Source organism: Thalassotalea loyana (assembly GCF_030161435.1).
GTDB classification, from domain to species: Bacteria; Pseudomonadota; Gammaproteobacteria; order Enterobacterales; family Alteromonadaceae; genus Thalassotalea_G; species Thalassotalea_G loyana.
Genome location: NZ_BSSV01000003.1, coordinates 286,309 through 343,979 on the forward strand (window position 1 = coordinate 286,309; position 57,671 = coordinate 343,979).

55 protein-coding genes and 2 pseudogenes (2 of these 57 only partly in view) are annotated in these 57,671 nt (G+C 39.5%); 31 read left to right on the forward strand and 26 right to left on the reverse strand.

The window, feature by feature from the left end; translation table 11 throughout:
- Nucleotides 1-232 carry the 5' end (the start) of a tRNA pseudouridine(65) synthase TruC gene (gene truC / locus QQK05_RS08975; RefSeq protein WP_284297751.1) on the reverse strand. It extends 542 nt beyond the left edge of the window, so 232 of the gene's 774 nt are visible here — the first part of the coding sequence; it begins with the start codon at nt 230-232; its stop codon lies off the left edge, out of view.
- A gap of 86 nt (nt 233-318) precedes the next feature.
- Between truC and QQK05_RS08980 the strand changes: the two genes are divergently transcribed.
- Genes QQK05_RS08980 through QQK05_RS08990 form a run of 3 tightly spaced genes read left to right on the forward strand, consistent with a single transcriptional unit; the run spans nt 319 to nt 2,821 of the window.
- A complete protein-coding gene (locus QQK05_RS08980; RefSeq protein ID WP_284297753.1) occupies nt 319-1,362 on the forward strand; it encodes a DUF3549 family protein in 1,044 nt (347 codons plus the stop codon).
- Between the two features lie 23 nt (nt 1,363-1,385).
- Nucleotides 1,386-1,688 (forward strand): DUF3301 domain-containing protein, encoded by a 303-nt coding sequence (locus QQK05_RS08985; protein WP_284297754.1) that lies wholly within the window; start codon nt 1,386-1,388, stop codon nt 1,686-1,688.
- A 29-nt stretch (nt 1,689-1,717) separates the two neighbouring features.
- On the forward strand, nt 1,718-2,821 hold the full coding sequence (locus tag QQK05_RS08990) for a hypothetical protein (protein ID WP_284297756.1): 1,104 nt from the start codon (nt 1,718-1,720) through the stop codon (nt 2,819-2,821).
- A gap of 262 nt (nt 2,822-3,083) precedes the next feature.
- On the opposite strand, the gene QQK05_RS08995 is transcribed toward QQK05_RS08990, so the two are convergent.
- On the reverse strand, nt 3,084-4,523 hold the full coding sequence (locus QQK05_RS08995) for a choice-of-anchor L family PEP-CTERM protein (RefSeq protein WP_284297758.1): 1,440 nt from the start codon (nt 4,521-4,523) through the stop codon (nt 3,084-3,086).
- A gap of 205 nt (nt 4,524-4,728) precedes the next feature.
- Between QQK05_RS08995 and QQK05_RS09000 the strand changes: the two genes are divergently transcribed.
- The gene (locus QQK05_RS09000) at nt 4,729-5,328 is read left to right on the forward strand and encodes a peptidoglycan-binding domain-containing protein (protein WP_284297760.1); all 600 of its coding nucleotides are present in this window, start codon (nt 4,729-4,731) and stop codon (nt 5,326-5,328) included.
- A gap of 15 nt (nt 5,329-5,343) precedes the next feature.
- Here the strand turns inward: QQK05_RS09000 and QQK05_RS09005 are convergent, their stop codons facing one another.
- The 3 genes from QQK05_RS09005 to QQK05_RS09015 form a co-directional block, all read right to left on the reverse strand.
- Nucleotides 5,344-6,366, reverse strand: a complete 1,023-nt coding sequence (locus QQK05_RS09005; RefSeq protein ID WP_284297762.1) for an MJ1255/VC2487 family glycosyltransferase — start codon at nt 6,364-6,366, stop codon at nt 5,344-5,346.
- Nucleotides 6,363-6,881, reverse strand: a complete 519-nt coding sequence (locus tag QQK05_RS09010) for a phosphatase PAP2 family protein (protein ID WP_284297764.1) — start codon at nt 6,879-6,881, stop codon at nt 6,363-6,365. Before QQK05_RS09010 ends, QQK05_RS09005 begins: the two co-directional genes overlap by 4 nt.
- A 139-nt stretch (nt 6,882-7,020) precedes the next feature.
- Nucleotides 7,021-8,073 (reverse strand): CNNM domain-containing protein, encoded by a 1,053-nt coding sequence (locus QQK05_RS09015; protein WP_284297766.1) that lies wholly within the window; start codon nt 8,071-8,073, stop codon nt 7,021-7,023.
- Between the two features lie 226 nt (nt 8,074-8,299).
- On the opposite strand from QQK05_RS09015, the gene QQK05_RS18695 reads away from it, so the two are divergent.
- From QQK05_RS18695 to QQK05_RS09030, 3 genes are read left to right on the forward strand one after another with little or no spacing between them, the layout of a single operon-like run.
- On the forward strand, nt 8,300-8,671 hold the full coding sequence (locus QQK05_RS18695; RefSeq protein WP_407704878.1) for a DUF3429 family protein: 372 nt from the start codon (nt 8,300-8,302) through the stop codon (nt 8,669-8,671).
- Entirely contained in the window at nt 8,671-9,075 is a 405-nt protein-coding gene (locus QQK05_RS09025; protein ID WP_284297770.1) for a thiol-disulfide oxidoreductase DCC family protein, read from the forward strand. The genes QQK05_RS18695 and QQK05_RS09025 overlap by 1 nt, the downstream gene beginning before the upstream one ends.
- Nucleotides 9,065-9,808, forward strand: a complete 744-nt coding sequence (locus tag QQK05_RS09030) for an SDR family NAD(P)-dependent oxidoreductase (protein ID WP_284297772.1) — start codon at nt 9,065-9,067, stop codon at nt 9,806-9,808. Before QQK05_RS09025 ends, QQK05_RS09030 begins: the two co-directional genes overlap by 11 nt.
- Here the strand turns inward: QQK05_RS09030 and QQK05_RS09035 are convergent.
- Nucleotides 9,805-10,059: a DUF6482 family protein gene (locus QQK05_RS09035; RefSeq protein WP_284297774.1), complete on the reverse strand. Its 255-nt coding sequence runs from the start codon at nt 10,057-10,059 to the stop codon at nt 9,805-9,807. The genes QQK05_RS09030 and QQK05_RS09035 overlap by 4 nt on opposite strands.
- Nucleotides 10,060-10,203: 144 nt before the next feature.
- Here QQK05_RS09035 and QQK05_RS09040 point away from each other — a divergent pair, with 144 nt between their 5' ends.
- Nucleotides 10,204-10,851 (forward strand): flavin reductase family protein, encoded by a 648-nt coding sequence (locus tag QQK05_RS09040; protein ID WP_407704873.1) that lies wholly within the window; start codon nt 10,204-10,206, stop codon nt 10,849-10,851.
- A gap of 5 nt (nt 10,852-10,856) precedes the next feature.
- On the opposite strand, the gene QQK05_RS09045 is transcribed toward QQK05_RS09040, so the two are convergent.
- Genes QQK05_RS09045 through QQK05_RS09055 form a run of 3 tightly spaced genes read right to left on the reverse strand, consistent with a single transcriptional unit; the run spans nt 10,857 to nt 12,021 of the window.
- Nucleotides 10,857-11,072, reverse strand: a complete 216-nt coding sequence (locus QQK05_RS09045) for a TIGR02450 family Trp-rich protein (protein ID WP_284297778.1) — start codon at nt 11,070-11,072, stop codon at nt 10,857-10,859.
- Nucleotides 11,069-11,743, reverse strand: coding sequence for a CIA30 family protein (locus QQK05_RS09050; RefSeq protein WP_284297779.1), 675 nt, complete (start codon nt 11,741-11,743; stop codon nt 11,069-11,071). Before QQK05_RS09050 ends, QQK05_RS09045 begins: the two co-directional genes overlap by 4 nt.
- Nucleotides 11,744-11,757: 14 nt before the next feature.
- Complete coding sequence (locus tag QQK05_RS09055) at nt 11,758-12,021, reverse strand: DUF3081 family protein (protein ID WP_284297781.1); 264 nt, start codon at nt 12,019-12,021, stop codon at nt 11,758-11,760.
- Between the two features lie 118 nt (nt 12,022-12,139).
- Between QQK05_RS09055 and QQK05_RS09060 the strand changes: the two are divergent.
- A pseudogene (locus QQK05_RS09060) lies at nt 12,140-12,589 on the forward strand (hypothetical protein); the annotation flags it as partial.
- Nucleotides 12,590-12,594: 5 nt separating this feature from the next.
- Here QQK05_RS09060 and QQK05_RS09065 read toward each other — a convergent pair.
- Nucleotides 12,595-14,655: a winged helix-turn-helix domain-containing protein gene (locus QQK05_RS09065; protein ID WP_284297783.1), complete on the reverse strand. Its 2,061-nt coding sequence runs from the start codon at nt 14,653-14,655 to the stop codon at nt 12,595-12,597.
- Between the two features lie 120 nt (nt 14,656-14,775).
- Here QQK05_RS09065 and QQK05_RS09070 point away from each other — a divergent pair, with 120 nt between their 5' ends.
- On the forward strand, nt 14,776-15,564 hold the full coding sequence (locus QQK05_RS09070; RefSeq protein ID WP_284297785.1) for a hypothetical protein: 789 nt from the start codon (nt 14,776-14,778) through the stop codon (nt 15,562-15,564).
- A gap of 55 nt (nt 15,565-15,619) precedes the next feature.
- Here QQK05_RS09070 and QQK05_RS09075 read toward each other — a convergent pair whose 3' ends face one another.
- Both QQK05_RS09075 and QQK05_RS09080 read right to left on the reverse strand, forming a co-directional pair.
- Entirely contained in the window at nt 15,620-17,827 is a 2,208-nt protein-coding gene (locus QQK05_RS09075) for a sulfatase-like hydrolase/transferase (protein WP_284297787.1), read from the reverse strand.
- A gap of 120 nt (nt 17,828-17,947) precedes the next feature.
- Nucleotides 17,948-18,075 (reverse strand): annotated as a pseudogene (locus tag QQK05_RS09080) (MmcQ/YjbR family DNA-binding protein); the annotation flags it as partial.
- A gap of 334 nt (nt 18,076-18,409) precedes the next feature.
- On the opposite strand from QQK05_RS09080, the gene QQK05_RS09085 reads away from it, so the two are divergent.
- Nucleotides 18,410-20,932, forward strand: coding sequence for an EAL domain-containing protein (locus QQK05_RS09085; RefSeq protein ID WP_284297789.1), 2,523 nt, complete (start codon nt 18,410-18,412; stop codon nt 20,930-20,932).
- An 83-nt stretch (nt 20,933-21,015) separates the two neighbouring features.
- On the opposite strand, the gene QQK05_RS09090 is transcribed toward QQK05_RS09085, so the two are convergent.
- The 3 genes from QQK05_RS09090 to QQK05_RS09100 form a co-directional block, all read right to left on the reverse strand.
- Entirely contained in the window at nt 21,016-21,408 is a 393-nt protein-coding gene (locus QQK05_RS09090) for an MmcQ/YjbR family DNA-binding protein (protein WP_284297791.1), read from the reverse strand.
- Nucleotides 21,409-21,420: 12 nt separating this feature from the next.
- Nucleotides 21,421-22,113 carry a 16S rRNA pseudouridine(516) synthase RsuA gene (gene rsuA, locus QQK05_RS09095; protein WP_284297793.1) on the reverse strand — a complete coding sequence of 231 codons (693 nt, stop codon included), beginning with the start codon at nt 22,111-22,113 and terminating at the stop codon, nt 21,421-21,423.
- A 90-nt stretch (nt 22,114-22,203) separates the two neighbouring features.
- Nucleotides 22,204-24,981: a hypothetical protein gene (locus QQK05_RS09100; RefSeq protein WP_284297795.1), complete on the reverse strand. Its 2,778-nt coding sequence runs from the start codon at nt 24,979-24,981 to the stop codon at nt 22,204-22,206.
- A gap of 335 nt (nt 24,982-25,316) precedes the next feature.
- On the opposite strand from QQK05_RS09100, the gene QQK05_RS09105 reads away from it, so the two are divergent.
- A complete protein-coding gene (locus tag QQK05_RS09105; protein ID WP_284297797.1) occupies nt 25,317-25,778 on the forward strand; it encodes a hypothetical protein in 462 nt (153 codons plus the stop codon).
- Between the two features lie 2 nt (nt 25,779-25,780).
- Complete coding sequence (locus QQK05_RS09110; RefSeq protein ID WP_284297799.1) at nt 25,781-26,002, forward strand: helix-turn-helix transcriptional regulator; 222 nt, start codon at nt 25,781-25,783, stop codon at nt 26,000-26,002.
- A 33-nt stretch (nt 26,003-26,035) separates the two neighbouring features.
- On the opposite strand, the gene QQK05_RS09115 is transcribed toward QQK05_RS09110, so the two are convergent.
- Together QQK05_RS09115 and QQK05_RS09120 are read right to left on the reverse strand one after the other, a co-directional pair.
- The gene (locus tag QQK05_RS09115) at nt 26,036-26,863 is read right to left on the reverse strand and encodes an ion transporter (protein WP_284297801.1); all 828 of its coding nucleotides are present in this window, start codon (nt 26,861-26,863) and stop codon (nt 26,036-26,038) included.
- Nucleotides 26,864-27,505, reverse strand: a complete 642-nt coding sequence (locus QQK05_RS09120; RefSeq protein WP_284298075.1) for an MBL fold metallo-hydrolase — start codon at nt 27,503-27,505, stop codon at nt 26,864-26,866. It lies immediately after the preceding gene.
- A gap of 315 nt (nt 27,506-27,820) precedes the next feature.
- Between QQK05_RS09120 and QQK05_RS09125 the strand changes: the two genes are divergently transcribed.
- The 3 genes from QQK05_RS09125 to QQK05_RS09135 all read left to right on the forward strand — a co-directional run bounded on the left by QQK05_RS09125 (nt 27,821) and on the right by QQK05_RS09135 (nt 29,913).
- Nucleotides 27,821-28,165: a DUF3718 domain-containing protein gene (locus QQK05_RS09125; protein ID WP_284297803.1), complete on the forward strand. Its 345-nt coding sequence runs from the start codon at nt 27,821-27,823 to the stop codon at nt 28,163-28,165.
- 192 nt (nt 28,166-28,357) lie between these two features.
- Nucleotides 28,358-29,689 carry a sodium-dependent transporter gene (locus QQK05_RS09130; protein ID WP_284297805.1) on the forward strand — a complete coding sequence of 444 codons (1,332 nt, stop codon included), beginning with the start codon at nt 28,358-28,360 and terminating at the stop codon, nt 29,687-29,689.
- A 62-nt stretch (nt 29,690-29,751) separates the two neighbouring features.
- The gene (locus tag QQK05_RS09135; protein WP_284297807.1) at nt 29,752-29,913 is read left to right on the forward strand and encodes a YqaE/Pmp3 family membrane protein; all 162 of its coding nucleotides are present in this window, start codon (nt 29,752-29,754) and stop codon (nt 29,911-29,913) included.
- A 36-nt stretch (nt 29,914-29,949) separates the two neighbouring features.
- Here the strand turns inward: QQK05_RS09135 and QQK05_RS09140 are convergent, their stop codons facing one another.
- Entirely contained in the window at nt 29,950-31,143 is a 1,194-nt protein-coding gene (locus QQK05_RS09140; RefSeq protein WP_284297808.1) for a GGDEF domain-containing protein, read from the reverse strand.
- 114 nt (nt 31,144-31,257) lie between these two features.
- On the opposite strand from QQK05_RS09140, the gene QQK05_RS09145 reads away from it, so the two are divergent.
- The gene (locus QQK05_RS09145; protein WP_284297810.1) at nt 31,258-32,346 is read left to right on the forward strand and encodes a GGDEF domain-containing protein; all 1,089 of its coding nucleotides are present in this window, start codon (nt 31,258-31,260) and stop codon (nt 32,344-32,346) included.
- Between the two features lie 7 nt (nt 32,347-32,353).
- On the opposite strand, the gene QQK05_RS09150 is transcribed toward QQK05_RS09145, so the two are convergent.
- From QQK05_RS09150 to QQK05_RS09160, 3 genes are all read right to left on the reverse strand, one after another.
- Complete coding sequence (locus tag QQK05_RS09150; RefSeq protein ID WP_284297813.1) at nt 32,354-33,634, reverse strand: DNA recombination protein RmuC; 1,281 nt, start codon at nt 33,632-33,634, stop codon at nt 32,354-32,356.
- An 88-nt stretch (nt 33,635-33,722) separates the two neighbouring features.
- Nucleotides 33,723-35,561 (reverse strand): SLC13 family permease, encoded by a 1,839-nt coding sequence (locus QQK05_RS09155; protein ID WP_284297815.1) that lies wholly within the window; start codon nt 35,559-35,561, stop codon nt 33,723-33,725.
- A 124-nt stretch (nt 35,562-35,685) separates the two neighbouring features.
- Entirely contained in the window at nt 35,686-37,206 is a 1,521-nt protein-coding gene (locus tag QQK05_RS09160; RefSeq protein ID WP_284297817.1) for a fumarate hydratase, read from the reverse strand.
- 159 nt (nt 37,207-37,365) lie between these two features.
- On the opposite strand from QQK05_RS09160, the gene pabB reads away from it, so the two are divergent.
- From pabB to QQK05_RS09175, 3 genes are all read left to right on the forward strand, one after another.
- Nucleotides 37,366-38,769 carry an aminodeoxychorismate synthase component I gene (pabB, locus tag QQK05_RS09165; protein ID WP_284297819.1) on the forward strand — a complete coding sequence of 468 codons (1,404 nt, stop codon included), beginning with the start codon at nt 37,366-37,368 and terminating at the stop codon, nt 38,767-38,769.
- A 25-nt stretch (nt 38,770-38,794) separates the two neighbouring features.
- Nucleotides 38,795-39,391 (forward strand): CoA pyrophosphatase, encoded by a 597-nt coding sequence (locus QQK05_RS09170; protein ID WP_284297821.1) that lies wholly within the window; start codon nt 38,795-38,797, stop codon nt 39,389-39,391.
- Between the two features lie 145 nt (nt 39,392-39,536).
- Nucleotides 39,537-40,913 carry an L-serine ammonia-lyase gene (locus QQK05_RS09175; protein ID WP_284297823.1) on the forward strand — a complete coding sequence of 459 codons (1,377 nt, stop codon included), beginning with the start codon at nt 39,537-39,539 and terminating at the stop codon, nt 40,911-40,913.
- A 68-nt stretch (nt 40,914-40,981) separates the two neighbouring features.
- Here QQK05_RS09175 and cysB read toward each other — a convergent pair whose 3' ends face one another.
- Nucleotides 40,982-41,956, reverse strand: coding sequence for an HTH-type transcriptional regulator CysB (cysB, locus tag QQK05_RS09180; protein ID WP_284297825.1), 975 nt, complete (start codon nt 41,954-41,956; stop codon nt 40,982-40,984).
- A gap of 238 nt (nt 41,957-42,194) precedes the next feature.
- Between cysB and QQK05_RS09185 the strand changes: the two genes are divergently transcribed.
- The 4 genes from QQK05_RS09185 to QQK05_RS09200 all read left to right on the forward strand — a co-directional run bounded on the left by QQK05_RS09185 (nt 42,195) and on the right by QQK05_RS09200 (nt 44,503).
- A complete protein-coding gene (locus QQK05_RS09185) occupies nt 42,195-42,965 on the forward strand; it encodes a hypothetical protein (protein WP_284297827.1) in 771 nt (256 codons plus the stop codon).
- Nucleotides 42,966-43,054: 89 nt separating this feature from the next.
- Nucleotides 43,055-43,423: a ribosome recycling factor family protein gene (locus QQK05_RS09190; protein WP_284297829.1), complete on the forward strand. Its 369-nt coding sequence runs from the start codon at nt 43,055-43,057 to the stop codon at nt 43,421-43,423.
- Between the two features lie 177 nt (nt 43,424-43,600).
- Complete coding sequence (locus QQK05_RS09195; protein ID WP_284297831.1) at nt 43,601-43,969, forward strand: SulA-like leucine-rich domain-containing protein; 369 nt, start codon at nt 43,601-43,603, stop codon at nt 43,967-43,969.
- 66 nt (nt 43,970-44,035) lie between these two features.
- Nucleotides 44,036-44,503, forward strand: coding sequence for a YchJ family protein (locus tag QQK05_RS09200; protein WP_284297833.1), 468 nt, complete (start codon nt 44,036-44,038; stop codon nt 44,501-44,503).
- Here QQK05_RS09200 and QQK05_RS09205 read toward each other — a convergent pair.
- The 3 genes from QQK05_RS09205 to QQK05_RS09215 form a co-directional block, all read right to left on the reverse strand.
- Nucleotides 44,466-44,999, reverse strand: coding sequence for a VC2046/SO_2500 family protein (locus tag QQK05_RS09205; RefSeq protein ID WP_284297835.1), 534 nt, complete (start codon nt 44,997-44,999; stop codon nt 44,466-44,468). The two genes, QQK05_RS09200 and QQK05_RS09205, sit on opposite strands and share 38 nt — an antisense overlap.
- A 93-nt stretch (nt 45,000-45,092) precedes the next feature.
- Nucleotides 45,093-46,325, reverse strand: a complete 1,233-nt coding sequence (locus tag QQK05_RS09210) for an ATP-binding protein (protein WP_284297837.1) — start codon at nt 46,323-46,325, stop codon at nt 45,093-45,095.
- A gap of 117 nt (nt 46,326-46,442) precedes the next feature.
- Nucleotides 46,443-47,138, reverse strand: coding sequence for a response regulator (locus QQK05_RS09215; protein ID WP_284298077.1), 696 nt, complete (start codon nt 47,136-47,138; stop codon nt 46,443-46,445).
- Nucleotides 47,139-47,451: 313 nt separating this feature from the next.
- On the opposite strand from QQK05_RS09215, the gene QQK05_RS09220 reads away from it, so the two are divergent.
- From QQK05_RS09220 to rlmA, 5 genes are all read left to right on the forward strand, one after another.
- Nucleotides 47,452-48,675 carry an MFS transporter gene (locus tag QQK05_RS09220; protein ID WP_284297839.1) on the forward strand — a complete coding sequence of 408 codons (1,224 nt, stop codon included), beginning with the start codon at nt 47,452-47,454 and terminating at the stop codon, nt 48,673-48,675.
- 72 nt (nt 48,676-48,747) lie between these two features.
- Entirely contained in the window at nt 48,748-53,643 is a 4,896-nt protein-coding gene (locus tag QQK05_RS09225; protein ID WP_284297841.1) for a response regulator, read from the forward strand.
- Between the two features lie 29 nt (nt 53,644-53,672).
- Complete coding sequence (locus tag QQK05_RS09230) at nt 53,673-54,029, forward strand: response regulator (protein WP_284297843.1); 357 nt, start codon at nt 53,673-53,675, stop codon at nt 54,027-54,029.
- A 92-nt stretch (nt 54,030-54,121) separates the two neighbouring features.
- The gene (xthA, locus tag QQK05_RS09235) at nt 54,122-54,928 is read left to right on the forward strand and encodes an exodeoxyribonuclease III (RefSeq protein WP_284297845.1); all 807 of its coding nucleotides are present in this window, start codon (nt 54,122-54,124) and stop codon (nt 54,926-54,928) included.
- A gap of 41 nt (nt 54,929-54,969) precedes the next feature.
- Nucleotides 54,970-55,773, forward strand: a complete 804-nt coding sequence (rlmA, locus tag QQK05_RS09240) for a 23S rRNA (guanine(745)-N(1))-methyltransferase (RefSeq protein WP_284297847.1) — start codon at nt 54,970-54,972, stop codon at nt 55,771-55,773.
- A gap of 6 nt (nt 55,774-55,779) precedes the next feature.
- Here rlmA and QQK05_RS09245 read toward each other — a convergent pair whose 3' ends face one another.
- Nucleotides 55,780-56,208 (reverse strand): DUF412 family protein, encoded by a 429-nt coding sequence (locus QQK05_RS09245; RefSeq protein WP_284297849.1) that lies wholly within the window; start codon nt 56,206-56,208, stop codon nt 55,780-55,782.
- 166 nt (nt 56,209-56,374) lie between these two features.
- Here QQK05_RS09245 and QQK05_RS09250 point away from each other — a divergent pair, with 166 nt between their 5' ends.
- Both QQK05_RS09250 and pta read left to right on the forward strand, forming a co-directional pair.
- Nucleotides 56,375-57,574 carry an acetate/propionate family kinase gene (locus tag QQK05_RS09250; RefSeq protein ID WP_284297851.1) on the forward strand — a complete coding sequence of 400 codons (1,200 nt, stop codon included), beginning with the start codon at nt 56,375-56,377 and terminating at the stop codon, nt 57,572-57,574.
- A 14-nt stretch (nt 57,575-57,588) separates the two neighbouring features.
- Nucleotides 57,589-57,671 carry the start of a phosphate acetyltransferase gene (gene pta / locus QQK05_RS09255; protein ID WP_284297853.1) on the forward strand. The gene runs 2,017 nt beyond the window's last position, so 83 of the gene's 2,100 nt are visible here — the first part of the coding sequence; it begins with the start codon at nt 57,589-57,591; its stop codon lies off the right edge, out of view.

Genomic DNA, 57,671 nt, shown 5'->3' on the forward strand with positions numbered 1-57,671 from the left:
GGACACCTGATGTCGGTCTATCTAGTCGATGCACAGGATATACATATTGCCCTACTTGGTCTCTAACAAGTTGAAGTGCAAAATACTTTTCATGTCGGTCAAGATAGCTTCGATGAACAAATAGTCCAGCAGGTTTATCAACCGCAACAAAATATTCATCTTGAAATAAAATATCTAAGTGTGGTTTGTCGTCATTAATATCTTTGTCAATGTCGGTTAAGAGCTCATTCATAGCACAGAGAAATAGCTTAGCAAGGTCATTTAAAATTTGGGCGATATTATCTATAATGCCGTCAAATTTTGATAGCACTAAATTTCATGAGCACAATAGATACTATTTCAGATCTTCTAACCTTCTCGGGCAGTCAATTTCGCATTTATGATATTGGCCGCCGTATCGATAAGATTTCTAAAACAGATTTTGAAAAAATCGAGCAATGCCAGTTACCCTACCCCTATCCATTGCAAGGTCATGCGCATTTGGCTTGTGCATTTTGGCAAAAAAACGCGAAAGCACCTTATATATGGTTCATTAAACTACCATTAGACGAAAGGGGTCTGTTAAATCAAGGGGCCAGAAATCACTTTATCGCTATTATTGTTGAAGCGCTCGGTAATGACCTAACCGTAGATCCAACAGAACAGCAAGAAGAGCTATTAAAAAGCAATCCATACCACTTCACGCCAGCACAGTATAAACTTGCGTCTTTAAATGCAAAATTAAATGTTGAGCTGAAACAGTCGGCAAGTAGTTATTATGAGCATACGCAGCTCTACTTTTCTGGGAAGCTAGGTTGGCATGATTGGCAGTCAGTTGGTGTTCAAGGTATTGCCGATTTTGCAGCGCGCCTAAAAGATAAAGAAAACGAACAATCGCTTGTTAAAGCGATACCTCAATTGCCGATGCAAGTATTTAGTGTGTTAGCTAGCGCGTTGGAAAACGAACACTTGTCGCTAGCAAGCATAGATGCATTGATATCACGTTATAAAAATGCACAGTCTCTTGAGGAAAAGCAACATGCAATGCGCGCGTTAGCCTCTAGCACAGAACACCCTCACGTTATTGATCTGATCTCTTCACTATTAGAGAGTGAAGAGAACCAGCAGGCAACTACTGCAGAGCTTCTGATTATTATTTCTGGACGTTGTTGGCAAACGCTTGCTTCGGAAAAGAATATGATATTGTTTTTAGAAAATTTAGCGAAATTAAATGATACAAACTTGTTCGGTGCAATATTTAAAGATATGGTATCAATACCTTTATTAAGACCTATTGTATTAATGTCAATTCGCTCGGAATGCCGAAGCGAAATGCTGTCAAAAGCTATAGGCACATTATTTAATCGAGCAAATAGCCATTAATCGCTAGTTAAGCAGTTATAACAATGGAAAACATCTATTATTTACTCTTCGCCTTTTTGATCTGCTGGTATTTCATTTACCTGAGAAAAATTGCTGAAGTAGGGAAAAAACACGTATTACTCTATTGCCAACAAAACCAATTACAGTTTATCGACGTAGCACGACGTAAAAGCCGCATAAAATTCAATAAACAAGATGGTTTATTTTGGCAAAGTACCTTTGATTTTCATTTTAGTGGTGATGGTGAAGAATCATACCAGGGTGTGATGACACTCAAAGGGATAAAAATTCAAGATATTACGACACCAGCATTTAGAGTTCATTAACAATAACTTAGCGTATTTGGGAGAATACCTTGCCTTTACTTCAATCTTTGTTCTGCCTTAAAGGTAAAGACAATAGAGAGCGTTTTACAATTATTCAATTAAGTGCTGTCGTGTTATTCGTGTTATTCAACACGCTTTTAGGTGGCAACACAATCATCATGTTACTGTTAGTGCTAGCAATCACAAGTATCAGTGCATTAAGCGCCTTACGTCGTTGTAACGATGCAAATCTGACGAACAAAATACTACTGCTTCCAAGTGCTTTGTTATTCGTTACATGTTTGCTTGTTATATTTACTGAGAGTTCTAATTTTAATTTTGCCTTATTTCTCCCATTACTTAGCCAACTCTATTTGCTTACATTTAAAGGGCACCAAAAAGAGCTGGAATATCATTTAGGCTACAATGGGCCCATTGACCTATCATCGACGCAACCTAACTACCAAAGTGCTAACGTAAGACGTGTAGAACCTACTTTGGTGGGGAGTTCTGCGCACAGCGCAGAGGCACCTGTGGCAGAGGGGGTTACTTCAAATAGTGAGTCTATCGAATTAAACCAACCTACCTCATCTAACAGCACAAATAATGAAGATATTGGAGAAAAAGTCAGAGAGTTACTTTTTGCTCACAAACAAAAGCTATTGATTGGTCTGGCTGTTTTGACGCTGTTGACTGTTTTGTTCGTTATCGTTTCAAATCAAGAGCCTGCACAGGACACAGTTGTTGAACCTATAGTCGAGCCGTTGGTAACACAAGATTACTTAGAACAATCCAACATTGTAGAGCTTAGTGATGGCTTTAGCGTTGCCTCAAACCCATTCCAAGGCATTGTTATTTCATGGCAAGCCGACGATACGTTGCGCACGGAGTTATGGAACATAACTACGGCCGAAGGTGATGAAAGCTGTAAAGAACTAACATTTAATAACAAACAAAGTGTTCGAACATCTCAAGTTATGGTGAAAAACAACTCACAGTATTTTGCAGTATTTTCACCGCTTGATAGCCATAGCCTAGTAAATCAACTTGCAAAACGCGGCAGTTTTAAATTGTGTGGTTATGATTTCTCTCTAAAAGGTAGTCAGGCTGCGCTAGGTAAAGTGCGCTATTATGGCGAATTACTAAGTTACTAATGCTCTTCTAGTGATCATAAAAAAGCCTCATCATTGAGGCTTTTTTTGTATGTATTTTTCCTTTCTCAAAGACTAGCTTCGTAATCCTAATATGGTTTGAAAAGACCTTTGTGCCGTAAGGACCATATGAGAGCCAATACGAGGCCCCGCCTTAATGTTCAATGCATATTGTCATCTAGCGTATTCTTTTATTAAAAAGAAACGAAAATTAGACATAAAAAAGGCTAACCTAAGGTTAGCCTTTTTTGATTAGTACTAGCGCCTATTTAGCTTTACGGCGAAAGCCTAGTAGCATTAACATTGTTCCAAACAATACGAGTGTTGATGGCTCAGGCACAGAGACCGAATCCGTATCAAATGTGATTGCGGTCATTGAGACATTTGTTGATTGGCCTTGTACACCACCGTAATTGATACCAGTAACAAATGCCAAATCATCATTTGGATCTAGCTCTAAGCTTGGGTTGATGCCACGAATTTCGAACGCACTAACCATATCACTTAAATCCCAGAAGTAGCTATCACCGGCCATTAACGTTGCAACGAATAACCCGTTCACCCAAAGCTCGTAACCGTCGATATCGTTAACAGAAGCGAGCGAAGGCATTGTTACTTCAGTAAAGTAACCATCAGTAATCGCATATGCGTAGCCAACTGAAACCACAGGGTCAATCCAAATCGTACCTTCTGGCACAGGCGGTAAATCGAAGTTAAACGCGCCATTCTCATCTGGTTCACCGTTATTTGGTAAAATTGGAATAAATTCACTTTGTCCTTCACCACCAAATGCTGCTAAGAAAACAGCAGAGTCAACAGCACTATCACCTGTATCAGCAATGATAATATCAAAAACATTGCCAGTAGAACCTGGCACTACTGGAATATCAAAGCGTAACAATGGATTGCCATTTGGTTGAAGCACACCGCCAAAAGGCGCACCTTCTAAAAAGTCCATGTCAGGGTGATTAATATTTACAGCTAAAGGTGTATCTTCAGGTGCAGCGCCGCTCTCTTGCACGGCCGCATAGTTTTGACCATTTAAGTACAAACCAAAACCATCAATAAAACCTGAACCTACAAAGTTAGGGAATTCATTTGAACCGAATGCGCCTAGGAATGACACGGTATCCGTATTAGCATCTACATCAAATGTAATTGTTAACTGAGCAACGTCATTGTGTTGAAAGCCTGGTGTATTGCCTGACGTAATTGGATCGAGTAACGCCTCTTGCGCTGACGTCGCTGCTGAGCCTGATGAAATAATAGTGTTAGTGCCTAAAGGGCCAGCCAATACAGCTGGAGCGGCGTTAAAAGCTACAGGTTGAGGGCCTACCGGACCAAATTCACAGACCTCGTCTTCACATGGAAAATCAGGAATCTCACACTCTTCACCCTCACAGTCACCTGGACCATCTGGACCTCCACCATTAAATGGATTATTAAGGTCGTTTACATTTCCTGTACTTAATACAATACCTGGACTTGGTAAACCAACAATACCAGTGTCGCCATTGTAGGTACCTGCTGCTACTGCTGTCGCACTGAAGTTAATATTCGTAACATCGATACCCGTTGTACCGTTAAGTGTAAGAATATCTGACAATATTACACCATCCGTTACGGGGGTAATCACGTCAGCCATTGCTGGAGAAGCCGCTATCAATCCTGCGACAAGAAGGGGAAGTGTTTTCTTGGTATTCATTAACTCTATTCCTTTAGTAAATCCTGCGGTGGTTTAAGCAATAAATATTCCAGAACCAGGACCCTAGATAATACAAGGGCTATAGTAGCTGTGCTTTCTCGGGGTGTAAAATATTCCAACACTAAACGATATCTCAATAAATTGCTTGCACACATTTCAAAAACCCAGATAGACTAACAGCAATAACATTCAACGGACGATATTTATGTTAAAAATTAAGCTTTTACCCTTTGCACTAAGTGGCCTTTTATTAGCCTTATCAGCGCAAAGTGCCGATGACAACGGGCAATTTGCAATAGATGGAGCTGGTGCTCAGCAATGTAAAGTCTATACAAACGCTTGGGAGCAAAATTCACGCGACGCATATGTTTTTATTGGGTGGCTAGATGGATATGTAAGCGGCCAAAATCAAACGAATAATCAAACCTTTGACCTTACACCTTGGCAAACGAGCGAAACGATGGCGAGCCTCGTTTATAAGGCATGCAAAAACACGCCTGACGACAGTTTCCTATTGGCGACAATCAAAGTTTTAAGGTTTTTAGCCCCTACCAAACAATCAGCGCAAACAGCATTAATTAAGGTTGAGGTCGAAGGACAAAGCGTCTATCTCTATCAACAAACTATTGACGCTATTCATAAAAAGTTAAACAGTTTGGAGTACTTAGCAAATAGCGATAACAAAACCTTTAATACAAAGAGTCAGTCAGCACTTAAGAAGTTTCAAGAACAAAATGGTCTTCCAGCCACGGGCTTCCCTGACCAAAAATCTCTTATAATGCTTTTATTAGGGCAAGTAAAATAAAGTAGCGATGAGCGTTTACACTTGTTGCCACAAACGCTCACACAACCGTTCTGGTTGGTCGTAATTTCCTTCTAACAACCACTCAATTAATGGCGATGGATCACTTGGAAAATTGACCATCGTGGACGTTTTGACTCCTAACCATTGGTCAACCGCATGCTCATTTAAAGACTCCATAACACTTGCGGCTTTCATTTGTTCTAGTACCCTTGCATTTGACGCTTGTTCAAATTGACCATTTAATGGTTTCACAAGTAGTTTTTTACCAAGTGTTAATGCCTCACTAGACAATTCAAATCCTGCGTTACATATCGCACCATTACATTGCTGTAAGTCATGTAAAAACTGATGACGGTTAAGTGGATTAAAATAACAGTTCTCAACCTGGTATTTATGCTTTACATCAGGATGATAGATAACGAAGTCTTCATCAATAAACAAGCTAAGCAATGCCGTTATTTCTTCGAGTTTTTCAAATGGTAAATACACTAAGTAGAAACTTTCAGCATGCCTATCAACACGCTCAACCTCGACAAAGGGTGGTAAAATTGTCCCACCAAACGGTTGCCAATGAACACCCAAGGATAAGTTTGCTGGCGCAAACATTTTAATAAACCAACGATGTAGCCATGAATTTGATTCAATAGGTACTGAAGGATCATTAAAAGCTGCTTGGTGCGAAATATTGATGACTTGTTTATTCGCTCTTTTTGCCGCCCAAGCCGATACCGGTTCAAAATCATTCAATACAAGGTCATACTGTGTCACATCAAGTGACCTAACATCAGCAAGAAACTGACCAAACTTAAGTTTCTTTGCACTTTGCCAAAGGGATACTTTGCCCGCTACAGTTGAAAAGGAAAGTCCTCGATATGTTTGATAGCGACCAAAAACATCCATGTCGAAATATTGATCATCTTCTCGACCAGAGAATAAGTAGTCAACCTCTATGCCTTTGGCATTAAAACAAGCCGCCATTGCTCTAGCTCTTGTGATATGACCGTTTCCTGTCCCTTGTACACCATATAAAATTTTCATAACGTTCCTATCAATGAAATTGTAAGCCCTAGCATAGCGCCGGCAAAAATGTCACTGGGGTAATGAACGCCCAGAGTGACCCTTGATAAGCCAATTAACCCTGCCCAAACAAAGGCAACCCCTCCAAATTCGGGGTAGTATTGATTAATTATCATTGCCATCAATACAGCTGAAGAAGTGTGCCCTGAAGGCATGCTAAATTTATCTGACGCGCGGATATATGACTCATAATGGGTCAGCAATTGACATGGCCTTTCTCGCTTGAATGTATGTTTGAGCGTTAAATACAGTGGAAGGTAAATTGCAAACAATACGATGGCATGCGTAAAAAATATTAAGCCTTGCTCTTTTTCAAATAGCAAAGCAAATACCCCGATGGCGACATACAGATAGCCATCTCCCGTTTTAGATATTAAACGACTAGATTCCTTATAACGTTTACTTTCAGTTTTTAAAAACAAAAATTTGAATATAGCCAGGTCTACAGCGTTAACATACTCTTTCGTTAGCAGCATATCGAGTGAACCTCTAGGTTACGATATATTGCTAGATTAGGGGCCAATTATGAAGGTTAGATGAAGGTAATGAGATAGAAAAATGACAAAGCACACTGCACATCAAATGCAGTGCGCCTGTAATTAACAACAATAACGATTAATCTTGCTCTAGCTGCACGCCTTTGTGCTCAGCGCGCTTGCGCCATAATTTGCGTGCAAGCTTTTGCATATCCACGTCCTGATCTTTTTCGTCAACAATTTCTAAACCAAGTAACGTCTCAATAACGTCTTCCAATGTAATAATACCTTGGATAGTACCGTATTCACTTACCACTAGCATAATGTGAGATCTTTCTTCAATCAGCTTGTCCATCACTTGATTTAAAGGCAGCTTTTCAGGTACTGCTCGGATGGGTCTCACATAGTTTGCTAATGGTTGCTTACCATTTTCTCGTGCTTGTGCCATAAGCAAATCCGATCGAAAAACATAGCCGACGATATTATCTGCATCATCTTGGTAAACAGGAATGCGTGAAAAAAACACTTTATCGTACTTATGGAAGTACTCTTCGACTAATAAGCTATTCGATAAGCTGAATATGACTGTCCTCGGCGTCATTGCATCTTTAACTTTTAACGACTTAAGCAACATTAAATTCTGCAAGAACTGTGACTCTTTCTCCTCAAGCTGCCCTTCTTCGCTGCTCACTTGCGCCATCGCAGAAAATTCTTCTCGACTTAGACCTGACAAGTTATCGCTTTTGCTAAAGAACGATGTCACAAAGTCAGACATCTTAATAAGCGGATAAAGTCCCCAAACCATATACTTAAGAATATGTGCTGACGCAGGAGCTAACTGGCGCCAATATTGAGCGCCTATCGTTTTCGGAATAATTTCTGAAAAAACTAAAATCAATAAGGTTAGTACAGCAGAAAACACACCAATGTAGGCGCTGCCAAAGACAACGGTTGCTTGAGCACCAGCACCAGCAGCGCCAATCGTATGCGCAATAGTATTTAGCGTAAGAATGGCTGATAACGGCTGACTCACGTTATCTTTCCACTTTTTATAAAGGTGCCCTGATGGACGATCCTCATTCACCAATGTTGTTACATAAGCTGTATTTACGCTAAGTAAAACGGCTTCAAGTACAGAGCACAAAAAAGAAACACCAATCGCCAAAGCGATATAAATAATTAATAAAGTCATTAATAAAAGATCAATACGTCCGAGTTTTCATTACAAAAATAATGGGGGCAATTCACTCTAAATACAATAGATTTTCAACGAAAATCTATGTAATTGAATCAAAAACTTAGAATATCTTCATTGATCGAAACATCCAATGCGACCGTAATCTATCCTATATCTATTGAGAGTTTCTGCTATGCGAATCAAACGCACGTTAGGCTTCCTTGGCTTGCTACCATTTTTGATGAGTTTATTTTACGTAAACCAACCAATGTTCAGTACGCAAATCTATGGGGAGCAAAGTTTTCTAATCTACAGCATTGCAATTTCAAGCTTTTTGTGTGGCTCACTGTGGCAACCAAACTCGGAAAACAAGTACCCTGCAATTGTCAGCAATACTCTCTGTGTCATTGCCTTTTTAACACTATTTGCATCAGCTGTGATATCCACCATCGTGATGTTGTGCGTGTTCATATTAATTTGGCGTGCAGAAAGACAATTTGCTAGTGCTCAAACTTTAGAGCGTAATCAAGAATACTTGTTATTGCGCAGTCAACTAACCTTTGTTGTAGCTAGCCTTCATCTTGTATTAATAATTTTCGTCGTAGGAAAGTAATGGAAAAGTTAACAATTTTTTATGATGGCAATTGCCCACTATGCTGTTTTGAAATGGATAAACTGAGCCGTAATGACGAACAAGGCATGATAGCGTTGATTGACATTCAGTCAGAGCAATTTACGCCTTACGAAAAGCATGTGTCTAGACCATTGGCGCTAGCTAAAATTCATGGGCTCTATGAAGGCAAAGTCATTTCGGGGATAGATATCAATTATCATGCATGGACGTTAGTGGGAAAAGGTCAGTGGGTATGGCCGCTAAAAGTCCCTGTTTTGCGACAAATCAGCCAACTCGGCTACTTTATTTTTGCAAAATTTAGACACCCGATATCAAGGGTAGCGGCAAAAATATTCAAACTCAAAACAAAACAATGTGCCGATGGAGTCTGCAATGGAAAGTAATTATCAAATCATTATTGGTGCCAACAGTGAGATAGCTAAAGCAATTGCAGATAATTTAATAACACACGACACGCCACATGGGGAAACGCTGATTCTTATCAGTAGAGATCTTTCTTTTTACGAGACAAAGCGCTTTGCTAACGCGATAAAAATTGCAGTGGATGATTACTCCGAAGCAGAGATAAAACAAGCAACTGAGCTAGTATCTCCATCGCATCTAGAACGCGTAAACAAAGTGTTTGTGTGTCATGGGATATTGCATACTGCCCTTTTCTCACCTGAAAAACAGCTGGCCAGCTTTAATCCTGATCAATTTAGCCAAACGTTGATGGCCAACTCGCTCACACCGATGCTTTGGTTAAAACACTTAGTACCGTTCTTATCTTTTAAGCCTTGCTGCCAAATCGTCGTATTTAGCGCTCGCATTGGCAGCATTTCTGATAATAATTTAGGTGGCTGGTATAGTTATCGCGCATCTAAAGCTGCTTTAAACATGATGCTAAAAACAGCAGCAATAGAATTTAAAAGACGCGCAAAGAACATCAAATTAATCGCATTTCATCCTGGCACTACAGATTCGCCACTCTCTCGTCCCTTCCAGCGCAATGTGCCGGAAGGTAAGTTATTCACCAGCACTTTCGTAGCAACAGCATTGTTAAGCCATCTGGAGACTTACCAAGCCGATGGTGAATTAACGTATATCGATTGGCAGAATAAACCGATTAACTATTAAAGTGATATATTTTGCTCCACAAGACCTGCCGAGGCGGGCATGCCACACATTTCGTCATATGCAGTATTCAACTTTAATGATGCTCGTGTGTAATTGTACTCAACGAGTAAGGCTTTAGCTTCCTTTAGTGAATCACACACAGCGATATTGTCCAATTGTGGCAGGTTAGTGAAATTGCCTTCACTGTCCATCGAACCAACCAGGTAATGTGTTGAATCGGCTGTTCCTAATATTGTCGCGCTAATCGTCATCTTGTTGTCCTCTTTACGTTTATTATTGGTATTTACGAATCCAATAAACAAATCGTTCAATAATTCGACACAAAACATTTTCGTTTGATCTGGGACAAATCAGTATTTCGTACCAATATCAAATACATTAATTATGATGAGACTATGGAACACATCACCTTAAAAAAATTGACGCAAATGACGTCCAGATATCGTGCTCACCTGGTGAATAGCCTATCAGGTTTTAAAAGTGCAAATTTAATTGGCACAGCAGATAAAGACGGTCAGACTAACCTTGCTATTTTCAGTTCAGTTTTCCATCTTGGCGCATCACCGGCACTTGTCGGGTTTATTATGCGTCCAGATAGCGTAGAGCGACACACGCTGGACAATATCAAACAGACCAAATCCTACACGATCAACCAAGTGGATAAATCAATGGTTTATGCCGCTCATCAAACGTCTGCCCGTTATCAAAAATCAGAATGCGAGTTCTATGAAACCGGTTTAACACCGGTGTATACTCAAGATGTTCATGCACCTTTTGTTGAAGAAAGTCAGCTAAAGTATTCTCTTGAGCTGAAACAGATTGTTCCGATAGAGCAAAATGGTACGCTGATGGTCATTGGTGAAATAACCAATATTTATGTTGCCAACGGTATTGTGCAACAGGATGGCTTTATCGATATAGAGGCTATTGAGACAGTCGCTATTTCAGGCCTTGATAGTTACCACACAACAAACCGGTTATCACGTCTAAGCTATGCCAAGCCAGAAGCAGAGCCTAAATCAATACCAATCTCTGGCATCTAACGGGATTACTTCCATCCCAATTTCCAGTGCTGAGAATCTTTCAATGTACGCCACTCAATGGCGTACTCGTTTTTAGTTTTAACTGCCATTATCACGCATGACTCTACTTTCTGCGTCTCATCGTATGTGACATCGGTAACCATAAAATGTTTTTCTTTATTTGTTACCGACTGTTTGGTCCATTTACTGTGTAACAATTTCTTGGGGTTAATTTGATTCATTCTGAAACACTACTCACGTCAACAACTTTTACAGTGCGCACGGTTTGCATCTCGCGACTCGCCATGAAACTTAGTGAATAGACTGCAAGCTTGAACTCGCCAGCATCTTTTTTATTTATCAAGAAGCCGATCTCCCTGATACGTTGCGCATTGATCTTTGGTGCATCCAAAATAAGTCTTCCTCGAAAAGTCGCTCTAAAGTCATTCAAGTTAAAAACGTGCTGTTCACGGACGCCTTTTTTCGTTTCAAATTCATGCTTATAGTTTACGCGATAACCATTTATGTTGAGGACCAATCTCAATTGGTATGAGTGACCGTCTCCTTCAACATCAATAAACACTGTATCTGTTTGATTGGAAAGTGTACTTACTGGTCTGTAGACCGATGAAAATCCCCCGTTGTTTTCGGTGGATATATATCCACTAAATATTCCGCGGTTTTGTTCAAATCTTATATCACCAGCGGACTTTCCGCCCATCACACCATCATTGGTAATACGCCAGAAGCCATCCTCCTGTGGCTGCAGTTCAATCTTCATTGTCGGTTCATTTAGCCAATTTGTAGGATTGACCACCTTTGTAAATTTGTTGTCTGCGCTCTGCAGAGAGTAGCTGGCTCCCAAAATGCCAACGCAAGCTAAGCCAGTAAACGTCAGTACCAATAACTTCATTGTTGTCTCCTTGGTTATCGATGCGAAAGCAGCATCCGAGTCACCTTTTTGTTGAATAGATCAAACGTTTCTTCCTTGTCAAAATCCAATTTATATTTACCGTGAAAAAGAATCGTAATCGTCACATCTTTGTAGCTTAACCAGCACGTGTAGCCATCAAAATCATGCCAAGCAGTTATCCCATCAAGCTCGTAGCCGCGAGATGATTTGGTACCTTTTGATGTAATAAGATTGAATATCTCTAAAAAGTGTCGTTTTTCTTCTAACTTAGTCGCCATAACATGCCCAACGCTAATTCATATTTTCATAATACGAAAAAATGCATTTGCCCGATCAACGATTAGCGACTGAACTTATTAGTTTCACTGCTCGTAAGTAAACAAAAAAACTAAGGAATTAACAGGGAAGACCTTTCCAAGCGTCACGGGACAATCACTTGAAAAACAAACAGTGAACATTCCACAAGATTTCAAGAACGAATACACATTATTGCTTATTGGCTACAAACAAGATTCTCAATTTGATATTGACCGCTGGTTAATTGCACTTGATTTCACTGATACAAAAGTTCCGGTATACGAACTACCTACAATTCAAGGGATGTTTCCACGAATGTTTAGCACAGTTATCGATAATGGTATGAGGAAAGGTATACCGAAACCATTATGGAAGGGTGTGATCACGATTTATGAGGATGGAGAAGCGGTTCAAGCCTTCACGGGTAACGAAGACCCTAACAATGCTCGAGTGGTACTCATCAATCGCGAAGGTAAGATACTTTACTTCTATGACGATGGCTTCGCTGTTGAACCGTTGAAAAATATTAGAACCATCATTGCTCAGTAGACACGCTATTGGCTGAGTTGTATCTGCCAGATATTACTTGTACTTTGCCCCAGCTGACTGCATATAACTCGGTTTTGGGGCAATGACATGCTACATTGGCTCGGATGACCATCAGAAAACACTTTAATTGCATCCATGGCCCCTGTCTTCGCATCTACCCTCATATATCCATTAGGTGTTAGCACAGCTATGTTGCCTTCATTAATTTGCCAATGACGCCAGTATCTCACGGGAAAGTTGTTAGTAATAGTTCGCTCTTCTTTTGTTTCTAAGTCCATCGCATACAAGCCGTCTCGACTATATTTTGTGAAGTACAACTCGGCTCCATCACGATAAGCGCTGTATCCTTCACTTGTGGTTAACTGAGTAATATTTCCTGAAGGCTTGTCATATTGCCAGATCTGCCATTGACCATCTGATTCTGCGCTAAAAAGCAACATATCATCTTGATAAAATGATGCGTGATGAATTTGCTTAAAATCAGTTGCTAGTTGTTTCCATTGAGCGGATTTAACATGATAAAGGAATAATTTATCGTTGATTGAGGCGGCAATAAATTCGTCATTAGCTGACCAAGATAATGCACTAACAAAGTCAATTTTTTCGCCTATATTCTCAGAGAACTCTAGCGGCTTTACCTGATTACTCGACGCGCTCAAATACAGCCGCTTGTCACCTGACATATCAGATAAAAAAACCAGAGAATCTGTATTATTTGCATAGACAGGGTGACTATTAATACCATTGTTTTGCGTTTTAACTTCTTGCTCAGCGCCTTTGAGTGAGTACGAGATAATTCGCGTACTCGTATGACTACGCTCCGTTAGAATCGAGCGTCCTGCGCCCTTTGCTAGTCGGTAAAATTGGTCACTTTTTTCAACATTTTCAATCAGTCCATTCTCTGTCGAGAATTGATAAAGCCCACTTTCATTGGAAGCCAATAAAGTATTATTATCAAGCCACAATAATCCATAGACTTGTTTAATAAAATCAAAACTCTGGGTGGTTTGACTGTTTTCGAGAGCAATGATCTTTAGTTGATCGCTGCCTGCGTCACCATATTCAATAACAGCAAGATTTTCGTTATCGGGAGCCAGTGCAAATATATAATCACCTAATCCATTACCTGTTTGAGCAGGATGGGTTAGTTGGGTTTTACGGCCCGAATTTAGCTGAAAAGAATAAATCGCATAGGGATTTGAAACACTTTCTCTTTGTTGATATATCAACTGATTTCGATGTCTATCAAATACCAGTTGAGTCATACTATCTTTACCACATGGCAGTATTTCACTCACAAGCGAACTTTCGAGTTCAATTTCAACGATGCTACAAATCCGTTCGTTCAAATCATTTAACCGTGACGCAAAGGCAGTATCACGATCTTTAATAACAATGTCGGTGTAATAATAATTATCTAACGTAAGTTGACGTGCTTCTTCGCCATAATTTTGCCATTTAATTTGCGCAAACGGCTGACCTTCATCACGATATAGGTATGCAAAAACTTTACTTTCATCGTGGTAATAGGGATTAAATGCAATCCCTAAACTTGATGTCAACGGCTTTCGTTCTAGTATGTTGAGTTCATTCGATGCAGTCCGCTCTATGTAAAGTGCGAAAGCAACAAAAGCGAAAACAAAGCCGCAGACAATAAACATAACGAGCTTTGTAGGTAACCGATTAATTTCAGGTGTAATTGTTTGAGTTAAGTGCAAATCGACATGAGGGGATTCCCTCCCTTTTTCACCATCATTAACAATAATAGGCTCTGCATTGAGTCGATAACCAACTTTACTCACTGTTGTTATCCAGACAGGCTTGCGAGAATCATCTTCAATCAACTTTCTTAGTTCTGCAACAGCACGATTAACTGCCGCATCACTCACCACTCTCCCTTGCCAGACATCGGCAATGAGTTGCTCTCTTGAAATAGCTTCTTGAGGGCGTTGACAAAAACATAGCAACAGTTGAAAAACACGAGGTTCACAGTCAACAACTGTGCCTGATTTTTCCAGGGTCATTTTCTCTTCATTCACGAGAATATCACCAAATTCATAACTCATTACGTCGCCTTTTTCATCATCATTATCATTCCATTACAACTCCATTGTTACTTCTTTATTGAGTAAAAACAATAAGCTGGCACGCTTAACCAACAAAGTACATATAGGTAGAAATTAAAAATGCGTTTATTTTTTCAAACGATAGCAATCATTACATTACTGACAAGTTGCTCAGGTGATTCAACGACAGAGCAAGATCGTAACGAACAAAGCCTTACGGGAGATGTTACGTCCAACCTTCCCATACCGGATAATCGGTTTAAAGACAGCTATCAGATTCTTATTTTTGGCAATAGTCATATAATTAATATTGGTAGCCTGATCGAAACGATGATTAAAGCTGATAACCCTGATGCACAAACACAAGTCGTTAATCAAGGTGGTGGTTTTCTTGACGACAACACGACCAGAAGTCGACGACTGTCACGCATTGAAGGACAACAATGGAGTCATATTATCCTTCAAGGACAAAAGTACTCTCAGTCTGGTATTGTTGAGTACCCTACCCGTTCTGCTGAACGTTGGATTGGCATTGCAAAAGAACATGGCATCATGCCTGTCTTATTTCCGGAACACCCGCGTCGTGGAAATACAGAAGAAGGTCAACGCGTGCATGAAATCCACACGGGTATTGCAGCGCGCCAAAAGTCTTGCGTTGCACCTATTGGATTAGCATGGGACCGAGCATTAACAATTCAACCTGGCCTTGCATTGCACGCTAGTGACGGCAACCATGCCTCAGCACTGGGCAGAGTGCTGACGGCGTACGTATTTTATGAAGTTATCACAGGCCAACCCGCAGACTTACTACCAATCATCGAATCGTTAAATGTAAGCGCTGATCTACAGCAACTTTTTAAACAGGTAGCCAGTGAGACGATTTCAGCCAATGAACCTTGCGGATTTTGATATAAAAAACGCTCAACTAATCAGTTGAGCGTTTTCCTTTAGCTTATCCCGTTCATTATTTATTAAAACTAGTATCAGGTGTGCCTTTGAAACATGCCAAAATATATGGGTAATCTTCAGTCACGTAATAACCATAGACGCCATTTACTGTCATGCCATTACATTCATCAAGGTCCCCTTCGCCCTCGACATATTCATAGTCGTCTCTAAACGAACCATCATAAATTCCACCTGGGTTTCCATCGCCCGTGGGTCGAGAGCCAGATTTGAGTCGATAACTTGAACGTGCCGGTCTTATCGAACCATTATCGTCAAAATTACTACCAAAAATTGGAAAGCCATCTGCAGCAAAACCTATCACTGGCGAAACTGACACACTGTCGACATCAAATAAAGCATTCGGTGATCCATGATAGTGATATGTGCCATCCGGTTGTGCGTGCGCATTATGCGAGTCAACTCTAAAACCATTAGCTTCAAACATAGGATCATAACGCCATGGTTGGTTCATGTCGTTACAGCCGACCTTTCCATTACCAATGCCGAAACAACCGGCTGCGAGCAGATCAACCTTAACTCCGTTTAACATAATTGCATTATCAAGGGTGAGCGAAATCGCTGTAGTCTGCGACGCGAATGCAGGGGATGTTGTTATTTCAAAAAGGTCATTTTGCTCACTCACATCATTGGCAAATGCATCTCCACCATCATTGAAGTCATGATTTGGAATCGCGTTAGTTTGAAACATACACTTGTCTCCGACGTGTGAAATAGTTAAATCACCATTAAACACAACACCATTGTTGATATCATTTACAGTAGAGGTAAATTGTTCAATATAGTCGACACAATTTTGACTTGTATTTTCTAAGATAATATTAGTGATGTCGATAGGGCCAGTGCTTTGCTCACCAACGATCATTCGAGCAAAGCTATCAAGGTTTGACAACTCTTGACTAATACCACTGTCAGCCGATGGCAATAGATTTTCACCTTCAGAGAAATCATTCTCCAATGAAAACATTTGCTGACTGCCATCAGATAGCTCGATTAATTTGAAAGATTGATTACGAACCGTCCAGCCAGTGACATCATCTGAAACATATGCCGTGTATACATAATCATTATCAAAGCTATCAGCCTCTGTTAACAAAGACGCAAAGCTTTTACTATCTTGGATTTGAGTTTCACCTGCCCCTGCAATTTCCGCGATTGTTGCAAAAATATCAGTTGCAGTAACCAAGCTAGATTCTCGCTCATTTTGACGAGTCACCCCTTTACCCGACACAATGAATGGAACCGCTACACCACCTTGATATAGGGTGCCTTTACCTGTGCCATTAGCATAAACACTATTATCTAAAATACCGTTTGGCGTCCCATTGTCGCCAATAAAAATAACAATGGTATTATCCCGTGCTTCTTGGGTCAGACTATCAAGTAAACGACCTATCTCGCTATCCATCGCTTCTATCGCAGCTAAATAATAATCGCGCTTGTTTTCATCGATATCTTCTTGGTCGCCCGATAAATTTCTATTGTGAAGCGCTTCAGGCGGTAAATGAAAAGGTGAATGTGGCGCAGAATAAGCGACCCATGCAAACCATGGTGTCTGCTGATTTTCAATCCAATCGATGGCTAAGTCTGTAATGGCCGTCGTATGATAGGCTTCAGTGGTTTGCGTATCGCCATTTATGGTTAACGACCAATTAAAATAGTCATCGATATTACTAATATTTCCCGCATAATAATCAATACCCATATCATTAGGGTGTGAAGCAGCATTATTCCCAGTCGCTAAGTGCCACTTGCCAAATACGGCTGATTGATACTGTGAAGTAGATTCGTTTTGTTTCAAATAAGATTGAAGTACCTGTCGTTCAGTCGACAGATTACCTGGTAGTGACTCTACGCCACTATTGATGCCATACATACCTGTAATGATAGTTGCGCGAGTTGTTGAGCAAGCAGGTGTAGCCCACATGTTTTCAAATATCAGTCCAGAATTGGCTAATTCATTTAGCGTCGGCGTGTCAGGCACATCATTGCTCAAACTGTATTGTGCCGATGCATCTAAGCCCTGATCATCGGAAATGATAAATAAAACATTTGGTACTGTTTCTTCCTCAACAGGTGGGTCTGTAACCACTGGCGGCGTTACAGGTTCTTCAACAACAACTTCATTACTGCTTGAACTACCGCCGCCACAGCCTGCTAGTAGGCCAGAATAGGCCAAGATTCCAAACCATTTTTTGAAAGACATCAATACACTCCAAATGATCTATTCGTCATAATACTCTAGGACAAATCCTGCGTGATTAACACCAAGTTAAAAAGTACTTTTACTTTTCTTTACACTTGGAAGTAGCCTGTTGAGTAGGAGTTATAAGTGCATATTAATTGACTGCCGATCTTTTTTAGTCATTTTTTCACGACCAACATAAACGAATTATCAATCATTCGTTCAATTTCACCTCTAGGTATGGTGCCATCTAAGATCACTGTATTCCATTGTGCTCTTTTAGTGTAATCGTTAGCGCTACTTTGTAAAATCAAGTTTATATCTGATTTTGCGACGACCGCTTGAATAAAATTATGCAGATAAAAATTTAAACATCAATATTTTGAACAATTTACAAAACATGAGTAATGAAGAATACTTAACCCGAGCAAAGATAGTGATGTAAAACACCGAAAAAACTGGCTCCTTACTGCCTAACCCCATGTGTTATGCTTATGTTATTGTACTTTCACTAAAAAGGATGAATATAGCTTGGTGCATACCTATCAATATAAACAGACTAATTTAACTATATTGAATTGGCTCATTGCTGTTTTCATTCTAATGTATGCTAATACTTCAAGCGCCAGCCTGCCAAAAAATTCTATCACTGACAACACACTCTCAAACGCTAATGTAAAGTTTGAGTATTTTGAAGATGTAGATAAAAAATATAGCTTTGAAAATATCGTTGAATTAGCGAATGAATACTGGGTAGCATCTGAAAAACAAAACGAATCCTTTGGTTTTAGTGATTCACAGCTATGGGTTCGTCTAAACATTCAAAACGCAAAAGCAAAGCCTAGCAATTTTGTCTTTGAAATCGCCTACCCACTTTTAGATGACGTTACTTTTTATAAAGTACAGTCCGATGGAACGGTTCGTACATTAGATATTGGTGACAGTAAGCCCTTCTTCCCTCGCGATATTAACCACCCTAACATGTTAATGCGCTTTCAATTAGAAGCAGGAGAAAGTGCAGACCTCTATGCGAGGATAAAAACCAAAGGCTCAATGATTTTGCCTGTCAAAATATGGCAAGAGGCTCATTTTTTTGAATTTGCAGCCAAAGAAGAAAAATTCCATTTTTTCTACTATGGCACACTATCCATCATTATCTTAATTAACCTAGCTATATTTTTCACTCTGCGTGAAAAGCTATATTTGTATTATTCATTGGCAACAACAGGTTATTTACTATTTTTTATTACAACTAGAGGTTACGGTCAGCAATTGTTGTTTCCTGACTACCCCGCGCTCAATAGCCAACTTTTTCTATCTTCAATGCCTTTCCTTGCACTTTTTTCTTTGTTATTTGCCCGTGAGTTCTTGCAAACAAAGCAACATAGCCCTGTGATGGATACGGCCATTCGTGGAATGATTTATTTCGAATATTTTAATATGGTTGCAGCCGTAGTTTTAGATTACAACACAGCAGTGCGAATATCGGCTTTTTCCGCAATAGTACTCTTTATCATCTTATTCTTTGCAGGCCCAATTGCGTGGTTTGCTAAAAGGCGAGCAGGCGTGTTTTTCACAATCGCTTGGATGCCACTGACAATAGGGTTCGTTGTAACGGCTGGACGCTCCTTAGGTATATTTCAGAACAATTTTTTTACCGAATATGCGATGCAAATAGGATCGGGATTAGAAGCTTTCATCCTCACATTAGCTTTGGCAGACCGATTATATAGGGAAAGAGAAGAAAAGACGCTTGCTCAGATTAGCAACATAAAAAAAGAACAACAACGGCTTGAAATACAAAACCAACTGTCAGAAGCCATCATGCGTGACCCTACAACGAATTTAGCAAATCGCAACCGCTTTGAATGGTTTGTAAACAATACATTTTACGAACACAAGAATGAGCGTTTTGTTATTTGCGTAGCCAGAGTTACACGTTTCAACGAAATCACTCGAACACTTGGGCTTTCAAGTGTCGAACGTATTTTAAAGGCGATTGCTGATTATATGAATACTGCCATCAGTCGCATGCCAGGGGTCATTACCACACAAATATCCCAAGGCTCTGATGATGCAACATTCCAGTTAACGGGTGATACGTTCGGCGTATTAATAAAGCAAGATATCTTTGAAAAAAATATAGAACAATACGCTACATTTGTTAAAAGACTCTCATTGCCAATTGAAATAGATTCACTTTCTATTGACCTTGGACCTTTAGTGGGCTGTGCAAACTACCCTGAACATGGACTTGATGCGGCGCAACTCATACGCAATGCCATAGTCGCCATGGAAAGTTCACATCACGCGACCGATCAAATTGGCTATTATGATAAGGCTTTGGATATATACAATGAAAGCCGTTTAACCCTTATGTCTGATTTGCGAGAAGCACTCAAAAATGATCAACCTGAACTATATTATCAACCAAAACTGAATTTAGCAGACGATGCTATTGTTGGTTTAGAGGCCTTGATTCGCTGGCAACACCCTAAGCAAGGGTTTGTTTCACCCGCAGACTTTGTGCCTTTGGCAGAGCAAACAGGGGTAATAAAAGAGCTAACCTTATGGGCCATTGAACGTGCAGCTAAGGATCTCCAATCGCTTCGTAGCATAGGCTATGTTGGTAACATATCTATCAATATCTCAGCGAAAGACTTGCTGAGTGAACAACTAAAAGATCAAATTGAAGTGATATTAGAAAACTATCAAATAGTGCCCTCTACAGTCTTTCTTGAATTGACAGAAACCGCTGCAATGGATGACCCTGAAGCAGGGTTAATTGCGCTGAATGAACTGACATCACTTGGCTTAAACATTTCAATAGATGATTTTGGTGCTGGCTATTCATCGTTATCATACTTAAAACAACTTCCTGCCGCAGAGATTAAACTTGATCGCTCTTTAATTATGGATATAGCTCACAATGAAAGTTCACGAATTATTGTTAAAGCATCTGTTGATATGGCTCATGGCCTCGGATATAAGGTAGTTGCTGAGGGTATTGAAGACATTGAAACCTACCAACTAATGAAAACACTTGGCTGTGATGAACTTCAAGGGTTTTGGTTATGTAAGCCTATGCCATTAAAAGCTATTAGCAATTGGCTGTCTTCAAGATAATCCCCGAGAAACGTTTTAATGATGTGCTTTTAAAAGAAATATTATGGAGTTTTCCTATGTTCACCGAGGTGACTGCAGTATTGCTATAGGTGAAGCAAAATTGGCGCTTGATCTTTCTTGGTCATTTTACTAACAACCAACATAAACGAATTATCAATCATACGCTCAATTTCACCTTTAGGTATGGTGCCATCTAAAATCACTGTATTCCATTGTGCTTTGTTCATATGATACCCAGGAATGACAGACGGGAAAACATCTCTAAGCATCATGGCTTCGTCTGGATCACATTTTAGGTTAATGCAATAATGACCAGCCATTTTGCCATCAGTGCCTTTTTCATTTCCTTTACCCAAAGACAACGTAGCAAACATTTTTCCTTTAACTTTATATACCTCTACTTCTGCACCAAAGGGAAAATCAACGATGGTTTCAGGCTTAGTCAAAAAGTAATCTTGGCAGGCTTTGTAATCCATTATGTCTCCATGTTAGGTAAATAAAGCAATTTCGTCTTCCGAGAGATAGCGCCATTGCCCAAAATCTAGTTCGTCATCCAATGTAATGCTACCAATCTTTTCTCGATGCAACTCTATTACCTTATTGCCAACAGCTGCAAGCATTCTTTTTACCTGATGGTATTTTCCTTCACTAATGGTTAACAGCATTTGACGATTATCTATCACCGCTACTGTTGCCGGTTTGGTAGGTGCTTTTTCATTGTTTAACTCAACACCCGTTTCAAGGCATTTCACCATGTCGTCCGTAATATCAATTTTTGTGATCACACGATAAGTTTTATTACAGTCTTTATTCGGAGAAGTGATATTGTGCGACCATTTTCCATCATCAGTAATTAACACTAACCCCGTGGTGTCTACATCTAGCCGACCTGCAATATGCAAATCCGATGCGCGCTCGACATCAATAAGATGTAGAACGGATGGGTAAACTTCGTCGATCGTCGAACATATCATGTCTTCAGGTTTGTTTAACATGATATATCGATGACCTATTAGGCTAATTACCTCACCTTCTATTTTTACAACATCATCTTCAGCCAATTTAACGGCACCTGACGTAATAATTTCATCATTGACGGTAACCAATTTAGCTTTAAGGAGCTTCTTCGCATCATTTCGCGTAAGCTCTGTACTTTTACAAATAAATTTATCTAATCGCATAAGACTACCTTACTAACACCCTATAATTGTCTCACATGCGACAAGTAAGTTGAAATTAAAGCAATAAAAAATCGCACAAATTAGATGTAGTTAATCAAAATTCATATAACTAAAGTAACCGGCTCTTGCTTCGAGTTCTTTCATATTTACAAAACCTAATTTTTGATTAGTCAGATCTTCGTTTAAGACAAAACCAACTTCAACAATGTCATCAAGCGTGACGTTAACAACATTGTCTTGTACCAAACACTTAACATTAAACTCAGATAAACCGCCAAGTGCCATCGCATGTTGATAGATTAATGTGCCAGTTGGGTTCGCATCACTATGTTGAAAAAGAGCCACACCTCCATTTGTATCTGTGCTGATTTGAATTGAATAATAGTGTTCATTAACAGGGAAGCTTCCAATAATGATACCAAGTGGCTCAGTACTAACATTTTCTTTAAGTATTGTTGCTGAAACCAAGTAATGTGCAGAACTCTCCAGAACATTCAGTAAATACTGTGAATTTTTTGCTGTAGATAAATAACCATTGGAGGAATTCCAATACTCGTTCTCTTGCCAGTATTCATTCTCTGACTCAAAATTATCAATAATGATTGTTTGAGGCTTGTACGATATGGTTATCTTTGACACCCCATATGTGGTGTTACGTGAGAAAGCCAATAAGCCAACCACTACATTGCCAGATATAGAGCCAATTTCATGAGTCAAATATTCAATACCATTTAGCCCCACACTTGCTTGATTACCGTGAACTTCGACAAAAAATTCATCTCCCGATTTTATTGACACCTCCGTACTAATATTTGCTACAAGACGACCACCAATATCCCAAGGCGCTTCATGGTAATAAATCAAAAATGCGCCCCATTGTCCCAGTTTTACTCGAGCTGTGTAAAAGCTACCTTCATGCTCACCATTAAACAACAAAGATGCACTTAGGCTCGATGTGCTCTCTGTAGGAATTAACGTCGCAGATATCTTGTACTGTTCACCAATATCAAGGCTTTCACTCGTATACATAAGTCCTTGGCCAATAGGATGTATCTGCCCCTCCATTTCCTCCCAACCATTTGCCTGAGACCACAATGAGGAAATGCCATCATCAAAAGCATCAATAAAATGTTTGTTATAACTTTTCTTTTGATTGCTCTCATTTAGCTCGTCGACTTGTTCACTAGTACCGGAGTCTAGCTTAGGTAATTGATTGAGCTCTTTCATCACCCACAAATATGTGCCCCAATAATTCGATCGATTATTCCAATTAAATTTTCTTTTAGTTGATGAGATCGATCCACAAATATCATTCAAATAGCCAGACTCGATAGATTGAATTTTTTTTATCAGTAAATCTCTATCATTTACATTGTCTGTAAAAAAAGCGCCTAGTGCTAAGGAAAGAATAATTTCTGGATTGTGACTATCGGTATACCAACCATCATTTGATTGTGTTTTTATTATTGCGTCATTACCTGCAGTACTCGAACCACTGTATAATAAGGACGTTTTTGTGCTATTGCATGAGTGCACCCAATACGTACCTGCCTGTTCAGACAAACTATGTCCGAGATCATTTTTATAACTAGGGGAATCAACAAAACCATGATTGAGCAGTCCCATCGCTGAGGAGACTAACATATCTTCAATAATTGGGTTTTTAGTCACTTGATATGCTTGCCATAATGCGTCTGTAATATTCTCGGTCATCCAAGGAGAAAAACGCCTGTCATCCATAGAATTATCGCCAGGGTATTTCGCGCCTTCATGCCTCGCCCAAGAATGACGCCAAGTTCCATCTAACGGTAGTCCATCTGGATTTTCTTTTAAAATATGCTGGTGCAACACGTTAATACGTGTATTGATATTAGTCAGTAGTGTTTCATCACCGGTTATTTCAAACGCATTCACAAGAGCATTCAATGAAATTCCTGCACCACGTTCTGTGAAAGACTCATTTTCCGCATCATATGCATCATCATATTTTGCTTGGTAATAGTGCTGCTTATTAGATAATTCAGCTAATGCTGATACAAATGCATGATCAAATTGGCTGTCATCGCCTGTTAACGCTAGATGTATTTTTAAGGGTTCAATATACGTATATTTAGTATCGCAAGCCTTAGTAGGTCCTGCGAGCAAGGATCCCCCCATGCAATCTGTCCAATCGCCATCACGTTTAAGGTTTTCCATCCAATAATTAAATGAAGAATACGCTTCAACGTAGCAACTTGCCTCACCAGTTCGCATACAACCTTTATAGAGTGCAGTTACACGATCAAATAACCAATTCGCAAGCGTACTATTGGTATAATCAAGCGCACTTGCCCAAGCATACTGAGCAATCCAATACTCCTTTTGAGCATCCTCCCTCATTCGATAAAATGGAGCAATGATGCCTGCGTGTTCAAGATATTCAGGCTCGTGAACGGCAATAATTTTAGGGTGAGTCATCTGTGCTTTTGATGGTTTTTGATTAATCATTAGACCAAGCGATATATCACTTTTTTCGATTCGATTTTCAGTAGTCGTAGAACCGATGAACCAACTAAAGTCATCATTACCTTCGCTTAATTGCTCAACAAAAAACTGTACTCTTACAGCTCGAATACTTCGCGCGTTATCAGGGTTAAAATGCCAATACAGTGTTGGCTCGATAAAAATGGGGACTTCATTTCCTTGCTCATTATTAATCTTGAAGTAAGCTAAATTATGAACCAAACCTGGTGGAAGTGGTATTCCAATAGTTACTAATGTAGGGGTTTCAATAGTAGTTTGTGGAACAAGCGTAAACTTGTTAGCTGGACTTGTCGTAGAAAAAAGGGCAAAAAATATTAAGCTCAAGAACACTCTTACTGCTGGCATCTTAACTTCTCCATTTGATGTCTTATATCTCTCGTCAAATACGAATATTAGCTCTACTAACAAGACTAGAGAACTTGCCGTATCGACTTATTTAATAATAGTGAGTTTTTTAGAATTCATAAAGTTTCCAAGGCATAAACAACAATAGATACCCAGCACAAAAGTTTATTTTGGCAAACTGGTTATCAGATAAAGACAAACGCCGTATCAAAGCTTTAATATCACTACCATGTAAAACAAAATCTACATGATGTTAAAAATATTTGACATCACATAAAAGTCAAATTAAAGTTACACCATGTCAAATATTTTCAACATGAGTTTAGGAAGAAGTTATGTCATTTATTCACAAAAGCGTTTGGGTTCAATTTTTAATTACTCTATTCATCGGTTATCACTTCGGAACGAGTTTTTACTATCTGTTCGAAACGGGACAGCTCACTGATGAGGGGTATACCGAATTATTAATATTCACAGCATTTCAACTCGTCGTATTGAACATAGCTGTCCATACAATCGTCGCTATTTTCAGTAATAAGGCAGAGTTGGAACTTGAAAAAGACGAAAGGGATGAGCTTATCAACCTAAAAGGCGCTAACGTCGCATACAACACATTAAGCACCTGGGTTGTCATACTCCTAGTGCAGCTTTGGTTAACGACACTACCAAATGCACGATTTTTCTTCGAAACGTTAAGTGGCGAATACAATATATTAAACCTATTACTTGTCGGTTTCTTAGTTGCAGAAATATTACGATTCTCAACACAACTTTATCATTACCAAAAAGGCCTTTAATAATGGCAAAAGTACTGATTAATCAAATTCGTGTCTTACGTTTTAATCATCAAGAAATGACCCAGCAGGACTTGGCTAAAACAGTAGGCGTATCGCGACAAACAATTGTAGCGATTGAGAAAGGGAAATACTCCCCTTCACTTGAAGTTGCTTTTAAGATCGCCGATGTATTTTCGGTGCCGATCGAACAAGTATTCTCCTATCAAGAAAAAGCCGAAGAATAATCTTCGGCTTTTTGATGTTTGGTCACTTATAAGCTACGTGTTTTGTTGCTTTAGTAGTGCTTTAATCTCTTGTAATTCTTGCTCTAACTTTTCAATTTGAGCTCGACTTGCAGGCTCTCCTCCTTCCCTAGTTTCTCCATGAGATTGAGCTCTGAAGTTTTCATGTTCCTCACTCATGACTTCCAATATAGTACCGACCATCATGTTTAAGAATATAAATGCAGTAAGAAAAATAAAGGTTAGATAGAAAACCCAGCTAAGCGGATAAACCGCCATCGTCTCGTACATTACATCAGTCCAATCCTCAAATGTCGCCACTCGAAATAGCGTGAGCATTGAAATAGAAACATCTCCCCACAGAGTTTCATTTATTTCATGAAACACTATCGAACCAATAGCTGCGTATATATAGAAAATAACGAACATCAACAAGCCAATATAGCCCATTCTTGGGATGGCTTTTAATAAAGCATTAATTAATAGCCTTAACTCAGGTACCATTGAAACCAGACGCAATACCCTAAATACTCGTAATAAACGAGCAATAAGAACCCCTGAGCCACCAGCTGGAATTAAGCTACCAATGACAATGATTGTGTCGAAAATATTCCAACCACTTTTAAAGAACGACGCTTTCTTCGGCGTTGCCAAAAACCGAATCACTATTTCAAAGACAAAAAACAAGGTGACAGCAACATCAAGAATCCCCAAAACCTGAATTGCAGCAGGGGGTAAATTGTGAGTTTTAGCGCCAACTAATAATGCCGACAGAATAATGACGGCAATGACGACACCCTGGAAAATTTTCGAGTTATCAAATTTCTTTAATCGGCGTTGAAACTTAAAAACTAATGACGACATTTATCGAACTCCATCACCAACAAAAGGGTTTGTGCGACGCTCTTCACCAAACGTACTCATCGGGCCGTGTCCTGGAATAAACTGAACATCGTCGCCCAATGGGAATAAGTTCTCACGAATAGACTTAATCAATGTTGGGTGATCTCCTCTAGGGAAGTCCGTTCTACCAATAGAACCTTTAAATAACACATCGCCTACTTGCGCTAATTTTGTTTTAGGATCAAAAAATACAACATGACCAGGCGTATGACCTGGACAAAAATACACGCTTAATTCAACATTACCGAACGTTACCGTGTCACCTTGGTCAAGCCAACGATCAGTTGTGAATGCTTCAGCGTGTGAGAAGCCAAAACGCTCCTTTTGCATTGGAATCAAGTCTATCCAGAATTGATCTTCTTTATGTGGTCCCTCGATAGACACATTAAAATGTGCTGCCACATCTTTAGTCGCGCCAGCATGATCGATATGTGCATGAGTAAGTAAAATCTTAGAAACTTTTACGTCATTTTGCGCAACGGCCGCTTTAATAAGGTCAGCATCGCCTCCTGGATCCACAATGGCACCTTCGAGGGTTTCATCACACCAAAACAATGTGCAGTTTTGCTGAAATGGAGTAACGGGAATAATTTGATAGCGCAACATAGCGAAAACCTTTCTCTCTTTTTATCTGCCACAGACGGCTTTTAGTGGACGGTATTATAGGGTTATTGGGGTAAGAAGATAAATAGCCAAACCTTTTTTGCCATTATTTTTGCTGTTGAATGTAAAAATCTATGTCGTTTGACATAAATTCATGTTTTACGGGTTGACTATAATTCAATCACTTAGCGACGAGTTGCAGGTATTTGCGATAGGATTATTTACATTCACTTGTGCTTTAGAAACACTTTATTCACGTTATGGTGCCATGATTAATCCTGCCAATTAGGCATAACCAATAAACGGAGAGATATCATGGCTAAGTTAATTAAATCAGTAGCAACATTATCAGTAACCGTTGGCGCTTTAGTTTTTTCATCAATGAGTGCTGCTGATATGCAACCTCAACTTGAAAGAGCTTTAGTTAAAACATGTAAAGCGGCAATTAGCGATAAACCGATAAAATTAAAAGTTGCAATGGACAGCTATAAGTTGAATCAGCGTGACGTTGCGTTAGGTGTAATGTGTAATAATGTCGATATTATTGAATTCGCTGAGCAAAACGGGGCTTACCGCACCGCTAGTCGCTTACAAAACAGTTTGGGTAACGTCGATATCATTGACGTTGCGGCAATTCAAAAAACTAATGTTAATTTTTAGCGCTATGATGGTTAAAACAATACATTAAATGCTCGCTGCAGACTGTCCCCTATAGAGTTATGTTGTTATAGGGGCTTCACGCCTTCTACTATATTTTTCATCTATACCATCAATAAAGAATATTAATTAATACTTCACTAATGATGCGCAACTCGTTAAGCTTTCTTATTAAAAACAATAACAAGATTTTCTATGGCATTAAGAGATTCATTTCATTCCCGTATTGGTTTTGTCCTTGCTGCGGCTGGCAGCGCAATTGGTTTAGGTAATATCTGGGGTTTTCCAACAAACGCAGCAAATAATGGCGGTGGCGCATTTTTATTTGTTTATCTCGTTGTAACCTTTTTACTTGCAATACCTGCGTTGTACGCTGAAATATATATTGGTAACCAAGCACAGAAAAACCCAGTTTCAGCATTAGGAGAAGCATGTAGTGAAAGAATGCCTAAAGTTGGGCGTTTAGCAGGTAAAATAGGCTTAGTCGGCGCAATCATGATGCTAAGCTTTTATACTATTGTTGCTGGTTGGATGCTTTCACATTCTTTTGCAGGGTTTACTGCATTATTTGGTTTATCAGAAGTTTCTAGTTGGCTTGCTAGTGATTCAACTCTCCGAAATATTCTCTTCACACCAATTTTTATTATTTTAGGCGCGGCAATTATCCATCAAGGCGTCCATAAGGGCATTGAAAAGTGGTCAAGCAGGCTTATGCCGATATTATTGATCATGTTAATTTGCTTGATCATTTATATCCTGCAACAAGACGGCGCTGTTGAGGGCCTGAAGCAATATTTAATTCCAGACTTTAGCCGAGTTACTGAACCAAAATTAATCATTTCTGCAATGGGACAAGCTTTCTTTTCATTGAGCATAGGTGTTGGTGGCATGATGATCTATGGCTCATACATGGCTAAAGATAAAGACATTGGTAAACTCGTATTCTCTATTGGCGCCTTAGATACGCTCATCGCTTTTTTGGCTGGATTGCTAATCATTCCAGCGCTTTATGTCGCCCAGCACGCTGGCCAAGAAGTGTTTGCAGGTGATAATTTAATTGGGGAAGGTCAATTAATCTTCAATATTTTGCCAACACTCTTTAGTACAATGGGCGATGTAGGTTTGTTTGTGTCAGCGGCATTTTTTGCGTTGTTATCAATCGCTGCACTAACCTCAACAATTTCATCAACTGAAGTGCCGGTCTCTTACCTCGTTGAAGAAAAATCAATGAGCCGCCCAAAAGCAACTTGGTTGATCTCTGCTATAGTATTAACAGCAAGCATGACACTGGTTGCGTTTTTTGATGTTTTATTTGGTCTTGTTATTCAGGGGCTTACAACAATACTACAGCCGCTAAGTTGTTTGTTTTATTTCATTGTTGTTGGTTGGATATGGAATAGAGGAAATAAGCTCAAAGATCAGTCCGTGATTGCAAACAGACCCTACTTGAAATACTGGGGCAATTACCTGCAATATGTCTGCCCTTTATTATTATTGTTGGTTTTCTACAACGTTGCTTTAGCCTAGCTTTAGGCGCTGATGTTAGCATCGAAGCAATAGAGTTAAATGTTAATTGATGGAGAAAAATAATGAATAAAATAGTCCATATCATCATTGCAATTTTGCTACCACCTTTAGCTGTATTTTTGAAAAGTGGCGCTGGTAAAGACCTTTTAATAAACATTGTATTATGTTTCTTATTTTGGATACCAGCGATACTGCATGCCGTTTGGCTCATCACAAAAGACTAACAAAAAAGCCCTTTGCTACAACAAAGGGCTTTTTTATTACTTGGTTACATTGTTTCGACCACGTTTTTTAGCTTTATAAAGCAGTTCGTCAGCGCTTTTCAACACCATTTCAAAAGACTGGCCAGAATGTCGTTGTGAAACACCAATAGATATCGTCACACTTACAGTTTTCTCTTGTGTTGCCTGTTTTTTCTTTGGGTTTCTATCTTTTTTAGTTTTACGCACACCTTGTCTAATCACCATTTTATAATCGGCAATTTCTTGTCTTAACTTGTCTAGTTCGTTGAAAACTTGCTCCGCGTTTTTTCTTGGAAAAACAACAGTGAACTCCTCTCCACCATATCGAAATACTTTTCCTCCAGCCCTTACCTGCTTCAACTTAGCGGCTACAAGTTTCAAAACTTGGTCACCAATATCATGACCATAGGTATCATTAAACTTTTTAAAATGGTCTACGTCCATCATCGCGACGCTGTAATTACGCCCTAGAGAAAGCGCAAGCTGGTTCAATGCTCTTCTCGAAGGTAAACCTGTGAGCTCATCTCGATACGCTAAGAAATAAGAACTTGCAACAACGCTAAGCAGGTAATAGCAAATAAGTATGGTCAGCGATATCTGCCAGTTTATCCCAGTAAGTTGTGACTGTGTCAGGTACCATAGGACGACACTTGCTAACGCAGCAGGATAAAATAAGTGTGTCGTTCTTAGGCACTGTACAATGTACAAGCAAATAACGACAAGCAAAGGCAGTTCTATTGCTAAATAGCTAGAAAACAACGAGTAGAAAGGAATATCAACAGCATATTGAGCCAGATATTCGAGGATTTCAAGCCAAGCAAGCGACATCATGTAGGCGACAAAAAACAACGCAAGGCGAGCAAGCAAGTGGACAGATAGCAAGTTTCTATCTTTAAAAAACGCTAGACCACCAAAAAAGAAAATTACCGCTAAATTGATAATTTCAGCAGTTAGAGGTACTGACTTAACAATAACGGCTTTATCAAGCTCAATAGCAATCAACACCGCAAATAGTAAAATTAGAAGAGCAAAACGCGAATTATTAAACTGACTAGCAAATAAGAAACTCACTACCATCAATAAGCCAAGTTGGTTTACACTAATTGTACTGAGTAATGTAGTAATAACAGGTACTTGGCTTACCGCTACTAAGGTAATTAACAGTAAACAAATACTCACCAAACTGGTCTTTAACCCGACGAACTTTGTCACTAACTTCCCCAAAAATGCAAAATTTAACTAAAATATGGTTCAAGGCTTTTCTTTATTTGTTAATATGTCATCAATTCACAGCCCTTTCGCGAATATGATAACACAGGCAAGATAATGTCTATAAGACAAGTAGTAAATTTAGGCACACAGAACCAACCTTTTTCCGTCACTAGCAGAGCACAAATGATTAACTTAATATCATTGTTTACCTTTGCAGTATCGTTGCTCTATACGGTCAACTATCTTTTTATCATCAAGAACCCGCTGGTGGCTGCAATAAACGCAGCATTCACCGTCGCTTATTTACTAACATTATGCTTTAGTTACTTTCATCAATTCACCAAAGCAAAAGTATGGTTTTTTGGTGTTTTAATGCTCCATTTAATCGTATGTACCAATGTATATGTCACTAAGGATAGTGGCTTCCATTTGTATTTCTTTTTAGTCCCGACAGGCGCCTTTTTACTGTTCGAGATTCATGAAGTTAAAGCGAAAGTCATCTTAAGCCTAATTGCCACAATACTATTTTTCTATTGTGAAAACAGTATGAATATGACGCCGTTAATTGAGTTAACGGATGATGAAAATCACTTACTTTATCAAACGGTCGTCTTTATCAATATGATTGAAGTGATCATCGTATTAACCCTCTTTTCAAACCAAATAGAAAAGAATCAATTAAAGCTGACCATGCAAGCAAAGTATGATGCGTTGACGGGTGTTGCGAATCGCCACTTCTTTTTTGAAAAAGGTGACCAGATATTCAATTTAAGTAACGTTGAACAACGCCCTCTTTGTCTCGCATTACTTGATTTAGATTACTTCAAAAAGATCAATGATAGCTTTGGTCACCAAGCCGGTGATACTTGCTTGATTGAAGTCGCTAATCTCATTAACGCAAATATTCGTGAGCAAGACTTTTTTGCACGAATCGGCGGTGAAGAATTCGTTATTCTGCTGCCGGATACAACGGCAAACGAAGCCAATAGTTTACTGGAGCGATTACGCATACTCATCGAACAGCATACAATTACTGTTGATAATGACAAAACATTGCACTGTACGACGAGTATGGGGCTAGCAAGCAAAGATAAAGAGAATCAAAGTTTGAAAGACCTACTTGTTTCTGCCGATCATGCTTTATACGACGCAAAAAATAGAGGAAGAAACCGAATCGCTCTTTACACTAAATTAAGTGCATAAAATAGCATTAGCTCGATAAGGTTTGCTCTAGGTTCGGTGAGTTTTTGTTGTCCAAGCTGGTATCAACCTGTTCAATTTTTTCAAACCGGTTAGCTATTTTGTTTGCAGAAGTGTTAATTTGTTTAACATCGTTTGCGGCCTGATCAATATGTTTTGCGAGGTTGTCAAACCGCGTCCTAAAACGAGAAAAATCAACTGACAAGTGGCTTAAATGCGCTTGAATGATATGCACTTGCTCTTTAGTCGCCTCATCCTTAATTACCGCTCTTGCTGTCGTGAGTATCGCCATTAGCGTCGTCGGTGAGGCAAGCCAAACACGCTTTTGGTTTGCTATCTCTACCAAATCGCTATGATGCGCATGAATTTCGGCAAAGACAGCTTCCGCAGGAATAAACATTACCGCTCCTTGAGCCGTTTCTCGCTCTATCAGATACTTTTCTGATATGTCATTGATATGCTTTTTAATATCCTGCTTAAATTGGCGTTGTGCAGCTTTTCTCTCACTATCTGGCAACGAAATATCTGTGAACCTTCGGTAACTCTCAAGCGGAAATTTTGCATCAACAACAACATTGCCTGTAGGTTCAGGTAAGAACAACACGCAGTCTGCTACTTTACCATTTGATAACGTATGTTGAATCGAAAAATGGGTTTCAGGTAAAACGTTACGAATTAATCCGTTTAATTGTACCTCTCCGAACGCCCCCCTTGAGCGCTTGTCAGCTAAAACCTCCTGAAGACTCACTACATTGCTCGATAATTCAGTTATTTTTTGTTGAGCATCATCAATTAAAGCTAAACGCTTTAAAATATCATTGAATGTTTTCGTTGTTTTTTCAAAACCATCAGATAGGCGCTTTTCAACTTGCTCACTGATACTTTGCAACCGTTTGTCTGTGGAGTCTGTCAGTGAACTAATATTCTTGGCTAGCGTATTGGCTAACTCTTCACGGTTTTCTTTTGCATGGCGAGCAAGCGTTTGATGCAATGTATCAAACGATTTTAGCTGTTGGTCAGAAGATTGCTGATGGAATTCCGCCTGCTGACGCATCAGCTTCATTCTCAAGTCGACAAGTTGTTGCTCAGTGGCCATTTTTACTTCAACGGGCAGCTTTTGAAGCAAGGGTAAAGTTTGTGAAAGTTGCTCATTTATTAAAAGTTGTTGATTTGCTAACCCCTCAATACGCTTTTTTTGTATGATAACGACAATCAATAGAATAAGGCCAATGAGAGCGCCAATAACACCGATGGCTAATTCAATATTCCACGATTCAATTTGAGAGAGCATAACAACCTTAACAAACACTTTTTTCGCTATAGTAGCGATAAACGTCAGCTAAGTAAAAAGCCAAACCCTTTGAGACATGCCAAGCGCATTAAAAATAAACAATGTTTAACGTGATTGACAAAGTGATCCACATTAAGGCGATTAGCGGGACCCCCACCTTAACAAAATCCGAAAACTGGTAACCACCAGCATTCATCACTAATAAATTAGTTTTGTATGCCATGGGGGTCGCATAGCTTAAGTTTGCTCCAAAGAGAACAGCTAGGACAAATGGCTCTGGAGGAGCACCAAGTTGTTGTGCTACTGACATAGCAATCGGCGTCCCTATTACTGCCGCAGCATTGTTAGAGACAATATTTGTTAAGATAGCGAGTAATAGCATGAGTGCAGCCAGAACTCCCCCTACGGGTAGCGAAGAGGATAGAGCAACAAAAATCTCCGCTAAGTACTGAGCGGCTCCAGTACTGACCATTGCAGCGCCAAGAGCCAATGAGGCCGCTACAATCAAAATCACTTGAGTACTTAAAGCTGATGCTACTTCCTGCCAATTCAAGCATCGGGAAGCAAGTAAAACGAATACGCCGCACATAGCGCTAATGACGATAGGCAATACATCGAATACCGGCAATAAGACCACGCCAAATAACACGCCTAAGGCAACAGGTGCTTTTTTAGTCTGGACAACCTTCGCCGCACCGTCAACAACCAGAATACCTTGTTGAGATTTCAATTCTTCGATTTGATCGGCATCGCCTTGGACTAACAAAATATCCCCTACTCGCAATGGAATACTACCGATGCTTTGTCGCTCGATATCCATCGGCTTGCCTTCACGATGTAACGCGACAGCGCTAATCCCGTACTCTGAGCTAAAATTCGCGCTTTTTAGTGTTTTGCCTATCAGCCCAGACCCAAGAATAATGACGACCTCAGCGAGCACTTGGTTACCAGCCTCTAATGGGTGTTCAGCATCTATTTTATGTTTCCCTGAGTGCAACGTAGCTTTTAATACGCTTTCGTATTCTTTCAATCGGTCTGGATAATCTTTGACATGAATACGATCATTAACTTTGATAATGGTGTCTGGCAAAGGCAGTAACTTGTGAAAATCCTTACCACGTTGAATACTTTCAATTCGAATCATGCCATCCGTTAGTTTTATCGCTTTTGATACCTTTTCACCGATTAAAGGACAGTTTTCGCCTACATGCAGGTAAGCGCTAAATAACCGCGGAGAGGTATCTGGCAAAGATGCTTCACGTTCGGGTAAAATTCTTGGCGCAATTAGCCATAAATACAATAACGCAACGACAGCAGCACCAAACGCGATCGGTGCAAAGTCAAACATCCCAAAACGTTCCATCCCCAGATCGGCAGCAACACTGACTACCAGTAGGTTTGTTGATGTACCAATCGTTGTAAACATGCCACCAACTAGCGTGGCAAATCCCATTGGCATTAACATGCCACTGACATTGGATTGCGTTCGAATCGCAACGCTTATTAATATAGGTAAAAGTAGAACGACAATAGGGGTATTATTGACAAATGCACTTAATGCCCCCGCAATAATTAAGGTACTCAATAATGAAAATGAAGGACTGACTTTCCACATCCGTGACAAGTTTCGTCCAATAGGCTCTAGGGCTCCTGTTAAAACAATGGCCTGTCCGATAATCATCAAGGCACATACCGTGACAAGTGCCTCATGCCCAAAGCCATGAAAAAAGTATACTGGATCTAACGTTTCGCCTTGATACTGGAAAGGAAAGAGCGCAAAAAATACGGTCAAAACCGCAATCACCGCTAATGATGAAGTTTCTAATGCAATGTCGTCACGCTTAAATAGATATAGCGCACCTAGCGTTAACAATAGTACAAACAAAGCATGCATATTTGGCAGCGATGGCAACCCAGCAAATAGCATTTCACATCCCTAAAAGCTTGTTATTATTTCAACACCTTAGCACCTTTTTTTAAAATAGATGAAATTTTCTTCATTACAAATAAAAAAAGCGCTCATGAGAGCGCTTTTCTAACACAGATTTTTCTTAACTTAAAGCTTCATCCAAATTTTCAATCTTGGCTTGCCAGATTGCCGGACCAGTAACATGAGCAGACTCGCCCGTGCTATCTACAGCAACGGTAACTGGCATATCTTCTACTTCAAACTCGTAGATTGCTTCCATACCAAGGTCTTCAAACGCTACAACCTTAGCTTTCTTAATTGCTTTAGACACTAAGTAAGCTGCGCCACCAACTGCCATTAAGTATACTGATTTATTGTTCTTGATTGACTCACAGGTAGCTGCTCCACGCTCAGCTTTACCAATAGTCCCCAGTAAACCTGTTTGTGAAAGCATCATGTCAGTAAACTTATCCATACGTGTCGCCGTCGTTGGGCCTGCTGGACCTACCGCTTCATCGCCAATAGCGTCAACTGGACCTACGTAGTAAATAAACTTATCGGTAAAATCAACAGGAAGTTCTTCTCCCTTATTTACCATATCTTGAATGCGTTTATGAGCGGCATCGCGTCCTGTTAGGATTTTACCTGAAAGTAATACCGTTTCACCGGTTTTCCAATCGCTAACGTCAGCCTTCTTTAATTCATCGACATTAACACGGCGCACGTTTTCACCAACTTCCCAGGTAATTTCTGGCCACTCTTCTAGCTTAGGAGGAGTTAAGTCAGCTGGGCCTGAGCCATCTAGGTGAAAATGCACATGGCGTGTTGCCGCACAGTTAGGGATCATCACAACAGGCTTAGACGCAGCGTGTGTCGGTGCTGAGTTAATTTTTACATCAACAACCGTTGTTAAACCACCTAGGCCTTGTGCACCAATACCTAATTTATTCACACGTTCGTATATCTCTAGACGCAACTCTTCTTCTGCGTTTTGTGGACCACGCTCGATTAACTCCTGAATATCAACAGGATCCATTAAGCTTTCTTTAGCAAGTACACCCGCTTTTTCCGCTGTACCGCCAATACCTATACCCAACATACCTGGTGGACACCAACCAGCACCCATTTTAGGTAATGTTTCAACAACCCAGTCAGCAACTGAGTCAGAAGGGTTTAACATCACCATCTTAGTTTTATTCTCACTTCCGCCACCTTTTGCAGCGATCATCACTTCAACGTGATGGCCTGCAACCATATCTAAATGAACGACTGACGGAGTGTTGTCTTTTGTGTTTTTACGAGCGCCTGCCGGATCAGCAACAATTGAAGCACGAAGCGGGTTGTCAGGGTTCATGTACGCACGACGTGTGCCTTCATCAACCATTTGCTGAACTGTCATGTCAGTTTTATCCCACTTAACATCCATACCAACTTTGACAAAACAAGTCACAATACCAGTATCTTGACAGATTGGGCGCTTACCGTGAGCCGACATTCTTGAGTTAATCAAAATTTGAGCGATGGCATCTTTTGCCGCTGTGCTTTGCTCTTTGTGGTAGGTTTTTTCTAATGCTTGAACGAAGTCAATTGGATGGTAGTACGAGATGTATTGCAATGAGTCAGCAATACTCTCAATAAAATCTTCTTGCTTTATAATTGTCATGAGTCTCTCTTTTTTTGGTTTCTTCAACATCAGCATCACAGCGAAGTAAACTTTAGTTGAAAGTTATAATTTTGCCGATATGATACCTTGCTTAAAAGCGACTCGCTAGCGGTTTAGCGAGGGTTATCGATACAATTTGATAAAAACATTGAGTTAACGTTGCAATCAAACAATCTTCAGTATGGCTATGAAGCCAAACCTTTGACAAACTTTTCCGTAAATCAAGCGTTAAATGCTATTAGTCAGCTTGTTAAAGAGCCGTGGGCAATGTGGTTAGACTCATGTAATAGTCAACATATCGATAATCAGTACGATATTTTTGTTTGGCAGCCGTTGTGCAAAATAAAAACGACAAATCATCAAACGTTTGTCTGCAAGGATGACATATGGGATTTGTTTAGCAGTTTAGATCCACTTGTAGCTATTGAGCAAAAAATAGCTGAGTGTTTCGAGGCGACAAACATTTCACCGTCAGGTTTGCCATTTAATGGCGGCGCTGTGGGTTATTTTAGTTATGATTTAGGTCGAGCTTTTGAAACTTTGCCATCACAGGCATCAAACGACCTAGCCGTATATGATATGGCGGTTGGTATTTATGACACGGCAATCATAATCGATAAAATAACCGATACGGTTTACCTGTTTTGTCTCGACGATAAACGAGAAGAATTGATTAATGCGTTAACTAAAAATGCATCTGTACCATACCAAGAAAATACCAATAAATTTGCGTTAAGCTCAGCGTGGCAGTCGAATATGACACAAGCGCAATACCGAGAGAAGTTTGAAAAGATCCAACAATATTTGCGATCAGGTGATTGTTATCAAATTAACCTAACACAACGCTTTGAAGCGCAATATCAAGGCGATGAATTTGATGCCTATTTAAAGCTCAGAAAACACAACAATGCGCCATTTTCAGCGTATCTCAATATTGATGATATTAAGGTGCTTAGTATTTCCCCTGAGCGATTCATCCAGATCAAACAAAATAAAGTACAAACTAAGCCGATAAAAGGCACACGTCCACGTAGCAATGATCCGACGCAAGACGAAAAAAACAAACAGTCATTGTCTTTAGCAAACAAAGATAAAGCCGAAAATCTAATGATTGTTGACCTGTTGAGAAACGATATTTCAAGGGCATGTAAGCCCGGCAGTGTTAAAGTGCCTAAACTATTCGATATTGAAAGTTTTCCAGCGGTACATCACTTAGTGAGTACTATTGAAGGCGAACTTGCAGAAGATAAGTCTGCAATAGATTTGATACGAGGAGCCTTCCCTGGAGGGTCAATAACTGGCGCTCCCAAAATTCGCGCGATGGAAATTATCGAAGAGCTTGAACCACATAGGAGAAATATATATTGTGGTTCTATTGGATACATTTCTGCCTGTGGCAACATGGACACCAGTATTACAATTCGAACACTCACATGCCTAAACGGAAGAATCATCTGTAACGCTGGCGGCGGAATTGTTGCTGATTCTGCTTGTGACGAAGAGTACCAAGAAACTTTTGACAAAGTGAATAAAATTTTACCGGTACTCGGTGAGCTTAACTGACGAAAAGTAACGACAAGGAAATAAAATGAATAAATCGGAATTTCTTAACTTATTCAAACTATCTCCTTTAGCTGAATCAAGTCATCAGTTTCGTTATTCTCTCGTATCTGACAGACCTACCCGTCAAGCCGCTGTGTTAATTGCAATTACCGAGCGAAATAACCAACTTGAAATACTCCTGACAAAACGAGCAAAGCATTTAAAGCACCACGCGGGCCAAATCAGTTTTCCCGGAGGCAAGGCAGAAGCTCATGACGACAACCTTAAGGTTACTGCAGTAAGAGAATTTGAAGAGGAAGTAGGTATCAAAAGAGAGCAGCTTGAGCTTTTAGGGTGCATGCACCCCTACCAAACGATTTCAGGCTTCGACGTATTACCCGTCATCGCTTATTTGCATGAGCCAATAACGTTTAACATTGATACAAACGAAGTGGACGAAGTATTCTTTGTACCCTTGGAGCATTGCCTAGATACCAATAATCATTTGCATGTTGCAACCCAACTTCGTGGCCAAGACTACAAAGTTACCTTCATTCCCTACCAAGACTATAACATTTGGGGAGCAACAGCAGCGATGTTGAAAGACTTTGCTCTACACTTCCAACAGCCTTCGCTTGGCTAACAATAAGCTCATTTTTCATCTCACAGCTATACTAATGTAGATGTAAGAGCAGTTTTTATTGTTCATTAAGTTAACTTTCAGTTACCATTACCGAAGATAATTCAAAATATTTACATTTATTACAGTATTAATTCAGGTTTATAGCATGATTAGTGTATTTGATATGTTTTCTATCGGCATCGGCCCTTCAAGTTCTCATACCGTGGGACCAATGCGCGCTGCAAAATTATTTGTTGATGAACTATTAAACACAAACCAGTTAACTCAGGTTGACCGGGTAAAAGCAGAGCTTTTTGGTTCTTTAGGTCAAACGGGCATCGGCCATGGTACAGGTAAAGCCGTCATTTTAGGACTTACAGGTGAAACGCCTGAAGGGATACCAGTTGAAAAAATTGATACGACCTTAGCTAGCGTAGAAAAGTCGCAAACAATCCTTTTAAACGGTGAGCATGAAGTAGCATTTCCAAAGGGAGATGCCATTATTTATCATCGACGAAAAACGCTACCCGCTCATGCAAACGCAATGACAATTTTCGCATACAACGATGAAGAACTTTTGCTAGAAAAAACGTTTTATTCTATCGGTGGTGGATTTATCGTTGAAGATAGTGAATTTGAAAAAGAAAAAGACAAAGCATTATCGTTGCATAGTAACATTGACCGACCTCATAAATTCTCAACTGCCGACGAATTAATTACCGAAGCGACAACTAAAGGCATTAGCATCAGTACATTGATGATGGATAATGAAAAATGCCTGAATGATGAAGCAACAATTCGAAAAAACCTTGTAAAAATTTGGCAAGCTATGCACGAATCTGTTGAGCGTGGTATTCGTACAGAAGGTATTTTACCTGGCGGTTTAAAAGTAACCCGTCGAGCTCCTGCATTACATCGAACACTATCTGTAGAAAATTCTAATGACCCACTTACAGCCATGGACTGGGTAAATTTATTTGCACTCGCTGTGAACGAGGAGAATGCGGCTGGTAGTCGTGTTGTGACAGCACCAACCAACGGTGCAGCAGGTATTATTCCTGCAGTCTTGTGTTACTACAATAAATTTATTAAACCTGTGGACGACGAAGACTGTATTCGTTACCTATTAACGGCCGCAGCCATTGGTATTCTATACAAAACCAATGCATCTATCTCTGGTGCTGAAGTGGGTTGCCAAGGTGAAGTAGGTGTCGCTTGCTCAATGGCTGCTGGTGCACTCACAGAAATTATGGGTGGTAGCCCACAACAAGTTGAAAATGCAGCCGAAATTGGTATGGAACACAACCTAGGCCTTACATGTGATCCGGTAGGTGGTTTAGTCCAAGTTCCGTGTATTGAGCGAAACGCTATGGGTGCTGTGAAAGCGATAAATGCCTCGCGATTAGCATTGCGTGGTAATGGCACACAAAAGGTATCTTTAGACAAAGTCATTAAGACAATGTGGGATACAGGTAATGATATGAAAACGAAATATAAAGAGACTTCTCGTGGTGGTCTTGCAGTAAATATTATCGAATGTTAATTGGAAATTATTGCCATAAAAAAAGCCCTTACACTCACGTGTAAGGGCTTTTTTAGTAAGTTCTATTGCTATCGAACCGGTAAATCAATATCAGAGAACATCTCTTCAATTTCAGCATTATTTTTTAATAACACGGCTTTAGTCACTAAATCGCGATTCAAGTGTGGTGCAAATCGCTCGATAAAGTCAAACATATAGCTTCTCAGGAAAGTTCCACGTCTAAAGCCTATTTTGGTCGTGCTCGCCTTGAACAAGTGACTTGCATCTATTCTAACAAGATCACTATCTAGCTCATCATCTAATGCCATCGTGGCTATTACGCCAATACCAACGCCAAGACGAACATAGGTTTTAATTACATCAGCATCTGTCGCAGTAAATGCTATTTTAGGCTCACACCCTACTTCCTTAAAAGCTGTATCAAGTTCAGAGCGCCCGGTAAAGCCAAACACGTACGTAACTAAAGAATACTGAGCAATATCAGGAATTGTAATATTCTTCATAGTTGCCAAAGGATGATCTTTGCGAACAATGATACTGCGGTTCCAGTGATAACATGGCAACATGATCAAGTCGTTGTATAAGTGCATTGACTCTGTCGCTATCGCAAAATCCGCTTCGCCTTTTGATGCAGCATCGCTAATTTGTGCTGGTGTACCTTGATACATATGCAATGAGACTTTTGGAAATTTCTTCACAAACCCCTGAATGATATCAGGCAACGCATAACGTGCTTGAGTATGTGTTGTTGCGATACGTAATTTACCTTCATCAGGTTGAGTATGCTCGCGAGCAACGGCTTTGATCGCTTCAACCTTTGAAAGAATTTCCGTTGCAATATTAATCACTTCATTACCAGCAGGAGTAACATGCGTTAAATGCTTGCCCGAACGACCGAAAATTTGAATACCAAGCTCGTCTTCAAGCATTCGCACTTGCTTACTAATTCCAGGCTGTGAGGTATATAAACTCTCTGCCGTAGCAGAAACGTTTAAATTATTATTTAGGACTTCGACAATGTAACGGAGTTGTTGGAGCTTCATAACGCATCTTAATTTTTTTGCTTATAGCAAAAATATATACAAAATCATTCTAATATTCCATATTATTTTTACATGCAATTGAATTTATTTTAATCAACCTACGAAAATTGCGACTAAATCGGCCATAAATAAGCTATCTATTTATCATCAATGAAAAAATCTATATTTGGGCTATGCTTATAGAAGCATTTTTTGTAGACTGCTAAGTGTTTATATAATCATAACTGAGAAGTGGAATATGGTCGCTATTATCATTGGCTTAATCTTCATACTGATAATAATCGTAGTGGTTGTTAACGCCATTCAGCAACAAAAACAAAAACAAGAACAAGAAAAGCGGGCAAAAATTGCTAAGCAAAAAGCTATCGTTGACGAAAATGAAGAGCTACTTGCTAACCTCTCTAATATTCCTGCTTCACCAAATCTTAATTTGATTTTGCAACGAAGAAGCTTGAACGCTGCTAGAGAAATGAAAAACCTTTCTCCTGAATCAAAAGCTACAGCTTCTCGAGTAGATGAACTTGAAGCACGCTTTAATGCAGCCAAAGACTCTGCTCAATCAGGTGGTTCAAAAGATGAACAATTTATTTTACCTGATAACGAGAAACAGATTATTGCCATTTTACAACTGATCAAAAAGCTCAGAGCCACGCTCAAGAGTGAATTGAACAAAGGTATGGTGGACCCACAAGTATTTAGTGCAGAAGATAAACGCTTAGATTCAATGCAGTTGAAAATTAATATTGAAAGCCTAGTTAAGCGTGGTAACCAAACTTATAACAATGAAATGGTAGGTTCTGCTCGTCAGTATTACGAAAAAGCAATGCAAACGCTTACGGATCACCCTATCCAGTCAGAATATGCAAGCCAGAAAAAGGCAGAACTTGCAGAGAAACTAAGTGAAATAACTTCCCAGCTGAAATCTGCAAATGCAGAAGATAGAGCGAAGAAAGCAAAAGAAGAAGAAGACGAGTTGGATATGTTATTTCAACCAAAGAAAAAGTGGTAAGTATCAATTTGTTAAAAATAAAAGCCAGCAATTTGCTGGCTTTTTTTTTGATGTTATTATGATATTTTACTTTTAACTAAACATTTTTCGTGGCTGCTGAAATTTCAATAATCTTACCGTCTTTCCTACGAAAGTCTTTAAAAGCATATGCATTAAAAGCGTTAATAAGAGAGCACGGTTGCACCTTAAATAGAATTGGGCGTTCAAGAAATTGGCAATTGAAAGGGACAACAGACCAGCTCGAACTTGTAATCAATGATATCGCGCAAAGCGACGAAGCCAGCTGGCAATGGCTAATAAAAAAACTTTCAAGCCATATTGAATACTCTACCCATGAAAGCTTGCTGGCATTAGCTAAGCGCAATCCTAATATTACCGTTAATGAGCTAATGGCCAAAGCGAATTGCACGTTAGCCCAAGCCAGACAAATTATTGATGAACTAGAATGGCTTGATTAGCCAAATAGTACATACACAACTCTCCACCCCCCTTCTAGTTTTTAATTGTTTACATGTTTTGCAGTAGCTTGCTGTACTTTTTTTACAGCAAGGTTGTATTTTTTTACTTTTAATGTTGAAAACTGTTTAAATTTACAGTACTGTTATTTCATACAGTAAATATACAGGTGAATTTTGATGGACATGCAAACAACAGTTAAGACACAAAACGTATTGGTTAATCAACAAACGCAAACGCTTGCAAATATCTACAGTACACATAAAAAACAAAATAAATGGATCATGATGATAGACGCAGAGGACAATGCGCTCAAATCTCTATCACAAGAAAACGATATCAATACCAAAAAGATCCTTAAAGTACACAGCAATAAAGTAAAAGTGCACGCAGAAAGTATCGAAAAAGCACTGAAAAAAGGAAATTGTAGCGCTGTAGTGCTGTGTAAACAGCTATTTGCTCAAAGCCAAATTGATAAATTAAGCAAACAAGCTGCTCAATCAAATACCGATTTTATTGTGCTAAACAATCTAACAACAGTGCATTAATCCATACCAAATTGAACATCATTCATTTATAGTATCGGCTAATTCTTTTTTCAGCCGACACTATATATGCAATGTCCATGTCAAAGCCAAAAAAGCTATGAGAATTGTTGTAAGCCGCTCCACTTAATAGAACAAGTCGCTCGCTCTCCTGAGCAACTAATGCGTTCTCGTTATAGTGCATACGCGTTAACTAATGCTCTCTATATCTTTAATACCTATCATTCAAGCAAACGACAAAGTATATCGGTTGACGAGCTTGATGAGTGGGCCCGTGCTACGACTTGGCTAAAATTAGAAATAAACGCAACAAGCCAAGACACGGTAACTTTCACAGCAACCTATGTAGAAGCTGGCCAATTATTTGAAATCCAAGAACTCTCTCGGTTTTCTATCGAAGCGAATGAGTGGCGTTATGTTGATGGTGATATATTGAAACACAATGCATTACCAAAACCTAAACGAAATGAGAAATGCCCTTGTGGCTCGTTAAAGAAACTTAAGCAATGCTGTGGAGTGAAATCGAATCTGATTTAAGCATTGATGTCTTCACATTTTTTATCCAATGCTCGATATTGTTAGTGGGTTTAGCGGCAATAGTTTTATCTGCGGTATGCTCAAGTCGTTTTTGTTGGCAAAGTGACAAGTTAGATTTTACTACGGTAGGTATAAACTTAGCGTCGTTACGAAACGCTAGTGCATTAGGTTTGAGACATTGTTCTAGACGAATATCGTCAAATCCTTCATCCAATAGAACGCCGCCTTGATTAAAGCCAGTGATATCCTCGAGTGAATTTAGAGACATCGGTTGTGCTTCAGGCAAATCAAAAAATGAACGAAGTTGCGATTGCTCTTTATCAGCATCTTTATCAAGACTATCTAATTCTTCTCGTTGAAACTCACTAAAGTCTCTGACATCTTGGCTTAGCATGGCCAACATCAATGAAAAGTCACTACGACGTTTCTCATGAACACAGTGGTTTAACTGTGAACCTAATTGAGTTTCATTGATTAATAGCGAGTCGATTTCCAAAATACCAGGCCGATAGGATTAACAAGTAAACTCTATATCGACCCAAACATTGGAAACTTAAGTATTTTTTTCAATAATTATTGGCTTGAACAATTATTGAACGATAGGGAATTTTAAGCGGAACTTAGCACCACCTAAGCGTCCATCAGCGACATCGACTTTACCTTGATGCCACTCCATAATTCGCTCAACGATAGCTAAACCAAGACCAAATCCACCCTCGTCTTTATTCCGACTTTTATCGGCTCTAGTAAAGGCTTCAAACACCTGAGACTTGATGTCATCTTCTACACCATTACCATTGTCTTCGACATCAATAATAATGTCGTCTTCTGACTGGCTTAATGTGATGACAATCAGGTCATCTCCGTATTTGATGGCGTTAGTAATATAATTCGCTAACGCTCTATCAATAAAATGCTTATCGCATTCGACATATAAGTTGCCAACTTGATTATTAATCTCTATTTTTCCATCATATTGCTCATATTTAGCAATATGACTTTTAACAATATCAATCGCTTTATAGTCGGCAAAGTTTAATTGTGGTCTATCAGACTCTAACGTCGAGTACATTAGCAACTCGTTAATTAACTCATCAAGCTCTTTAGTATCACTATCAATTTGCTCGATATATTTGGCGCGCTTCTCTTCATCCTTCGCTACAGCAAGCATTTGCAGCGCAAAACGACTTCTTGCTAATGGCGTTCTTAGCTCATGCGCCACAGCATTTGTGAGCTCTTTGTGTGCATTAGCCAAATTCTTTAAACGAATCGCCATCATATTAAACGTCTTGGTCAATGGGCTGATTGTACTTGTCATCGCTTTAGGTGCTTGAACATCAAAATTACTTTCACCAATGAGACGAGCAGTTTTATCCAAAGAATCTAAATCTCTTGATAAGGGCCACAGCCAAAAGAATATCAAAATCCCAAATACAACTAGTATCAACGTCCGACCAAACGTCGCAAGCTCCGGTCGGGTTGGTATCTGCATCGGCCCCAAGATCAAGACTTGCTCAGTTTTGCCTATTAAGTGATGCAACATGACGTCATCACCTTGCAAATAGATATATGTTTTGCCGCGAGCTAGCCTTTCCTGATCATCTTTTGTTAGCTTTTTAATCGTTGGCATTAAGCGAGTGCTCAAATGAATCTGAAATTTTTCGTTTAACCGGCTTAGTTCCTCATCCCACTCTTCCTCAGGTAAAGAGAGCAAGCGTTCCTCCGCTGCAGCCATAACAATTTTGTAGCCGTCGTAGGAGTCAACATCTTGTTCTAGATAAAAGTGCCAAGCTTGGTCTAGAAACCAAATAATAGACAACAATGAAAAAACAATAAGAAGATATAAACTGAAAAAAGTGCGACCAAGTCTCATAGTAAAAAAGCTTTATCAATCAAATAAAAAAGGGGGACAATCCCCCTTTCTTTAAACAAGTAGGATTTATGACCAAGCATCTGGTACAAATAAATAACCTTGTCCCCAGATTGTCTTTATCCTGAATGGGGTCTCATTACTGTCATGCAGTTTTTTTCGTAACCTTGATACACGCACGTCGACTGAGCGGTCCATGCCATCATATTCACGTCCGACAACAGCTTTGTATATGTAGTCGCGATTTTGGACTTCACCAGCTCGACTAGCTAATAGCCATAACAAGTCGAATTCTTGACTGGTTAGCTCAATATTTTCACCTGACAACGTTACCTGACGAGAGCCACGAGAGATAAATAGTTCACCAATCGTTAAGTCGGCAGCTTCATTGCTTGATTGAGGTAATTGGCCACGACGTAGCAACGCGTTAACACGAGCAAGAAGTACACGCGGTTCAACAGGTTTTATAACGTAATCATCCGCACCAATTTCGAGACCAAGAACTTGGTCAAAATCTGTGCCTTTAGCCGTTAGCATTAAAATAGGACCATTAAAGGTTGGTCTTAAGTCGCGGCAAACAGCAAAACCATCTTTACCTGGTAACATAATGTCGAGAATAATCAGGTCTGGAGTAAAAGTCTCAACACGTTTTGCAACCGTATCGCCTCTAAACTCTTGCTTTACATGCATACCCTCACTTTCTAAAAACTCTGTGATTAAATTTGACAGTTGACGATCATCTTCAACTAATAAAATTTTCTTCACTGATTTATTATCAGGCATTTTTCATTCTCCTACGTGTTATGTATGTCCCGTTCCTGGGTAGGTAAATCGTTTACACTAATGCAAATGTCTTTATCCAAACTTAAAGTTAATCTTTAAAATCTTTCCTAATCGATGATGTTAGATTATACGTTTAACATTGCGATAACAACTGTAACTACATGATGTTACCCTATTAATACAATTAGTTACATTTAGATAATAGCAGCAAATTGGGTGTCTCGAGCCTGAACTTTAGCTTTACATTAACAATTGCCACCTTATCATGTAATTAAACCTGACAAGTCTTCAAAAAATGCAAAAACAACAAGCTGTTAAAGCATTAATGACCATGATGCTAGTGGTCTTGCTTAGTTGTGCTGGAATTGCTCTCCCGTACCCGATCTTAGCACCACTTTTTATTAATGAAGTGTCACCGCTCACCACTTTTGGTGGCATCCACCCTAAGCTATTGCTAGGCATGTTGCTCGCCATCTACCCGTTAGGGGTCTTAATTGGTAGCTCAATTATCGGCGCTGCATCTGATGTTTATGGTCGTAAAAAGGTATTAATGGTCTCGCTAATTTTCGCGATGTTTGGCTATTTGTTCTCTGCTTTTGCCATCGTGATTGAGAACTACCCACTGTTCTTTTTAACTCGTTTTATTACGGGGTTGTGTGAGGGAAATGTCAGTATCGCAAAAGCCGTGGCGATAGACTTATCCAAAGTGTTAGATAAAACGCGTTCTTTTAGTTTAATTAATGCAACAACATACGCTGGTTGGCTTATTGGACCTTTAGCGGGAGGTTTTCTTCAACCATTTGGTACGGAGCTCGCTTTTTATGTTGCCGCTTGTTCATTAGGTTTGGCGACCCTTTGCGTTTTCTTATTTTTAAATCATGAGCCAAAGTCAAAGGAGCCTACCTCCCTTTCTTGGTATGAACTGCTTGTTAAGCAGAACTCTTTAGGATTACTAAAAAATCCATCAATTAAACGATTTTTTGCAGTTTATCTGTTAGTCACTCTGGGCCTAAATGCTTTTTACGATTTTTACCCACTTTGGCTAGCTGAGACATTTAGCTTTACACCACCCAATATTGGTTCAATTACAGCGCTACTAACCGCGTTTATGGTAACGACAAGCGCCCTACTCGTAACACCATTTAAAAGGCGCTTTGGGTTACTTAGTGGCATTTATATTGGGTTACTATTTTTAGCCATTATGCTATTCATCCATCCTTTGTATTCAAATAGTACGGTTTGGCTTGGTTATGCACTAATAGGTATCGCCATAGCGTTGTTTAATGGCTTGTTGCCTATTTATATTTCTGAGCTACATCAAAATGAACAACAAGGTAGGCTGATGGGTTTATTATCTACAGGCTTTTCAATGTCAAATGTGGTGATTTCTATTTTGGGGAGTTTTGTCGCGATTATTGGCACAGTCTGGGCTATTCTCCTTGGCGCAATACTCATTGTGTGCTCTGCGATTTTACTCTTTAAAATAACAAAACAATCGTCTGCTGAGGCCCCCAGCTAAATTAGAAATTATTGGAATTATGAGATAAGCTGTTAACTAATAAAGGATTTCATTAATCGCAGTGCCAACTCTATGAATGAAAAGCATCTATACACGAACCTTGAGTCTTTGGTTAAACTTTTAAGTTTAATGACCATGGCAATTGGTCTGACGGTAATTTTCGGTTGGTATACAAGAAACGAAACGCTCATTCAGATCAATGAAGCTTTCGTGCCAATGCAATACAACACTGCGCTTGGTTTCATTATTCTCGGCATCAGCGTTTGGTTTACCAACGCACAAAAAAGAACAGCTTTATATATCACAGGTGGAACGCTGCTTCTGCTTGGATTACTGACACTCAGTCAGTATATTTTTAATATTGAGTTAGGCATTGATCAAGCCCTCATGGAACACTACATTAATATTCGTGTTTCTCACCCAGGGCGCATGGCACCAGATACAGCAATTTGTTTTGCACTAGGTGGCATCGGTGCAATTATTTCCACGACAAAAAACAAATACTCCAATGCAATCCTTGGCATCCTTGCTAGCATCGTACTTTCATTTGGATTAGTTGCATTTACAGAATATTTTACGGTCAAAACCACGTGGGGTTGGGGCGGACTCACTAAAATGGCGGTTCACACGTCATTTGGTTTTATGTTGGCGGCCCTAGCTACATTTTTGTACTGCTATAAAGAACAACTTAAATACAACTTCTCAAGCCTTTATGAGCATTGGCTAACAATTCCTATCGCTATATTGGGCTTAACGGTAACATTAACCTCTTGGCGTGCCGCGTATAGGTACCACAAAGAAATAGAATATCAGTACAGTATGACGACAGGTATTGCCGCTGAAGGTATTCTTGTTTTTGGAATATTTGCAACGCTTAGTATTCTTTTCATCATCAATGCTAAACGCAAAGGCAAGAGTCGATTTACCACGAAAACTAAATTAAGCATGCCAATAATCGTTATGATTTTAGGCAGCATTTTATCCTACTCCATCTACCAACTTCTAAGTACCAATCTCAAAACTCAAACACGGCTAAAGTTTGATCACCGAGTGAACCAACACGGAAAAACGTTTGAACAAGGTTTAGTGCTTTATATCGAAATGTTGCGCTACATACGCAATACATTTTACGTAGACAGAGAAATAACACGTTCCGCCTTTCAAAATATTACCAATTCGGAACTTAATAAGTTCAAAGGAATATTAGCAATCGAGTGGCTGCCTCGTATTAAACATGAAGATAGAGCAGCATGGGAACAACGTCTGTCCAATGAACTAGGCATTGATTACTACTTCAAATCGTATGACGAAAACGGAAACGTTATTTCCGCGCCAGCGCAACAAGACTACTTCCCTATTGTCTATGCCGAGCCAATGAAGGGAAATGCCCAAGCATTGGGGATCAATCCTTTATTGGTGGCAGGAGAAGAGTCGGCTAACAGTATTTTAAAAGCCATCAAAGAAAATAGTATTAGCATCACGCGTCGCATTGACCTGGTGCAAACTCCGCCAGAAGGCTATGGCGTGCTCATTCATCTACCAGTTTATGACCAAATAAAGCTGGCAAACGGTGAAAGCTATGAACAAGCGGTTGTAGGACTGGTCGCAGGGGTTATCTACCTACAACCTACTTTAGAGCGTATTCTCGGTAACTTTCTGGAGCCTGCGGGGTTAAACCTGACATTTATCGATTCAGATGCCAAAGATGAGGAAAAGTTTTTATATTTTCATCGTTCACGTGTTGCAAACATGGATGATAATGTCACTTATTTAAAGAAAACTTACCGCTTTAACATTGCTAATCGTTCTTGGGAAATCCATGCGCAAGCAGCAAATGACCAAATTTACCCAACAAGTTCAGCCACTAATTTAATTCCGCCATTAACCATTTTCTTAATCAGTATTACGCTAGCCTTTATGTTACGGCTGATTGAACTGCGGATCAGAGAAAGAAATTTACTCATTGAGCGGATTACCGAGCGGGAAGCTCACTTTAGTGCACTGGTCGATACAATCCCAGGAATGGCATACACCTGCGATTACGATTATGACTGGACGATGAGCTTTATCAGTAAAGAAGTATATCCATTAACCGGCTATACGATTGAGCATTTCACAAAAACACGTGTTATTTCTTGGCGCGAGCTCATCCACCCAAAAGACATCGATCGCGTCGAAAAGATAGTTAATCAAGCTTGTGAAAATGGTGAAATATTTACTGTTGAATATCGATTAATCCACCGAGATGGTACGGTTCACTGGGTCTATGAACAAGGTCAAGCAAGGCTTGATCACCATGGGAAACCATTTCAAATTCACGGTTCGGTACTGGACATTACTGACAGAAAAGTTAATGAGCAAAAATTTAAAGGCCTATTAGAATCAGCCCCTGATAGCTTAATTCTCGTTGACGCAACAGGAACAATTGCCTTTGTTAATAAACAAGTTGAAAACGTTCTTGGCTATAAAACAGAAGAATTAGTTGGTAATAAAATCGACTTATTATTACCACCTGAGTTACGTGAAAGCCACCCACAAATGCTAAGTGAATACTTTAAAGCGCCTTCAGTACGTGCCATGGGGGCAGGAAGAGATCTCACGGCTGTTATGAAAAATGGTAAAAGTCTATCTGTCGAAATTAGTTTAAGCCCAATTGAAACTGCAGAAGGCACGCTAGTTCTCGCTGCGATCCGTGATATTACAGCTCGAAAAGCACTCGAACTTGAGCTAATCGATGCCAAAGATAAAGCAGAAAGTGCTACACAAGCCAAAAGTGATTTTCTCGCGAATATGAGCCACGAGATAAGAACACCGATGAATGCCATTATCGGCATGTCACAGCTTGCACTCAATACGGAGTTAAATCCTAAACAAGCTAACTATATTGACAAGGTAAACCGTTCTGCCGAGTCGTTACTCGGTATAATTAATGACATTCTCGATTTTTCTAAGATTGAAGCCGGTAAATTTGATATCGAGCATATTGATTTTAGGCTAGAAGACGTATTTGATAATTTAGCTAATCTAGTGGGATTAAAAGCTGAAGAAAAAAATCTGGAGCTCATGTTTAACATTCCTGAATCAGTACCAACTGCGTTGATCGGTGATCCACTAAGAATTGGACAAGTGCTCATTAATTTAGGTAATAACGCAGTTAAATTTACCGAGAGCGGTGAAGTTGTTATAAGTGTTGAATTTATCGAGCAACAAGACAATGCAGTTACACTAGCTTTTCATGTTAAAGACACAGGCGTTGGTATCCCCAAAGCCCAGCAACAAAAACTCTTCCAATCATTTAGTCAAATTGATACCTCTACGACCCGAAAATTCGGTGGTACAGGGTTGGGCCTCGCTATCAGTAAACGTTTAGTTGAAATGATGAATGGTAACATCTGGCTAGAAAGCGAAGTTAATCAAGGGAGTAAGTTTTCATTCACTGTTAAACTCGAACTTTCGGAGAGAGGTTGGGTTGAAAAAGACCGTAACTTGCTAGAAAACCTAAAAGTATTAGTTGTCGATGACAATGAAACTTCACGAGCAATATTAACAAATATATTAAACCAATTTAGTCTGTCAGTTGAACAAGCAAGCGACGGTGAAGAAGCGATAAAAATGCTAAAAGCGAGTGACAAAGATGACAATTACAACTTGGTCATTATGGATTGGAAGATGCCTAAAGTAGATGGAATTGAAGCAACAAGGCGGATTCAATCAGATGCATCACTAGATAATATTCCCACCGTAATTATGGTTACAGCGTATGGACGAGAGAATGCCTACAAAGCTGCTCAAGAAGTTGCTATTAGTGGATTTTTAACTAAACCTATTACGCCTTCATCGCTTTTAGACTCGATTATGGATGCACTAGGTAAAAAAGTGATTGAACACACTCGAAGTTCTGAACGTGAAGAACATACACAGCAAACGATTAACAAGCTGCGCGGAGCCAAAATTCTTCTAGTTGAAGATAATGAAATTAATATGGAGCTTGCTGTTGAAATACTGAGTTCTAACGGATTAGATGTATCGACTGCCGAGAACGGTGAAATCGCAATACAAATGCTAGAGTCTAATACCTTTGATGGCATTCTAATGGACTGTCAAATGCCAGTACTCGACGGATATGAAACAACCAAGCTGATTCGTAAAGATGATCGTTTCAAAAATTTGCCTATCCTTGCAATGACAGCTAATGCAATGGTTGGAGACAAAGAAAAAGTATTATCTGTTGGTATGAACGACCATATCGCTAAGCCTATTAATGTTAAAGACCTATTTGGTTGTATGGCAAAATGGGTTAAACCATCAAACCCAACAACGATTGAATTACAACGTGAACATAGCCAACAAAAACAAGACGCAATCGACATTCCATCGATTCTTGGCATTAATATCCCTTTAGGGTTGGCAACGTGTCAAGGTAATCAACATTTGTACAAGAAGTTACTGATAAAATTTAGTGAGCGAGAAGCTAATTTTCAAGAAAAATTTAGCCAAGCATTGATTGACCACGACACTGAAACCGCAGTTAGGTTAGCGCATACGCTAAAAGGTGTTGCTGCAAATATTGGCGCCTCTGCAATCCAATCGCTAGCGCTGAATTTAGAAAGTGCGACTAGAGCCACACCGGATATCGGGATTCTTCAGCCCTATTTGTTCGGCTTGACAAGTGAACTGGAGATCACAATTAACTCAATTCAAGCTGCGTTTGACGTCAATAAGCATAACCCCACCACTCGCTTAAAAAGTGATGACAGAGATTTTATCTTGAATCAAATCAATCATCTAATAACGCTTTTAGAGGACTTCGACACAGACGCGATTGAAGCTTTTGAGCCACTTGTCGATCAATCTCTGCTTCTTGAGCAAAATGATCAGTTAAGTCGTATTAGAAAGTATATTGAAGATTATGATTTTGAAAATGCCACATCGTTAGCGATTGACTTAAAGGTTGCACTCGATAGCTAAAAACATAAAAAGGTGCATTAAAGGACATTATGATTGATACCATACTCGTTATAGACGACGAACCGGCAAATATTCACTTAATTAAGGGGATTTTGCCTCAAGAGATAAAATTAAAAGCTGCAACATCAGGGGCAGTTGCGCTTAAGCAGCTTGAAAAGTCACAACCAGACTTGATACTACTCGATCTTATTATGCCTAACATGGACGGCTTTGAAACTTTAGCAAAAATAAAAGCCATGACATCATGCTCTGAGATCCCTGTGGTTATAATTTCAGGTAATGCCTCCAACGAAGATATTGAGAGAACGACAACGTTAGGCGCCAAAGCTCATTTGCAAAAACCAATCTGTAAAAATGAACTTATGCGCGTTATTACGTCTCTTTAATGTCGCATGCCATTTCTACTTTTGATCAACTAGGTTACACTACGCAGTAATAAAAATCGCCAGTGTAACCTGTTATCCTCAAGGCTATTAAAATGAAAATAATCTCATTCAACATTAACGGCTTACGTGCCCGCTTACATCAACTTCAAGCATTAATCGATAAACATCAACCCGATATTATCGGATTACAAGAAATTAAAGTTCACGACGAAGCATTTCCACTCGCTGATGTAGAAGCCATGGGTTACCACGTATACTTTCACGGTCAAAAAGCTCATTACGGTGTAGCGATGCTCTGTAAACAGCCCGCAGATGAAGTCATCAAAGGCTTTCCAACAGATACCGAAGACTCTCAAAAACGCATGATTATGGTAAAAACAAAAAACGCTGATGGTGAGCCTGTCACTGTATTAAATGGTTATTTCCCTCAAGGGGATAACATTGCTCATGAGACCAAATTCCCATACAAGCGTCAGTTTTATAAAGACCTAATGCAGTACCTAAATGATCATCATGACAACAGTGAAAACATTGTAGTGATGGGAGATATCAACATTTCTCCAATCGATCTTGATATTGGTATTGGCGAGCCAAACCGAAAACGTTGGTTAAAAACAGGTAAATGTAGTTTTCAACCAGAAGAGCGTGAATGGTTAAAAACTTTAACTGACTGGGGCTTTGAAGATACATTCAGAAAACTTCACCCTGACACTACCGAAAAATACTCATGGTTTGATTACCGCTCTCGAGGGTTCGATGATAATCGAGGATTAAGAATTGATGTGGTACTCGCAACACCAAGCTTTGCCGCTAAATGTGTTGAAGCTGACATTGATTATGAATTAAGAGGGATCGAAAAGCCTTCTGATCACGCGCCTATTTGGTCTACCTTTAAATAATTTTGATAAATCAAGGCTAACGGTCGTTAGCCTTTTTGCCTATGCCTAACCATTACCTCTGCCCTATTTGCCAATTACCGCTCTTTGCAGCTGATCGCACACTTAAATGCGACAACAATCATAGTTTTGATCGTGCAAAAGAAGGTTATTACAACCTGCTCCCGGTACAACACAAACAATCAAAAAATCCTGGTGACAATAAGGCCATGGTAAATGCTAGACGTGCATTTTTAGACAAAGGATACTATCAACCTTTAGTTGATAAAATGCTAAGCCTATACCAACAACACGGCAATCAAGATGGGCTGGTATTTGATGCGGGTTGTGGAGAAGGTTTTTATACACACCAGCATAAAACTCAAACCAACACCGTTTATGGTATCGACATATCAAAAGAAGCGGTTAAGAAAGCCGCAAAGCGATACAAAGATAGTCACTTTAGCGTAGGGACATTGTCCAAGCTTCCATTTGCAGATAGCAGTATCGATTGGATGATAAATGTTTACGCGCCCATTCTCGAAGAAGAATATACCCGCGTACTTATTGATGGTGGTTTTTTGCTGACAGTCACCCCTGCTAGTAATCACCTTCAAGCATTAAAGCAAAAAATTTATCGAGACGCTCAATTGCACAACGAAGATAAACATCCAATAGAGCATTTAACACTAGTGGAGCAACATCACTTAAGTTATGACATGAATATTGTTGAGGGTGAAGACGCTCTGCACTTACTAGAAATGACACCATTTGCCTTTAAAGCAACAGATGAAGTCAGAATGTCGCTTGCTAGTATTAATAACTTTACATGCCAAGCAGACTTTTTAATTAGGCTTTATCAGAAATAACGAAGCCTATTTTTTTAGGCTTGATTGATAGGTTAAGTTAAGCAGCTTAGCGAGGTCGATATACTTCGGTCTACCTGTTGATAACTCTAACTCACCGCCATTCTCATTGTATCGAGCTAAACCTTCTTTGTACCACGCAGATAATCCTGGTGGCAGGTCCTTATCTGCTTTTACACCGAGCATAACAAGTACTTGTACGGGCATTGACAGCGAAAAGATGACATAAAAGACAAGTAAATTTATGTCTTGGCTACCCGTAATTAAGGTAAAAAAGAGCAATAGGAATAAACTAAAGCCCAAAAAGTTGCGCCAAACAAAGCGCGCCAAAGTAATCGCGTAGTACTCCTGAAAGTACTGGCTCAACTCTGGACGTTCAGGCCATAGCTTTAAATACCGATGACCAAGCTTGATGATTTCAATAACACTCATATTCATATTTTAACCTTAGCCGATCCTGTTATGCATTAAAAGTTGAAGAATAATATTTGTTTCAATTTATCTTGATTCAAGTCATGAAATTTTGTCGGGTTAATAGATATTTTTCTCTAATAAACAGCTATAGTAAGTTAATACGCTCTAACCTCTTATTCTTTAACGCTTTATGGACAAAAACTTAATCCTCGTTATTAATTGCGGAAGTTCTTCAATTAAATTTTCACTTATCGCACCTGATGATGGTTCTGAACACCTTGCAGGTATCGCTCAAAACCTATTATCGTCTGCCGCCAATATCACCTTTAAACAAAACAGCGAAAAATTAAACTATTCATTACCAGAACCTTTTGATCACGAGACTGCACTTGCAAGCATCGTGGGCTTTTTACAAGACAATAAATACGCCGAACATGTGTGCGCTATTGGTCATCGTGTTGTTCATGGTGGAGAGACTTACAGTCAGCCAATCCTAATCAATGACCAAGTGATGAACACGCTTGCTGACTTAGCTCAGCTCGCTCCTTTACATAATCCGGCAAATATAACAGGTATAAATGCCGCCCAGAAAGCCTTCGCTCAATTGCCTCAAGTCGCAGTTTTTGACACGGCTTTCCATCAAACAATGCCAGAAAAAGCTTTTCTTTACGCATTGCCATACGACCTTTATCAATCACATGGCATTCGACGATATGGTTTTCACGGGACTAGTCATTATTACGTATGCCATGAAGCAAGCAGATTACTTCAACTGAAGCAAAATCAAGGGTCATTTATTAGTGCTCATTTAGGAAACGGCTCAAGTATTTGTGCGATCGAAAATGGTAAGAGCTTAGATACATCGATGGGCTTAACGCCATTATCAGGCGTCGTAATGGGCACGCGAAGCGGTGATATAGATCCCGGCATTATTTTCCACTTAATTAATGGCTTGGGTTACAGTCATGAACAAGTAAATAACCTGTTAAACAAAGAAAGCGGGCTGTTAGGCTTGTCTGAGCTAAGTAATGACTGCCGTACGCTTGAAGAAGCAATGTTCAATGAAAATAACCAACAAGCAAAATTAGCACTCGACATTTTTTGTTATCGAATTGCAAAACAAATTGCTGCATATGCTGCGTCGTTAACAACACTAGATGGTATTATTTTTACAGGCGGTATCGGTGAGAATTCAGATTATGTCAGAGCGCAAGTTGTTCAATCACTATCACTCTTAAACATACATATCGATGAAGAGCTGAATGTTGCAACACGCTTTGGTCAAGCTGGCAACATCGCATCCAAATCAAGTAGAGCCTGTCTCGTTATCCCAACCAATGAAGAGTGGGTAATAGCAAAACAAACAGCTGAAGTCATTCAAGCGAATTAAACAAGGAACTCACTATGTCACATCGAATTATGTTAGTACCTGCTGGTTTTGGCGTTGGCTTAAGTTCTATCGCGCTAGGTGCCGTCCACGCTTGTCA

Coding starts and splice junctions, on each gene's coding strand:
- QQK05_RS09055 (WP_284297781.1), bottom strand. CDS start 12,021: ATGGCGACTAAGTTAGAAGAAAAACGACACTTTTTAGAGATATTCAAT.
- QQK05_RS09185 (WP_284297827.1), top strand. CDS start 42,195: ATGGTCGCTATTATCATTGGCTTAATCTTCATACTGATAATAATCGTA.
- QQK05_RS09125 (WP_284297803.1), top strand. CDS start 27,821: ATGGCTAAGTTAATTAAATCAGTAGCAACATTATCAGTAACCGTTGGC.
- QQK05_RS09250 (WP_284297851.1), top strand. CDS start 56,375: ATGGACAAAAACTTAATCCTCGTTATTAATTGCGGAAGTTCTTCAATT.
- QQK05_RS09010 (WP_284297764.1), bottom strand. CDS start 6,881: ATGCTGCTAACGAAAGAGTATGTTAACGCTGTAGACCTGGCTATATTC.
- QQK05_RS09050 (WP_284297779.1), bottom strand. CDS start 11,743: ATGAAGTTATTGGTACTGACGTTTACTGGCTTAGCTTGCGTTGGCATT.
- QQK05_RS09040 (WP_407704873.1), top strand. CDS start 10,204: ATGGAACACATCACCTTAAAAAAATTGACGCAAATGACGTCCAGATAT.
- QQK05_RS09045 (WP_284297778.1), bottom strand. CDS start 11,072: ATGAATCAAATTAACCCCAAGAAATTGTTACACAGTAAATGGACCAAA.
- QQK05_RS08985 (WP_284297754.1), top strand. CDS start 1,386: ATGGAAAACATCTATTATTTACTCTTCGCCTTTTTGATCTGCTGGTAT.
- rlmA (WP_284297847.1), top strand. CDS start 54,970: ATGCCTAACCATTACCTCTGCCCTATTTGCCAATTACCGCTCTTTGCA.
- QQK05_RS09220 (WP_284297839.1), top strand. CDS start 47,452: ATGCAAAAACAACAAGCTGTTAAAGCATTAATGACCATGATGCTAGTG.
- QQK05_RS09170 (WP_284297821.1), top strand. CDS start 38,795: ATGAATAAATCGGAATTTCTTAACTTATTCAAACTATCTCCTTTAGCT.
- QQK05_RS09160 (WP_284297817.1), bottom strand. CDS start 37,206: ATGACAATTATAAAGCAAGAAGATTTTATTGAGAGTATTGCTGACTCA.
- QQK05_RS09150 (WP_284297813.1), bottom strand. CDS start 33,634: ATGCTCTCTCAAATTGAATCGTGGAATATTGAATTAGCCATCGGTGTT.
- rsuA (WP_284297793.1), bottom strand. CDS start 22,113: ATGCGATTAGATAAATTTATTTGTAAAAGTACAGAGCTTACGCGAAAT.
- QQK05_RS09000 (WP_284297760.1), top strand. CDS start 4,729: ATGTTAAAAATTAAGCTTTTACCCTTTGCACTAAGTGGCCTTTTATTA.
- QQK05_RS08995 (WP_284297758.1), bottom strand. CDS start 4,523: ATGAATACCAAGAAAACACTTCCCCTTCTTGTCGCAGGATTGATAGCG.
- QQK05_RS09070 (WP_284297785.1), top strand. CDS start 14,776: ATGCGTTTATTTTTTCAAACGATAGCAATCATTACATTACTGACAAGT.
- QQK05_RS09035 (WP_284297774.1), bottom strand. CDS start 10,059: ATGACGATTAGCGCGACAATATTAGGAACAGCCGATTCAACACATTAC.
- QQK05_RS09230 (WP_284297843.1), top strand. CDS start 53,673: ATGATTGATACCATACTCGTTATAGACGACGAACCGGCAAATATTCAC.
- QQK05_RS09135 (WP_284297807.1), top strand. CDS start 29,752: ATGAATAAAATAGTCCATATCATCATTGCAATTTTGCTACCACCTTTA.
- QQK05_RS09245 (WP_284297849.1), bottom strand. CDS start 56,208: ATGAATATGAGTGTTATTGAAATCATCAAGCTTGGTCATCGGTATTTA.
- QQK05_RS09115 (WP_284297801.1), bottom strand. CDS start 26,863: ATGTCGTCATTAGTTTTTAAGTTTCAACGCCGATTAAAGAAATTTGAT.
- QQK05_RS08980 (WP_284297753.1), top strand. CDS start 319: ATGAGCACAATAGATACTATTTCAGATCTTCTAACCTTCTCGGGCAGT.
- QQK05_RS09005 (WP_284297762.1), bottom strand. CDS start 6,366: ATGAAAATTTTATATGGTGTACAAGGGACAGGAAACGGTCATATCACA.
- QQK05_RS09075 (WP_284297787.1), bottom strand. CDS start 17,827: ATGTCTTTCAAAAAATGGTTTGGAATCTTGGCCTATTCTGGCCTACTA.
- QQK05_RS09030 (WP_284297772.1), top strand. CDS start 9,065: ATGGAAAGTAATTATCAAATCATTATTGGTGCCAACAGTGAGATAGCT.
- QQK05_RS09110 (WP_284297799.1), top strand. CDS start 25,781: ATGGCAAAAGTACTGATTAATCAAATTCGTGTCTTACGTTTTAATCAT.
- QQK05_RS09155 (WP_284297815.1), bottom strand. CDS start 35,561: ATGCTATTTGCTGGGTTGCCATCGCTGCCAAATATGCATGCTTTGTTT.
- QQK05_RS09025 (WP_284297770.1), top strand. CDS start 8,671: ATGGAAAAGTTAACAATTTTTTATGATGGCAATTGCCCACTATGCTGT.
- QQK05_RS09195 (WP_284297831.1), top strand. CDS start 43,601: ATGGACATGCAAACAACAGTTAAGACACAAAACGTATTGGTTAATCAA.
- QQK05_RS09225 (WP_284297841.1), top strand. CDS start 48,748: ATGAATGAAAAGCATCTATACACGAACCTTGAGTCTTTGGTTAAACTT.
- QQK05_RS09065 (WP_284297783.1), bottom strand. CDS start 14,655: ATGAGTTATGAATTTGGTGATATTCTCGTGAATGAAGAGAAAATGACC.
- xthA (WP_284297845.1), top strand. CDS start 54,122: ATGAAAATAATCTCATTCAACATTAACGGCTTACGTGCCCGCTTACAT.
- QQK05_RS09015 (WP_284297766.1), bottom strand. CDS start 8,073: ATGACTTTATTAATTATTTATATCGCTTTGGCGATTGGTGTTTCTTTT.
- QQK05_RS18695 (WP_407704878.1), top strand. CDS start 8,300: ATGAGTTTATTTTACGTAAACCAACCAATGTTCAGTACGCAAATCTAT.
- QQK05_RS09105 (WP_284297797.1), top strand. CDS start 25,317: ATGTCATTTATTCACAAAAGCGTTTGGGTTCAATTTTTAATTACTCTA.
- QQK05_RS09090 (WP_284297791.1), bottom strand. CDS start 21,408: ATGGATTACAAAGCCTGCCAAGATTACTTTTTGACTAAGCCTGAAACC.
- QQK05_RS09175 (WP_284297823.1), top strand. CDS start 39,537: ATGATTAGTGTATTTGATATGTTTTCTATCGGCATCGGCCCTTCAAGT.
- QQK05_RS09085 (WP_284297789.1), top strand. CDS start 18,410: ATGTATGCTAATACTTCAAGCGCCAGCCTGCCAAAAAATTCTATCACT.
- QQK05_RS09200 (WP_284297833.1), top strand. CDS start 44,036: ATGCAATGTCCATGTCAAAGCCAAAAAAGCTATGAGAATTGTTGTAAG.
- QQK05_RS09130 (WP_284297805.1), top strand. CDS start 28,358: ATGGCATTAAGAGATTCATTTCATTCCCGTATTGGTTTTGTCCTTGCT.
- QQK05_RS09145 (WP_284297810.1), top strand. CDS start 31,258: ATGTCTATAAGACAAGTAGTAAATTTAGGCACACAGAACCAACCTTTT.
- QQK05_RS09100 (WP_284297795.1), bottom strand. CDS start 24,981: ATGCCAGCAGTAAGAGTGTTCTTGAGCTTAATATTTTTTGCCCTTTTT.
- cysB (WP_284297825.1), bottom strand. CDS start 41,956: ATGAAGCTCCAACAACTCCGTTACATTGTCGAAGTCCTAAATAATAAT.